The sequence below is a fragment of the Candidatus Amarobacter glycogenicus genome (assembly GCF_016704105.1).
GTDB classification, from domain to species: Bacteria; Chloroflexota; Dehalococcoidia; order Tepidiformales; family Tepidiformaceae; genus Amarobacter; species Amarobacter glycogenicus.
In genome coordinates this window covers 114,542-171,412 of sequence record NZ_JADJAT010000020.1, presented here as the reverse complement: position 1 = coordinate 171,412, position 56,871 = coordinate 114,542, and the positions used below count along the sequence as shown (strand labels likewise).

Annotated in this window: 54 protein-coding genes, 2 pseudogenes and 1 riboswitch (2 of these 57 only partly in view); of the genes and pseudogenes, 36 read left to right on the top strand and 20 right to left on the bottom strand. The window is 66.1% G+C overall.

Annotated features, from left to right (window positions below; all coding sequences use genetic code 11):
• Together IPG14_RS15165 and IPG14_RS15160 are read right to left on the bottom strand one after the other, a co-directional pair.
• Positions 1-335, bottom strand: the 5' end (the start) of a protein-coding gene (locus tag IPG14_RS15165) for a DUF459 domain-containing protein (protein ID WP_343392376.1). 673 nt of this gene lie to the left of the window's left edge; 335 of the gene's 1,008 nt are visible here — the first part of the coding sequence; its start codon is at positions 333-335; its stop codon lies beyond the left edge, outside the window.
• Position 336: 1 nt separating this feature from the next.
• Positions 337-1,761 (bottom strand): MBOAT family O-acyltransferase, encoded by a 1,425-nt coding sequence (locus IPG14_RS15160; protein WP_343392375.1) that lies wholly within the window; start codon positions 1,759-1,761, stop codon positions 337-339.
• Between the two features lie 191 nt (positions 1,762-1,952).
• Here IPG14_RS15160 and IPG14_RS15155 point away from each other — a divergent pair, with 191 nt between their 5' ends.
• The 5 genes from IPG14_RS15155 (at position 1,953) to IPG14_RS15135 (ending at position 7,356) form a co-directional block, all read left to right on the top strand.
• The gene (locus tag IPG14_RS15155; protein WP_343392374.1) at positions 1,953-2,516 is read left to right on the top strand and encodes a hypothetical protein; all 564 of its coding nucleotides are present in this window, start codon (positions 1,953-1,955) and stop codon (positions 2,514-2,516) included.
• Positions 2,495-2,704: a hypothetical protein gene (locus IPG14_RS15150; protein ID WP_343386375.1), complete on the top strand. Its 210-nt coding sequence runs from the start codon at positions 2,495-2,497 to the stop codon at positions 2,702-2,704. Before IPG14_RS15155 ends, IPG14_RS15150 begins: the two co-directional genes overlap by 22 nt.
• A 69-nt stretch (positions 2,705-2,773) precedes the next feature.
• On the top strand, positions 2,774-5,086 hold the full coding sequence (locus IPG14_RS15145; protein ID WP_343392373.1) for a PAS domain S-box protein: 2,313 nt from the start codon (positions 2,774-2,776) through the stop codon (positions 5,084-5,086).
• Between the two features lie 158 nt (positions 5,087-5,244).
• Positions 5,245-6,654 carry an AAA family ATPase gene (locus IPG14_RS15140; RefSeq protein ID WP_343392372.1) on the top strand — a complete coding sequence of 470 codons (1,410 nt, stop codon included), beginning with the start codon at positions 5,245-5,247 and terminating at the stop codon, positions 6,652-6,654.
• Positions 6,655-6,663: 9 nt separating this feature from the next.
• A complete protein-coding gene (locus IPG14_RS15135) occupies positions 6,664-7,356 on the top strand; it encodes a DUF429 domain-containing protein (RefSeq protein WP_343392371.1) in 693 nt (230 codons plus the stop codon).
• Between the two features lies 1 nt (position 7,357).
• Here IPG14_RS15135 and IPG14_RS15130 read toward each other — a convergent pair whose 3' ends face one another.
• Complete coding sequence (locus IPG14_RS15130) at positions 7,358-7,777, bottom strand: hypothetical protein (RefSeq protein ID WP_343386371.1); 420 nt, start codon at positions 7,775-7,777, stop codon at positions 7,358-7,360.
• A 138-nt stretch (positions 7,778-7,915) separates the two neighbouring features.
• Between IPG14_RS15130 and IPG14_RS15125 the strand changes: the two genes are divergently transcribed.
• From IPG14_RS15125 to IPG14_RS15110, 4 genes are all read left to right on the top strand, one after another.
• A complete protein-coding gene (locus IPG14_RS15125) occupies positions 7,916-8,674 on the top strand; it encodes a tyrosine-protein phosphatase (protein ID WP_343386370.1) in 759 nt (252 codons plus the stop codon).
• A 119-nt stretch (positions 8,675-8,793) separates the two neighbouring features.
• Positions 8,794-11,046: a PAS domain S-box protein gene (locus IPG14_RS15120; protein WP_343392370.1), complete on the top strand. Its 2,253-nt coding sequence runs from the start codon at positions 8,794-8,796 to the stop codon at positions 11,044-11,046.
• A 109-nt stretch (positions 11,047-11,155) separates the two neighbouring features.
• Positions 11,156-11,887 (top strand): ABC transporter ATP-binding protein, encoded by a 732-nt coding sequence (locus IPG14_RS15115; protein ID WP_343392369.1) that lies wholly within the window; start codon positions 11,156-11,158, stop codon positions 11,885-11,887.
• Complete coding sequence (locus tag IPG14_RS15110; RefSeq protein ID WP_343392368.1) at positions 11,884-14,241, top strand: FtsX-like permease family protein; 2,358 nt, start codon at positions 11,884-11,886, stop codon at positions 14,239-14,241. The genes IPG14_RS15115 and IPG14_RS15110 overlap by 4 nt, the downstream gene beginning before the upstream one ends.
• Before the next feature lie 29 nt (positions 14,242-14,270).
• Here the strand turns inward: IPG14_RS15110 and IPG14_RS15105 are convergent, their stop codons facing one another.
• From IPG14_RS15105 to IPG14_RS15090, 4 genes are all read right to left on the bottom strand, one after another.
• The gene (locus IPG14_RS15105; protein WP_343392367.1) at positions 14,271-16,394 is read right to left on the bottom strand and encodes a CoA transferase; all 2,124 of its coding nucleotides are present in this window, start codon (positions 16,392-16,394) and stop codon (positions 14,271-14,273) included.
• Entirely contained in the window at positions 16,391-17,230 is an 840-nt protein-coding gene (locus tag IPG14_RS15100) for an enoyl-CoA hydratase-related protein (RefSeq protein ID WP_343392366.1), read from the bottom strand. The genes IPG14_RS15105 and IPG14_RS15100 overlap by 4 nt, the downstream gene beginning before the upstream one ends.
• A gap of 103 nt (positions 17,231-17,333) precedes the next feature.
• On the bottom strand, positions 17,334-17,636 hold the full coding sequence (locus tag IPG14_RS15095; RefSeq protein WP_343386363.1) for a hypothetical protein: 303 nt from the start codon (positions 17,634-17,636) through the stop codon (positions 17,334-17,336).
• A gap of 30 nt (positions 17,637-17,666) precedes the next feature.
• Positions 17,667-18,125 carry a pyridoxamine 5'-phosphate oxidase family protein gene (locus IPG14_RS15090; RefSeq protein WP_343392365.1) on the bottom strand — a complete coding sequence of 153 codons (459 nt, stop codon included), beginning with the start codon at positions 18,123-18,125 and terminating at the stop codon, positions 17,667-17,669.
• A 102-nt stretch (positions 18,126-18,227) separates the two neighbouring features.
• On the opposite strand from IPG14_RS15090, the gene IPG14_RS15085 reads away from it, so the two are divergent.
• Positions 18,228-19,085, top strand: coding sequence for an SDR family NAD(P)-dependent oxidoreductase (locus IPG14_RS15085; protein WP_343392364.1), 858 nt, complete (start codon positions 18,228-18,230; stop codon positions 19,083-19,085).
• 8 nt (positions 19,086-19,093) lie between these two features.
• On the top strand, positions 19,094-19,822 hold the full coding sequence (locus IPG14_RS15080; protein ID WP_343387226.1) for a hypothetical protein: 729 nt from the start codon (positions 19,094-19,096) through the stop codon (positions 19,820-19,822).
• 25 nt (positions 19,823-19,847) lie between these two features.
• Here IPG14_RS15080 and obgE read toward each other — a convergent pair whose 3' ends face one another.
• The 4 genes from obgE to IPG14_RS15060 form a co-directional block, all read right to left on the bottom strand.
• Positions 19,848-21,107 (bottom strand): GTPase ObgE, encoded by a 1,260-nt coding sequence (obgE, locus tag IPG14_RS15075; RefSeq protein ID WP_343392363.1) that lies wholly within the window; start codon positions 21,105-21,107, stop codon positions 19,848-19,850.
• Positions 21,108-21,441: 334 nt separating this feature from the next.
• Positions 21,442-21,648 carry a type II toxin-antitoxin system HicB family antitoxin gene (locus IPG14_RS15070; protein ID WP_343387228.1) on the bottom strand — a complete coding sequence of 69 codons (207 nt, stop codon included), beginning with the start codon at positions 21,646-21,648 and terminating at the stop codon, positions 21,442-21,444.
• Between the two features lie 254 nt (positions 21,649-21,902).
• Positions 21,903-22,553 (bottom strand): fructose-6-phosphate aldolase, encoded by a 651-nt coding sequence (fsa, locus tag IPG14_RS15065; protein ID WP_343386357.1) that lies wholly within the window; start codon positions 22,551-22,553, stop codon positions 21,903-21,905.
• 48 nt (positions 22,554-22,601) lie between these two features.
• Positions 22,602-23,045: a hypothetical protein gene (locus IPG14_RS15060; protein ID WP_343392362.1), complete on the bottom strand. Its 444-nt coding sequence runs from the start codon at positions 23,043-23,045 to the stop codon at positions 22,602-22,604.
• Positions 23,046-23,157: 112 nt separating this feature from the next.
• Here IPG14_RS15060 and IPG14_RS15055 point away from each other — a divergent pair, with 112 nt between their 5' ends.
• The 3 genes from IPG14_RS15055 (at position 23,158) to IPG14_RS15045 (ending at position 26,083) form a co-directional block, all read left to right on the top strand.
• Entirely contained in the window at positions 23,158-23,571 is a 414-nt protein-coding gene (locus IPG14_RS15055) for a TIGR03618 family F420-dependent PPOX class oxidoreductase (protein WP_343392361.1), read from the top strand.
• 128 nt (positions 23,572-23,699) lie between these two features.
• Positions 23,700-24,545: an SDR family NAD(P)-dependent oxidoreductase gene (locus IPG14_RS15050; protein ID WP_343386354.1), complete on the top strand. Its 846-nt coding sequence runs from the start codon at positions 23,700-23,702 to the stop codon at positions 24,543-24,545.
• Between the two features lie 86 nt (positions 24,546-24,631).
• Positions 24,632-26,083, top strand: coding sequence for an AarF/UbiB family protein (locus IPG14_RS15045; RefSeq protein WP_343392360.1), 1,452 nt, complete (start codon positions 24,632-24,634; stop codon positions 26,081-26,083).
• A 17-nt stretch (positions 26,084-26,100) separates the two neighbouring features.
• On the opposite strand, the gene alr is transcribed toward IPG14_RS15045, so the two are convergent.
• On the bottom strand, positions 26,101-27,288 hold the full coding sequence (alr, locus tag IPG14_RS15040) for an alanine racemase (RefSeq protein ID WP_343392359.1): 1,188 nt from the start codon (positions 27,286-27,288) through the stop codon (positions 26,101-26,103).
• A gap of 248 nt (positions 27,289-27,536) precedes the next feature.
• Between alr and IPG14_RS15035 the strand changes: the two genes are divergently transcribed.
• The 8 genes and pseudogenes from IPG14_RS15035 to IPG14_RS15000 all read left to right on the top strand — a co-directional run bounded on the left by IPG14_RS15035 (position 27,537) and on the right by IPG14_RS15000 (position 34,167).
• The gene (locus IPG14_RS15035) at positions 27,537-29,585 is read left to right on the top strand and encodes a lytic transglycosylase domain-containing protein (protein WP_343392358.1); all 2,049 of its coding nucleotides are present in this window, start codon (positions 27,537-27,539) and stop codon (positions 29,583-29,585) included.
• Between the two features lie 75 nt (positions 29,586-29,660).
• A pseudogene (rpmH, locus tag IPG14_RS15030) lies at positions 29,661-29,803 on the top strand (50S ribosomal protein L34).
• 12 nt (positions 29,804-29,815) lie between these two features.
• A complete protein-coding gene (gene rnpA, locus IPG14_RS15025) occupies positions 29,816-30,160 on the top strand; it encodes a ribonuclease P protein component (RefSeq protein WP_343392357.1) in 345 nt (114 codons plus the stop codon).
• Complete coding sequence (gene yidD, locus IPG14_RS15020) at positions 30,157-30,372, top strand: membrane protein insertion efficiency factor YidD (protein WP_343392356.1); 216 nt, start codon at positions 30,157-30,159, stop codon at positions 30,370-30,372. The genes rnpA and yidD overlap by 4 nt, the downstream gene beginning before the upstream one ends.
• Before the next feature lie 761 nt (positions 30,373-31,133).
• A complete protein-coding gene (locus tag IPG14_RS15015; protein ID WP_343392355.1) occupies positions 31,134-32,276 on the top strand; it encodes a PQQ-binding-like beta-propeller repeat protein in 1,143 nt (380 codons plus the stop codon).
• Complete coding sequence (locus IPG14_RS15010) at positions 32,273-33,097, top strand: YidC/Oxa1 family membrane protein insertase (protein WP_343392354.1); 825 nt, start codon at positions 32,273-32,275, stop codon at positions 33,095-33,097. Before IPG14_RS15015 ends, IPG14_RS15010 begins: the two co-directional genes overlap by 4 nt.
• A 9-nt stretch (positions 33,098-33,106) precedes the next feature.
• A complete protein-coding gene (locus tag IPG14_RS15005) occupies positions 33,107-33,784 on the top strand; it encodes a Jag N-terminal domain-containing protein (protein ID WP_343392353.1) in 678 nt (225 codons plus the stop codon).
• Positions 33,676-34,167 (top strand): R3H domain-containing nucleic acid-binding protein, encoded by a 492-nt coding sequence (locus tag IPG14_RS15000; RefSeq protein ID WP_343392588.1) that lies wholly within the window; start codon positions 33,676-33,678, stop codon positions 34,165-34,167. Before IPG14_RS15005 ends, IPG14_RS15000 begins: the two co-directional genes overlap by 109 nt.
• On the opposite strand, the gene IPG14_RS14995 is transcribed toward IPG14_RS15000, so the two are convergent.
• On the bottom strand, positions 34,151-34,612 hold the full coding sequence (locus tag IPG14_RS14995; protein WP_343392352.1) for a hypothetical protein: 462 nt from the start codon (positions 34,610-34,612) through the stop codon (positions 34,151-34,153). The two genes, IPG14_RS15000 and IPG14_RS14995, sit on opposite strands and share 17 nt — an antisense overlap.
• Before the next feature lie 190 nt (positions 34,613-34,802).
• Between IPG14_RS14995 and IPG14_RS14990 the strand changes: the two genes are divergently transcribed.
• From IPG14_RS14990 to IPG14_RS14955, 8 genes and pseudogenes are all read left to right on the top strand, one after another.
• Positions 34,803-35,012 (top strand): hypothetical protein, encoded by a 210-nt coding sequence (locus IPG14_RS14990; RefSeq protein ID WP_343392351.1) that lies wholly within the window; start codon positions 34,803-34,805, stop codon positions 35,010-35,012.
• Positions 35,009-35,632 (top strand): annotated as a pseudogene (locus IPG14_RS14985) (AAA family ATPase); the annotation flags it as partial. The gene IPG14_RS14990 and the pseudogene IPG14_RS14985, both read left to right, overlap by 4 nt.
• A gap of 404 nt (positions 35,633-36,036) precedes the next feature.
• Positions 36,037-36,825 (top strand): ParB/RepB/Spo0J family partition protein, encoded by a 789-nt coding sequence (locus tag IPG14_RS14980; protein WP_343392350.1) that lies wholly within the window; start codon positions 36,037-36,039, stop codon positions 36,823-36,825.
• Positions 36,822-37,280, top strand: a complete 459-nt coding sequence (locus tag IPG14_RS14975) for a RidA family protein (RefSeq protein WP_343392349.1) — start codon at positions 36,822-36,824, stop codon at positions 37,278-37,280. The genes IPG14_RS14980 and IPG14_RS14975 overlap by 4 nt, the downstream gene beginning before the upstream one ends.
• 93 nt (positions 37,281-37,373) lie before the next feature.
• Complete coding sequence (locus IPG14_RS14970; protein ID WP_343392348.1) at positions 37,374-38,342, top strand: exo-alpha-sialidase; 969 nt, start codon at positions 37,374-37,376, stop codon at positions 38,340-38,342.
• Between the two features lie 70 nt (positions 38,343-38,412).
• Positions 38,413-39,642: a CoA transferase gene (locus IPG14_RS14965; RefSeq protein WP_343392347.1), complete on the top strand. Its 1,230-nt coding sequence runs from the start codon at positions 38,413-38,415 to the stop codon at positions 39,640-39,642.
• 46 nt (positions 39,643-39,688) lie between these two features.
• Positions 39,689-40,648, top strand: a complete 960-nt coding sequence (locus tag IPG14_RS14960) for a ribose-phosphate pyrophosphokinase (RefSeq protein ID WP_343386338.1) — start codon at positions 39,689-39,691, stop codon at positions 40,646-40,648.
• A gap of 72 nt (positions 40,649-40,720) precedes the next feature.
• A riboswitch (cyclic di-AMP (ydaO/yuaA leader) is annotated at positions 40,721-40,856 on the top strand.
• A 110-nt stretch (positions 40,857-40,966) separates the two neighbouring features.
• Positions 40,967-41,152, top strand: a complete 186-nt coding sequence (locus tag IPG14_RS14955) for a hypothetical protein (protein ID WP_343386337.1) — start codon at positions 40,967-40,969, stop codon at positions 41,150-41,152.
• 108 nt (positions 41,153-41,260) lie between these two features.
• Here the strand turns inward: IPG14_RS14955 and IPG14_RS14950 are convergent, their stop codons facing one another.
• The 3 genes from IPG14_RS14950 to IPG14_RS14940 all read right to left on the bottom strand — a co-directional run bounded on the left by IPG14_RS14950 (position 41,261) and on the right by IPG14_RS14940 (position 43,964).
• Positions 41,261-41,974 carry a PaaI family thioesterase gene (locus IPG14_RS14950; RefSeq protein WP_343392346.1) on the bottom strand — a complete coding sequence of 238 codons (714 nt, stop codon included), beginning with the start codon at positions 41,972-41,974 and terminating at the stop codon, positions 41,261-41,263.
• A gap of 110 nt (positions 41,975-42,084) precedes the next feature.
• Positions 42,085-43,569 carry a tetratricopeptide repeat protein gene (locus IPG14_RS14945; protein ID WP_343392345.1) on the bottom strand — a complete coding sequence of 495 codons (1,485 nt, stop codon included), beginning with the start codon at positions 43,567-43,569 and terminating at the stop codon, positions 42,085-42,087.
• Positions 43,566-43,964 carry a hypothetical protein gene (locus IPG14_RS14940; protein WP_343386334.1) on the bottom strand — a complete coding sequence of 133 codons (399 nt, stop codon included), beginning with the start codon at positions 43,962-43,964 and terminating at the stop codon, positions 43,566-43,568. Before IPG14_RS14940 ends, IPG14_RS14945 begins: the two co-directional genes overlap by 4 nt.
• A 92-nt stretch (positions 43,965-44,056) precedes the next feature.
• Here IPG14_RS14940 and IPG14_RS14935 point away from each other — a divergent pair, with 92 nt between their 5' ends.
• The 6 genes from IPG14_RS14935 to IPG14_RS14910 all read left to right on the top strand — a co-directional run bounded on the left by IPG14_RS14935 (position 44,057) and on the right by IPG14_RS14910 (position 49,432).
• Positions 44,057-44,557: a glycine/sarcosine/betaine reductase selenoprotein B family protein gene (locus IPG14_RS14935; RefSeq protein ID WP_343392344.1), complete on the top strand. Its 501-nt coding sequence runs from the start codon at positions 44,057-44,059 to the stop codon at positions 44,555-44,557.
• A gap of 24 nt (positions 44,558-44,581) precedes the next feature.
• Complete coding sequence (locus tag IPG14_RS14930) at positions 44,582-44,908, top strand: hypothetical protein (RefSeq protein ID WP_343392343.1); 327 nt, start codon at positions 44,582-44,584, stop codon at positions 44,906-44,908.
• A gap of 107 nt (positions 44,909-45,015) precedes the next feature.
• Positions 45,016-47,505, top strand: coding sequence for a CoA transferase (locus IPG14_RS14925; RefSeq protein ID WP_343392342.1), 2,490 nt, complete (start codon positions 45,016-45,018; stop codon positions 47,503-47,505).
• Positions 47,502-48,323: a hypothetical protein gene (locus IPG14_RS14920; RefSeq protein WP_343392341.1), complete on the top strand. Its 822-nt coding sequence runs from the start codon at positions 47,502-47,504 to the stop codon at positions 48,321-48,323. Before IPG14_RS14925 ends, IPG14_RS14920 begins: the two co-directional genes overlap by 4 nt.
• A 64-nt stretch (positions 48,324-48,387) precedes the next feature.
• A complete protein-coding gene (locus IPG14_RS14915) occupies positions 48,388-48,648 on the top strand; it encodes a hypothetical protein (protein WP_343392340.1) in 261 nt (86 codons plus the stop codon).
• 52 nt (positions 48,649-48,700) lie between these two features.
• The gene (locus IPG14_RS14910; protein WP_343386328.1) at positions 48,701-49,432 is read left to right on the top strand and encodes a PIG-L family deacetylase; all 732 of its coding nucleotides are present in this window, start codon (positions 48,701-48,703) and stop codon (positions 49,430-49,432) included.
• Between the two features lie 51 nt (positions 49,433-49,483).
• Here the strand turns inward: IPG14_RS14910 and IPG14_RS14905 are convergent, their stop codons facing one another.
• The 4 genes from IPG14_RS14905 to IPG14_RS14890 form a co-directional block, all read right to left on the bottom strand.
• On the bottom strand, positions 49,484-50,302 hold the full coding sequence (locus IPG14_RS14905) for a formate/nitrite transporter family protein (RefSeq protein WP_343386327.1): 819 nt from the start codon (positions 50,300-50,302) through the stop codon (positions 49,484-49,486).
• Complete coding sequence (gene nirA, locus IPG14_RS14900; RefSeq protein ID WP_343392339.1) at positions 50,299-51,855, bottom strand: ferredoxin--nitrite reductase; 1,557 nt, start codon at positions 51,853-51,855, stop codon at positions 50,299-50,301. Before nirA ends, IPG14_RS14905 begins: the two co-directional genes overlap by 4 nt.
• A 153-nt stretch (positions 51,856-52,008) precedes the next feature.
• A complete protein-coding gene (gene dnaE, locus IPG14_RS14895; protein WP_343392338.1) occupies positions 52,009-55,701 on the bottom strand; it encodes a DNA polymerase III subunit alpha in 3,693 nt (1,230 codons plus the stop codon).
• A 212-nt stretch (positions 55,702-55,913) separates the two neighbouring features.
• Positions 55,914-56,871, bottom strand: partial view of an NAD(P)/FAD-dependent oxidoreductase gene (locus IPG14_RS14890; protein WP_343392337.1) — the 3' portion only. 545 nt of this gene lie beyond the right edge of the window; 958 of the gene's 1,503 nt are visible here — the last part of the coding sequence; its start codon lies off the right edge, out of view; it ends in the stop codon at positions 55,914-55,916.

Below are 56,871 nucleotides of genomic sequence, written 5' to 3'. Positions count from 1 at the left end.
GCCGTCGGCGTCGCTGCTACGGTGGCGGTGGCCGGCGGGAGTTCGAAGACGTCTCCGGTGCCCCCACGGTCCAGGGCGTGATCGGCCCAGGCCCTCGGCCGATCGAGGTAGAGCGACCGGCTCACCGTCGCGAACGGCTTCCAGATACCGACCCAGACGTCGCGTTCGGTCCCCAGGGGCTTCGCCTTCGCCTCGCGTTCGAGTTCGGAGGCGTTCAAGAGAAGGGCGATGAAGAGCGCCCCGGCGATGACCGCGAGCACTCTTCCGGCGCGGACGCGCAGCCCCTGTTCTTCCACGGGTTCCGGTTCCATCGCCACCATTGCGCTTCGCTTCACCTCAGAACTGGAAGTAGATGAAGGGCGAGACGCCCTCCGGGCCGAGTATGTCGATCGCGACCAGCGCCACCGCCAGCGTAGCCGCCTGGGCCGCCGGCGCCAGCCGCGAGAAAGAGATCCGCAAGCTTCCGGAAAGCCGGTCCGGCAGGAACTGAGAGGCAATGCTGCCGGCGATGACGATCAACAACAACGGGCTCAACGTGCCTGCGCCGTCCCAGGCCGTGAGGACGCGCCACAACATCTCCCATGCCGTCCCGAAGGTCTCCGCGCGGAAGAATATCCAGGCGAGACAGACAACGTGGAACGTGATCAGCCACTGCCAGACCACGGCAAAGCGGCCCAGCCTTCCCTCGTAGCGTTCGCGCAGCTCGCGCTCGATGACGAGCCCGAAGCCGTGGATGGCCCCCCAGGCGACGAACGTCAACGCCGCCCCATGCCAGAGCCCGCCGAAGATCATCGTGAGCGCCAGGTTGCGGTAGATGAACGCCTTCGTCCCCCGGTTGCCACCAAGCGGGATGTAGAGGTAGTCCCGAAGCCAGCGCGAGAGCGTCATGTGCCAGCGCCGCCAGAAGTCCTGCAGCGAAAGCGCCCGGTACGGCTGGTCGAAGTTCTGGGGGAACTTCACCCCGAGCAGCAAGGCGCAGCCGATCGCAATATCGGTGTAGCCGGAAAAGTCCGCGAAGATCTGGATGGCGTAGGCATAGACCCCCACCAGGATCTCCAGCGATCCGTACTGCCCCGGAGCCGCGAAAACGGGGTCGGCTATCTCGTTCGCCAGGTAGCTCGAAATCACGACCTTCTTGAACAGCCCGAAGACGATCAATTGAAAGGCCGGTACGGCCAGCACCAGCCGTTCGCCCAGGGGTTCCCGGATCTGCGGTGCGAATTCCGTGACCCGCACAATCGGCCCCGCGACGAGGTGCGGGAAGAACGAAAGGTAGAGCGAGAAGTCGAGCGGCGACATCGGTTCTTCGATGTCGTTCCGAGCGATGTCCACCAGGTAGCTGATCGCGTGGAATGTGAAGAACGAGATCGCCACCGGCAGCGTGATCTGGCGAAGGGGGATGACTTCACCCGCGCCCACCAGTCCGAAGAGGTCGTTGATCTCCTCCGCGAAGAAGCCGTAGTACTTGAAGTACCCCAGCGTCGCCAGGTTTAGCGCCACTCCGAAGGCCAGGAGTGCCCGCCCGGGCGCGTTCAGCCGGCCGTCGACATCCTTCATCCTCGAGAGGTCGTGCCCGATCGCCCAGTTCGCCGCCGTCGACCCAACCAGGAGCAGCACGAAGGCGGGTTCCCAGAATCCGTAGAAGAACCAGCTCGCCGCCACGAGGAAGACGCGCCACCAGAGGTGGTACGGCCGGATCGTCCAGGCGATCGCGAAGACCACGACGAAGAAGATGGCGAAATCGACCGTCGGAAAGAGCATCCGCGTCTATTACAACGTCGTGCGCACCTAGGGGCTCGAAAACCCGGTTGGCAGACACTCGACGGCTCGTGTCCGCCAACCCGTGACGCCGTGCCAACGCCCTGCCCCCCTGCGGCCACCCCACCCCCCCCCCCCCCCCCCCCCCCCGCATCGCCGCAGCCGACGCCACCGACGGCGCTTTCGTCTTCCCAATGTCCGACGCCTACGTCGATGACTACAGCCACATCCTCAGCTTCGAGCGCTTCGACGAGCGCCGGCCCAACTGGCACCGCGCCGTCGGCCCGGACCGCTACGCCGATACGTTCCTCCACGAGCTCGGCAGCGTCGTCGCCGACGAGCCTTGGACCAGCGACCCCGTGCTCGCCATCACCCGCGACCTCAGCGCCGACGACGACAGCAAGGCGACTGCCGCCGCCGAACGCGGCTTTCATCGCCGCTTCGCTGTCCAGCCGCGCGCCCAGCTCGTCACCCCCCTGCAATCCGCCATCGAGCTCTACGATGTCCTCTTTGTCGCCATCGTGCCGTCGCTCCCCGATGAGACCTACCCGTGGGCTTCGCTCAACAACTTCTACCGCGTCATAGGCCGAGGCGTCGACTTCCGTCGCGGCCCCGCCACCGGCGCGCCCGTCTACAACTCCGTGCTCGACCTCGGCTTCGCCGGTCCGACTCAACCCCGACGCGGTCCCGGACAACCCCCCCGGCCGCCGCAGCCCCCCCTTACTACCAAGGTTCGATGGCCACACTCAGAGCCCTGATCGTCAGCTTCGACTCTGGCACATGGATAGCCACCGTCCGCCTGGACGGCTCCCCCGCCCAGACCGTCGACGTCCCCACCAACCGCGCCATCGCCGCCGCCGATATGACCGCCGGAAGCCGCGCCATCGTCGATACCGGCGACCACAACCACCCCGCCGACGCCGTCGTCACCGCCGTCTGGACGTGATCTCCACCCGCCGAATTTCTTAGGGAGATCCCGCCTGTGCGAGACGCCCGTGCGGGGCACAATACGCGGATGGACCCGGATGACCCGGGCGCGCTCCTTCGCGCGCTGGTGCACAACAGTTTCGATGTCATCACCGTCTCGAACGGCGAAGGGATCCTTCAGTACGTCTCACCGAGCGTGGAGCGCGTCCTTGGTTACCGTCCCGCCTCTGTCGTGGGGAAAAGCATCCTCTCGTTCGTCCACCCGGATGATGCCTCCCACGTGGGGGAGTCCTTCGCGCGGGCCGTTGCAACACCCGGCGTGCGAGACCCCACGGTCCTCCGCGCGCGTCACGCCGATGGCACATGGCGCGTCATGGAGGCGGCGTCCAACAACCTGCTGGCAGACCCCTCCGTGTCGGGGATAGTCCACAACATGCGCGATGTCACGGTGAGAGCGGAAGCTGAAGCGGCGGTGCACCAGAGTGAGCAGAAGTTCCGGTCCTACGTGGACCAGGCGACGGACCTCATCTGGACGCTCAGCCCCGATGCCCGTTTCACCTCCGTCAACGCCGCCACCTGCGAAGCCGTCGGCTACGAGCCGCATGAATTGATCGGGCGCTCCGCCTTCGACCTCGTGGCACCGGAAGATCAGCTCTACGTTGCCAGCCGGTTCGCCGAAATACTCGCGGGGAACACGATCGACCGGCTCGACGTCCAGGTAGTGACACGCCCGGGCGACCGGATCTGGCTGGAGATTCGCGGGCGCGGTTACCACGACGGCGACCGGATTTTCGAGATCCTTCAGATCGCGCGCGATGTAACCGAACGCCGGAGGAGCGAGGAGGCCATCAGGGAGAGCGAAGGCCTCTACCGTGCGATCCTCAATTCCTCTCCCGATGCCGTCGTGGTTACCGATATGCAGGGGCACATCCAGATGTCGTCTCCCGCGGGGCTGAAGATGTTCGGGCACCCGGCCCTCGATGAACTGATTGGCCGGTCGATATTCGAGTTCATCACCCCCGAGGACCATGACCGCGCCCGCGCCAACATCGCAGGGATCGCAGTCCGCGGCACCGATTGGTCCAACCGCCATCCGGACGAGTACGACGGGGTCCGAGCCGACGGCGCAATCTTCAAGGTCGAAGTCATGGGGGAATTCCTCCGTGATGCAGCGGGACAGCCCAGGGGCATGGTCTTCGATGTCCGGGACATCAGTGAGCGGAAGGAGGCCGAAGCAGAACGCTCCCGCCTCGAGGCCCAGCTTGCCCAGGCCCAGAAGATGGAAGCTATCGGCCAGCTCGCCGGAGGCGTCGCCCACGACTTCAACAACATGCTCGGCGTCATCCTTGCCTCCGCCGAGCTCGCCCTTCAATCGCTCGATACATCCAGTCCCGCCCAGGACGAGATCGCGGAGATCATCCGCGCGGCCCGGCGGTCGGCCGATCTCACGCGCCAGCTCCTTGCCTTTGCCCGCAAGCAGCTCATCTCGCCGGCCTACCTGGACCTGAACGAAGCAGTGCCGCCGATGATGAAAATGCTCGGCCGCCTGATCCGTGCCGATACGCAGCTCTCCTGGAATCCCGCCTCGCAGCCCTGTCCCGTTTACGTCGACGCAGGCCAGGTGGACCAGATACTGGCAAACCTCGTCGTGAACGCTCGCGATGCCCTCGCCGGCGCCGGCGCCATCGCGGTTTCCGCGGAGGTTGTCGAGGTTACGGGTCCGGATGCGACAACGATCGGCGAAGCCGCCCCCGGCACGTACGTTGTCCTCTCCGTCAGCGACGATGGCCCCGGGATGTCCGAAGCGATCCGCACCCGTGCCTTCGAGCCGTTCTTCACAACGAAACCGCTGGGCGAAGGCACCGGCCTTGGCCTCGCAACGGTGTACGGCATCGCCCAGCAGAACCACGGTTTTGTCTCGCTCAAAACCCGTCCCGGCGCGGGCACCCGTGTCAGTGTCTACCTGCCCATCCACCCGATCCCGCCGGCCTCCGCCACTTCCACCCCCGACGAGGCGGAGGGTGCGGCGCCGGGCGAAACGATCCTCCTCGTCGAGGACGAGCCGGCCCTTCTCCGCCTGACCGCCAGGCTCCTCGGCAGCCTGGGCTATACCGTCCTCACAGCCGAATCACCGGAGGCGGCCATCCGTCTCGTGCAGGAAACGCGTTCGAACATTGACCTCATGGTGAGCGACATGATGATGCCCGGGATGAACGGGCTGGACCTCCTGGCGCACCTGCAAGATCTGCGCCCGGCAATGCGGTGCCTCTTCGTCTCCGGCTATTCGGCCGAGGCCGTCGGAGGCGGCGGTGCGCTCCCACCGTTCGTGCTCCTTCAGAAGCCGTACACGCGCGAGGCGCTGGCCGCGAAGGTCCGCGAAGTGCTGGCTCAGCAGCGATAGCCCGCGACCTGGCGCCCTCGCTGGCCGTTTTTTTGCCTCACATGAATTAATTCTCACGTTCGCCCTCTTCTCCACGCCCCAACCGATCGAATGTAAACGTGTCAGGCTGTTCGCCGTCCCGGGGCGGCCGGCCGTGGATCGCGGGGAGACAGCGGCAAATGGAACCACGCCCGAGCGTCGCGCTCATCGACAACGCCGAAGCCCGGCGGGATCTGCTTTCAGGACTCCTGACCGGCGCCGGGCACGAGATCACGGTCAACGGCCCTCACGGAATTGCCGCCATTTCCGCCCTCGCCAAGGCCGCCGTGCGATTGGTCTTCGTCTCCTTCGAAGAGCCCCTGCCTCGCGCCATCCAGACGGTGGAAGAAGTCGCCAGCGCAGCCCCGGATGCCGTCATCGTTGGCTTCGCCGACGAAGCGGACACGCACGCCTACCGCAAGGCCATCGCCGCGGGCGCGAAGTACCTGATCGATACGCCCGTTTCCGAAAGCGAGATGCGCGCCGTCATCGACGCCGTCCTGCCGGCCGCGCCGCACACCCCTCTGCGAGACTCCGGCAGCGTTGTGGTTGTTGCGGGCCAGAAGGGCGGCATCGGCAAGACCACCATTTCGGTCAATCTCGCGAGCAGCCTCGCCCACGAAAACCGCGGTTCCGTGCTGCTCATCGACCTGGACCCGGATTTCGGCGACGCCGGCATCCTCATGGACCTCAACACCAACATCTCCACCTCGCGCGCCTCACGCGACCAGGCCGAGTTCGAGTTCGAGACGTTCAAGAGGAACCTCTCGATGCACGACTCCGGCGTCTTCCTGCTCGGCGCCCCCCAGAGCTTCGCCGAACGGCTGCCGGCCGCGCCGGCCGATATCGAGAGCCTCATCGCCTTCGCGTCCCGGGCGTTCGACTACGTGCTCATCGACACACCGTGCGTCCTGAACGACACGGTGATGGCGGCGCTCAACATCGCCGATGTCACCCTCGTAACCACCACCCTGGAATTCGCCAGCCTGCGCAACACCACGCTGATGCTGCGCGAGATGGAGCACGAAGGCGTAAGCCCCGCGCGCACCGTCGTCGTCGCGAACCACATCGACCCTGTCGCCGGGTTCTCCACCGGCGATGCCGCCGAAATCCTCGAACGTGAGTCCATCTGGGAAGTCCCCTATGACCGCTCCATGCCCCGTTCGACCCAGCTCGGCGCCCCGCTCACCGTCAGCCATCCGAAGTCTGCGGCGAGCAAGAGCCTGCGCGCCCTCGCCAGCCGTCTTGGCCATGACCCGGCACAGATCGACCGCCGGATCGCGGTGCGCGGCGTTTCCCTCGCTCCTCCTGATGTGCGCCTGCGGCTGGCCTCGATCGTCCGGCGCGACGACGAAGCATCGATGCCCACCCCCGCGCCCCCGGAGGAAGCCGTCTACGTCTTCAGCGCCGGTAAGCGCGCCACCGCCTATCACCTGGAGGCGTGTGCCGTCGGCCGGCGGCTCGCGGGCTCCTCGACGGCGCCCCGGGCCGCACTCCCCGGGAACTTGCGGCCCTGCCGCGTCTGCCTCGGAGATTCTGCCGCAGCGTAGACTCCGCGCGTGACGGTCGTTGGCGGCGATGGCTGCAAGGCTGGCTGGGTCGCCGCGGTGGTCGAGCCCTCCACGCCGGCAATCTCGTTCGCTGTCTTCTCCACCTTCGCGGCGCTCTTACGCGCGCTGGGAGACGCTGCCGCGATCGCCATCGACATCCCGATCGGGCTTCACGACGGGACACGGGAGTGCGACGTCCTCGCACGGAAGTTCATCGGCCCCCGTTCAGCGAGCGTCTTCCCGGCCCCCTGCCGCGCCGTACTCGCCTGTCCCGATTACGCCTCTGCGCGCACTGTCTCAATTGCGACGACCGGGAAGAGCCTCTCCGCGCAGGCGTTCGCCATCACTCCGAAGATCCGCGAAGTCGATACGGCCATGTCACCGGGCCTGCAGGAGCGGGTGCGCGAGGCGCATCCGGAGGCGTGTTTCACGGCAATCCATGGAACGCCGATGCAGTTCTCGAAGCGGACGCCCGCAGGCTTCGAAGAGCGGCGGGCAGCACTCGAAGCCGCCCTCCCCGGGCTCGCCCTGCCTGCTCTGGCGGAGGCGTCGCGCCTCTTCCGTGGCACGGCAGCAGACGACGTCCTCGATGCCGCCGCCCTTGCGTGGTCGGCCCGTCGATTGGCCGACGGTACATGTGTCAGCCTGCCCGCGACCCCGTCCGTGGATGCAAGAGGCCTCCGGATGGAGGTGATCTATTGAGCTACGCCTGCGCCTCCAGTGCCTCCTCGTCACTTTCGAATGCGAACGCCACCAGTTCCCCGTCGTCCCACTTCTCGCCGGTCTCCCGGACGCCGCGTCCTGGCGTCTCATCGGACCCGTAGAGCAGTGCGAACACCTGGTCGTACGAACCGACGCGGGGGTCGTCGTCGAGTCGGGCCTCGACATGCACCAGCGGGATCTCCTCTTCGGGGATGACCAGGAAGGCCTGGGGCGCCTCATGCCGCCGTTGTTCCAGGATGGCCTTCCCGATGGCCTCGCCTTCGGGATCCCGGTAGAGCCCTTCGATGAGGTCGGTGTCTTCGTGGTCGAACGGCCGTGCGAAGGTCGCCCGGTACGCGATCCGCCGGTGCCGCCGATCCCCGGTCATGAACGGGTCGGGTCTCGTAGCTTCCGTGGTCATGGTTGGCCTCCAGGTGGTCTCACCATCAACAGGTTCCCTCGCCCGGCGCTGGACGGGAACGACCCTTCGTCCGCACTTCCCCGCCCGAACGGGTAAGCAACACTGCAACGCTAACGTCCACGCATTATCCTCAGGCAAATGACAACTCCCTCCACTCTCCGCGAGCCCGAAGGCATCCACAACTTCCGCGAAGTCGGCCCCTACCGCCTCTCCGGCGGCGGCGCCATCCGCGGAGAGCGCATCTACCGCTCCGGCGCACTCGAACAGATGACCGCGGCCGATGCCGCCTGGCTCGCCGAGGAACTCGGCCTCCGCACCGTGCTGGACTTACGCCACGGCGACGAGATCGCCCTGCGCCATGGTCCCCATCCCCTCGAGGACCGCGTCTTCCTCAACTCCATCTTCCCGGACCATGTCCGCCAGGAAGACCTCATCGCCGAGCTCAATGGCCTCTACGGCGCGGGTATCTCGCCCGGCCGGTACATGCACTACCTCGAGATCGGGGGAGACAAGCTTGCGCGCGCCTTCGAGCTGTTTGCCGAAGAAGAGAACTACCCGTTCCTCGTGCATTGCACCGCGGGCAAGGATCGGACCGGTGTCCTCATCGGCATGATCATGGACGTGCTCGGCGCGTCTCCCGAAGACATCGCTCATGAATACGGCCTCAGCGACCTCAGCATCGATCGCCTCCTTGCTTACCTCCGCTCCAGCGGTCGCGACCTCCAGGGGACCGACGAGGAAATCCGGGCTCGCCTTGCCACGCCCCCGGAAAAGATGGCGGGGTTCATCGAGCTCCTTCACGAGAAGTACGGGAGCTCCGAGGCCTTCTTCCTCTCGCAGGGCGTCTCCGCCGAGAAGATCGAGCGGGTTCGCGGGCTCCTGACTGCCCGGGCCTGAACGGCTGCGGGGCCGCCTGGTAGTCCCTCGCAGCCCGAGAGTGGGGATTTCCCCGAGCGATACGTATCGCGATTATTCGCTATGCTTCCGTCTCGGCCGACGGCGGCTCCAGGAAGCGCATGAGCAATGACGCAACCGGCTCCGGAACCCAGTTGGAACGTGCCACCCGAGCGCGGACCTTTCCTGTCGGCATTTTCCGGGCGGACATGCAGGGGCGATGCGTCGGGGTGAACCCCCGCTGGTGTGAACTCTCGGGCCTCACGGAAGGGGAATCCCTCGGGTATGGGTGGATTCGTGCAGTCCATCCCGACGATCGCGAACGCGTCGCCGGCGAGCAGGCGAAGAGCATGCGCGACGAGCAGAACCTCGACGTCGAATTCCGCATCCTCCGCCCCGACGGCCGGAGCATCTGGGTGATAGCCCAGGCAGTGCCCGCCCTGGACGACGACGGCCGCGTGATTGGCGCCGTCGGTACCGTCACCGAAGTCGATGCCCGGGTCCGCGCCGAGGAGGCACTGCGCGAGAGCGAAGAGCGATTCCGCAATCTCGTTGAACTCTCGCCCGACCTCATTGCCATCCATCGAGGCGGACTGGTGCAGTACGTGAACCCCGCCGGAATGCTGATGATGCGCGCCGCCGAACAGTCCGACCTCGTCGGCCACAACATTCTCGACTTCGTCCTCCCCGGCCACCAGGAGGTGGCCAACGAACGCATGAACCTGGTCCGCCAGGGCCAGCCGGTTGCTTCGGTCGAGATGGAGATCCGGCGCTGCGATGGAGAAGTCATCTGGATAGAGACCATAGCCAGCGCAACCAGCTGGCAAGGCGAAGCCGCCGTCCAGATGGTCGCGCGCGACGTCACCGAGCGTCGCAAAGCCTCCGAAGCCTACCGCGTCGTCGTCGAAACGGTCCCGGACCCGATGTGGATCATGGACCGCGGCCTCGACGGCGAGTGGCGATGCACGTTCGTGAACTCCTCCTATTTGAGACAGACCGGCATGGTGGCCGAACAGGTGCTTGACCTCACGTTCGACCAGCTGGTCGCCGCGGGGACCCTCGCCGGCGAGGCAGCGGACCGCTCGATCGGCCGCTATAACGAGGTGGCGTCTACCGGCCATCCCCACGAATACGAGACCCAGGTCGTCTGGAACGGCCTCGCCGCCCATGCGATTACGAACATGACCCCGGTCATCGATGAGGCGGGCAGGAGCAGCCGGATTATCTGCCTGAGCCGCGACATCAGCCGTTCGCGGGCACGTGAACGCGCACTAGCCGAATCCGAGGCCAACTACCGTGCCGTCGTCGAGGGCACTTCAGACGCCGTCTGGGTCATGGACCGCGAAGAAGACGGCGCCTACCGCGTGCGCATGGCGAACCCCCGCACCCAGGCACTCCTCGGGATCGACCTCTCGAAGATGACCGGCAAGACCCTCCACGAGTTCCTCACCGCCCGCGCCGCCGACGCCGCCCTGGAGCGCTACCGCCAGGCAGAGGCCACTGGCGAAGCGATCGAGTACGAGAACGTCGTCGACCGTCCGGGTCTCCGCACGGAGGTCGTCACCCACCTCACCCCGTTGTTCGATGAAAGCGGCCGTTGCTACCGCATCATCGGTTCGGCACGCGATGTCACGGACCGCCGGCGGGCTGAAGCGGCCCTCCTCCAGGCGCAGAAGCTCGAAAGTCTCGGAGTCCTTGCCGGCGGCATCGCGCACGACTTCAACAACCTGCTGACCACCATCCTCGGGAACCTCTACCTCATGAAGAAGGAACTCCCGGAGGGGAGCCCGCTGGTCGACTACACCACCGATTCGAAAGTCGCTGCCGAACGCGGAGCCGACCTCGTCCGCCGTCTACTCGGTTTCAGCCGGCCCGGCCTGGAATCCCACGACCTGCTCTCCCTGGAAGACCTCTTCAAGGAAACCGCCAGCCTGGTCCAGCGCACCCTCGGGCCCGAAGTGGAACTCCGGTTCGAGCGGGGGACCGAAGACGAAGGAGTGGTCGGCGACTTCGGGTCGCTCCAACAGGTGCTGGTGAACCTCTTCCTGAACGCGGGCGATGCGATGCCGGACGGCGGCACCATCCACGTGACCCGCACTATTCGCGAAATCGCGCCGGAGGCCGTCTGGCAACAGCGCGGTCTGGGGCCCGGGCGCTACCACGAGATCGTCGTCGCTGACACAGGCCTTGGCATGTCCCGTGACGTACTCCAGCGCATCTTCGACCCCTTCTTCACGACGAAAGGCGTCGGCAAGGGCACGGGTCTGGGCCTCTCCACCTCCCTCAGCATTGTCCGGGCCCACGGCGGCTGGCTCGAAGCCGAAAGTGAAGAAGGTCACGGAAGCGTGTTCCGCATGCTCCTGCCGGCGCCGTAACCCGGAAGGCTGATGCCTGAAGGTAGGCCCCGGGCTCACTCCTTTGGGCGATTCCGCGCTCCGAACGGAAAGATACGGTAAGCGCGATTCGTCACAAGGATGTGTTGCCATGCAGGCTACCCTCTCTGCACCACCGAAGTCCCTCTCCACCACTGCTCCCCTGATCACCCTGGCGGGCGTCGAGAAGGTGTACCGAACCGGCCGCCTTTCGTTCCCCGCCCTCCGTGGCATCGACCTTGCGATCGAGCCCGGCGAAATGGTCTCCGTCGTCGGACCCTCCGGCAGCGGCAAATCCACCATCCTCAACATCGTCACCGGCATCGACAGGCCCACCGCTGGCACGGTCTCCGTCGACGGCCAGCGCATCGATACCATGAGCGAGGAGAAACTCGCCGCCTGGCGCGGGAAGCGCGTGGGCATCGTTTTCCAGTTCTTCCAGCTCCTCCCCACCCTCACGGCGCTCGAAAACGCCGTCCTCCCCATGGATTTCGCCCGTCTCCATAGCGGTCGCGAGCGAGCCGAGCGCGGCCGCCGGCATCTCGGTCTGGTTGGCCTCGGCGACAAGCTCGAACACCTTCCCTCCGAACTCTCCGGCGGCGAACAACAGCGCGTCGCCATCGCCCGCGCTCTCGCCTGTGACCCGGTCCTTCTGGTTTGCGACGAGCCCACCGGCAACCTCGACTCCGAGAGCGCCGAGATGGTCCTCTCCCTGCTGGACCGGCTGAACCGCGATGGGATGACGATCGTCTACGTCACCCACGACCGGGGCCTCGCCGAACGTGCATCGCGCTCCATCAGCATCCGCGACGGCCGGATCGAGAGCGATCGGCGCCTCCGATGAGCACACTCACCCGCAAGTCCTGGCAAGACATCCGCCGCCGCTGGGCCCGGTCGCTCTTCACCGTCGCCACCATCGCCAGCGCCGTCGCCGGCCTTGGACTCTTCGCCCTCCCCTTCCTGATGGATAGCGCCATGGCCGACCGAATCGACCAGGACCGCCTCCACGACATCCGGCTCTTCACGGACGACCTCGTCCTCACTCCCGACGAAGCCGCCGGCCTCCGGGCCGTCCCCGGCGTGGAAGCCATCGACTTCCGCACCACCTACCAGACGCGCCTCCGGATCGGGGATCGCCGCGAAGACGTGCTCCTCGTCGGCGTCGAGGATTTCGCCCGCCAGGCCGTCAACGTCGTCCAGTTGGAGCAAGGAGCCTTGCCCGCCGAAGGCGAGGGACTCACCGACCCGCAGAACCGCCGCAGCGGGCGCCTCCGCGCGGGCGCCGGCGAGACCCTGCAGGTGGAAGACGCCAACGGCGGGCTGCACCCGCTCAGGATCACCGGCGCGGGCCGCACCCTCGAGTTCTCCCAGATCGCCACAGATGAAGAGGTCGTCCTCTACGTACCTCAGGCCACAGTGAACGCGCTCGCGGGCGCAGGCGGATTCAACTCGATCGACATCCGCCTTCGCGACCCGGAGAGCGCCGGGCCTGCCACGCTGGCGCTCCAGGAGTGGCTCACGCAACACCACCCGGAGGTCGTGTTCACCAACCTCCCGGATTCGCGCCCCACGGGCACGTGGCCCGGAGAGGAAGTCTTCAACAACTTCGCCACGCTGTTCTACGTCGGCGGCGTGCTCGCTCTCGTCTCAGCCGTCGCCCTCATTTCGAACACCATGACAACGATGGTCGCAGAGCAGCGCCGCGAGATCGCGATCATGAAGGCCATTGGCGGACGACGACGCCAGGTTGCACTCTCGTTCCTCCGCACCGCGGTCATGCTCGCGGTTGCCGGATCTCTCCTCGGCGCCCTCGTCGGCATCCCCTTCAGCAACTGGCTGGCGGGCGTCATCGGCGGCGAGTTCCTCGGTATTGCCCCGGGTTGGGGGATCGCCTGGCCGATTGTCATTGGCAGCTTCGCCGTCGGGCTCGTCGGGACCACCCTGGCCTCCATCCCCGCGCTGCTTCGCGGCACGGCGATTCCCGTCCGCGAAGGTCTCCAGGCCACGACCGCCGCGTCCGGCGATGGCATCAGCCGCGTCCTTCGCCACGTGCCACTGCCGACCACGGCCGGCATCGGTCTTCGCAACATCGCCCGCCGAAAGGCCCGCGCCGCCGGCACCGCGATCCAGGTCGGACTCGCCGTGGGCGTTGCCCTGGGCCTTCTCGCGCTCGGTGTCACCGTCAGTTCGGTGACTGCCGATACGTGGGACACCATGGATTGGGACCTCGTCGTCTCGCAGAACTCCAACGTCCCGCTCGACGACCGCGCCGGAGGGATCATCCAGGGCATCGATGGCGTCGAGAAATCCCATCCGCTCCTCTATAACGACCTTCGCGTCGACGGTGTGCAGTACGAGTCCTGGGGCATCCCCGCCGACGGCTCGCTCTACACCCCGAACATCGAGTCCGGCCGCTGGCTGCGGCCCGAAGACGGCGAAAGTCGCGCCGCCGTCGCCGTCATCGGCCGTGCCCTGGCTGCCACGTCCGGGCTCAAGGTGGGGGATATCCTCCTCGCCGAGAGCGCTCGCGGGCCCGTGGAGCTTGAAATCGTCGGAATCGACGGCGTGCTCATGAACAACGCGACCACCATCTTCATCCCCCTCTCCACCTTCCAGGAGCTGCTCGGCCGCACCGACACCAACGCCTTCTGGGTGGCATCCAGGAGCCGGGACGAGGCCGCGATCGATTCACTGGCGGCCCGGGCCGAAGACACCCTTGGCGCAGCCGGGTACCCGGTTTCCAACGAGATCCACTACGTCGAAAAGGCCGCCAACCTCGCCGCGAACAACACTCTCACTGGTGTGCTCGCCGTCATCGGCGTGCCGATTGTCGCTATCGGGCTCATCGGCCTCGTCAACCTCATGACCATGAACGTCATCGAACGCACGCGGGAGATCGGCGTGCTTCGCTCGCTCGGCGCACGTTCCCGCGACATCCAGGGCATCTTCCGCTCCGAGGCGCTCTCCGTCGCCGTCCTGGGCTGGCTGCTGGCCGTGCCGCTCGGCTGGATCATCGGCCGGATACTCGTCGAAGTCGTCACCTCGGTGTTCCACTTCGGCTCAGTACCCTACAGCTTCCCGGCCTCCTATCCGCCGCTCGCCCTCCTGCCGACGCTGGCACTGTCCTGGCTTGCCATCCTCGCCCCCCTGCGGCGAGCCTCAAGCCTTCGCCCTGGGGACGCCCTCCGCTACGAGTGACACCCGGGTGGGTCGCACCGCCGTCCGGGTCAGTCTCCCTGCCACCCGGACGGTGGGCCTTCTCCGGTCAACCCCTCCGCCTCCAGCCGGTCGATCGTCCGTTCGTCCAGGCCCAGCAACTCCCGCAGCACACGCCGGCTGTCCTGTCCGTGCCCGGGCGTGCCCCAGCGCACGGACCCGGGCGTCCGGTGGAGCAGCGGCGAGACGCCCGCCATCGTCTGCCGGCCGATGTCCACCTGTTCCACGTCCACGAAGAAACCGCGCGCAGCAAGGTGCTCACAGCCGGCGACCTCCGCTATCGACCGGACGGCCTCGGTCAGGCCCCCGGCGGATGCCACCCACTGGCCGGAGGCGCCCTGTTCGACCCGGGCATCGCCCCCGGCCGGCGCGCGGTTGCCCGCCGGCGTCTCCCACCACTCGTGCGCATGGAACGGCGCCGTCATCGAAAGCATCGATTCGTGTTGGGAAATCTCCATGTGGCTTCCCGCTCCCGTCCTCGCCTTTCGCCGCAGTGCCGCCAGCACAGCAGCCGCTCCGTGCAGCCCCGCTACTGCATCGGGATACATCAGTCCCGAAGTCTGGGGCAATCCGCCCGGCTCCCCGAGCAGCGCGCTGTTGCCCGACATTGGCTCGATCGTCCCGCCGATCGCCGGGTAGTCGCTGTATGGGCCATCGAGCCCGTACCCGGGCATCGAAAGCAGGATGATGTCCTCTTTCTCCTGCCGTAGCCGTTCGTATTCCAGCCCGAAGTTCGGCAGCACGCGGGGAGTGAAGTTCTCCGCCACGACATCGGATTGACGTACCAGTGCGAGGAACAACTCCCGGCACTCCGGGTTGGAGAGGTCCAGGGTGATGTCCATCTTGTTCCGGTTCACGCTGTTCGCGAGCCACATCCGGTTGTACGGGCGCTCGCCGGGACCGTCGCTGGGGTAGGCCTGGATCCCCCGTTCGCCGCGGAATCCGCCCCGCCAGGGGTCTGGCCGCGTGCGCGACTCGATCTTGATCACCTTTGCCCCGAGGTCTGCCAACAGCTGCGTCGCGTACGAACCTGCCCAGGCCTGCGTCAGGTCGGTGACCACGATGTGCTCGAGCGGCAACGCGGGCCGGCGGGACTTCGCCGCTCCCCGGAAGGGCGCCGGAGCCAGAGCCGGCATCAGCTCTGGCTTGAGGCGTTCCCCGCGTGTGCGGATCGGCACCCGGGGGATCGGTGTCGCGTCCGCGCCCACTCGGACGAAGGCGTCCCGGGCGGCCAGGTGTTCGTCGGCGAGCAGGTCCCTGGGCGCCGCCACCATCCCGACCACCACCCGCATCGGCGAAAGCAGGTCGAACAGTTCCTTCCGCGTCCGAGACAGGAGGTGGGGCTCCAGGACATCGCGCATGGCCGCGGCGTGCTTCCGGCGGCTGAGTTCGCTGGCGAAACGCTCGTCGCCGGCTTCCAGGCGCACATCGAGCACCGTGACGATCGTCTCCCAGGCCTTGTTCGCCGTGATGTAGAGGCTCATCCAGCCATCTGCGCACTGGAAGAGCATGTCTGTCCCGCGTTGGCGCTGTTGCGGGCCGCGCCCGGTGTAGCTCCATTCGACTATCGCCGGCGCCAGCACGTTAACCATCGCCTCCAGGCACGAAGACTCGACCAGCTGGCCCAACCCCGACTGCTCCCGCTCCTCCAGCGCAGCCAGCGCGCCGATGAATCCCATAAGCGCACCAACCATTTCCGCCTGCTGGCCGGGCTCCCTGAGTGGCATACCGTCCGCGTACCCGTTGATCCCGGCCATTCCCGAAAGTGCGGAGATGATCAGGTCCGGCGCCTCCCGCCCGGCCCACGGTCCGGATAGCCCGAACGGTGTCACCGAAACAGCGATGAGGGCCGGGTGGCCGGCTGCGGCAGCGCGCGGCGCCACTCCGTCCGGCGCATCCGTGATGAGAACGTCGGCCCTCCCCAACCACGCCGCGAAACCGGCATCCGGCTCGCTCACGACCTCCTTGCCCGCATCCAGCCAGAGGCCTTCCCTGCCTCCGCTCTCACTGTCCGGCCGCGCCATCCGCACGACGTGTGCGCCGAGTTCCGCGAACAGCCGGCCGCAGTACCGGCCACGGACGTGCTCCGTCAGCTCCAGGACAAAGATCCCTTCGAGCGCCGGACGCACCGTCACAGCTTCCGGGCGCCCCGGGGGATGCCCCCTTCGAGGAGCTCCATGGCGCGCTGCACGCCGCCGAGCCGGCGGGGACCGGGTCGTTCGCCACCAGCGGGCGGGAACGACTTCTGCGGCATGGAACTCAACTGGTAGACGTTGAACGCTGCCTCGACGGTGTGGCTGAAGCCCTTCGCGTCTTCCATGTTGTTCACGCTGAACTTCACCATTCGCAGGAAGAACGAGTCATTGGCCGCCACGCGCTCCGCGAACGCAAGCGTCTCGCGTTCCAGGTCCGCTGCCGGGTACAACCGGTTCACGAACCCCAGGTCCAGCGCCTCCGCGGCCGGCATGAACCGCGACTCGTAGAGCAACTCTTTCGCTTTGCGAGGGCCAATGTCCCATGGGAGCGGGAAGTATTGCGTGTGGTTCGGCAGGAACATCGCGTTATCCGCGGCGAACACCAGGTCCATGCTGGAAGCGAACATGAATCCACCGAAGATGCAGTATCCCTGCACCATCGCGATCGTCGGCTTCGGCACGTTCCGCCAGCGCATGGTGGCCGCCACGAACATCTCCCACGAACGGGCATACCGTCCCCCGAGGTTGTCCGGCAGGCCGCCTCGCGCCTCGCGGTCCGCAATCTCTTCCGGCGTCCCCAGGTCATGCCCCGCGGAGAAGTGGTCCCCCTGCCCGGAAAGGACGATGACCTTCACCGTGTCGTCTTCCGTGGCTGCGATGAACGCGCGGTCCATCTCTTCGATCATCACGCGGCTCTGGGCGTTCCGGTATTTCGGCCGGTTGAGGATGATGCGGGCGACAGGCCCGGGCTCGTAGATGATGTGCTTGAACGTCACGGGAGCATCCTTCTGCTCGAAGTCGGCGCCGCGATAGTACAGCAGCCGAAGGCGGCAAGCCGCCTCCCTGGAGACTCCGCCCGCGAGGAGGGCCTGGGAGACGTTAGGCGCGGCGGCGGATGCGCTGTGGACGGCTGCCCGGAACCCGTTCCAGCAGCCCTTTCTGTTCAAGGTCCAGCTTTACGCTCGTCACGTACCAGCGCACAGAGCGTCCTTCGAACAGCTCCCGGGGGAGAAGGGGCTCGACCACGGCGTCCAGTCCCACGTAGGGGATTCCGCTTTCGTCGGCGGGCACCGATGCGAGCAGGGCGGTGCTCATCGCTTCGTAATGCGCCGCCGAAATGCGGGTCTTGGAGGCGCCGCCTTTGTTCACGTTCTCCATCTGCACGGTCGTAGTCCTGGCCATTCAACTCCCTCAGCGGCTATTCAGGCTTCGTCAGTCCTCGAGCAGGACGGGCCTGTCGAGTAGGACGCCGGATTTCCGGGTTGGTGTGACTTCGTAGACGGCCCGGCCCGCCTCGGAAAAGAGTAGTTCGGTCGCCTCCCTGCCTCTCCGGGCCCAGTTCGACCTCGGGTGAATCGCGCATACGCGATCCCAATAGTCGTACATCGCGTGCCGGAGCAAAACGGGGTTGTCCAGGTGTGCAACGACGGACCCTTCGACGGATACGAAGGAACCGGGTTCGTTGTCGTTGATGATGGTGACGACGCATCTCGGATCCCTGGCGATTGTTCGCCCCTTCACGCGGCTGGCAACCGTCGAGAACAGTGGAGAGTCTCCGTGGCGGGCGATCCCGACCATCGACGAGGCGGGCCTGCCGTCCCGGCGCACTGTGGCGACAATCCCCGTCATGCTGCGGGAGATGAATCCATCTTGCTCTGGCGTACCGATCATGGTCGGGGATTCCACCATACGAGGAGGGCAATAGCAATCCTCGCCCGGCGGGGCCGAACCACCTGTAAACTCCCCTCCCATCACCGGAGGAGCCACGCCACGATGAAGGACTTCAAAGACAAGGTCGCCGTCGTCACCGGCGCGGCGAGCGGCATGGGCCTCGCCTTTGCGCACAAGTTCGCCGAAGAGGGCATGAGCGTCGTCCTCGCCGATATCGAAGCCGAGGCGCTCTCGATGGCGGAGGCAGCCGTGAAAGCCCACGGAGGCAAAGTCGCTGCGTTGCGCACCAACGTCATCGTCCAGGATGACATCGAACGCCTCGCCGATGCCGCCTTCAACACCTTCGGCAACGTCCACATCCTCTGCAACAACGCCGGCGTCATCGCATCGGCCGCCACGTTCCGCTCCCGCCCGTGGGAAACGCCCCTGGGCGACTGGGAGTGGACCTGGGGTGTGAACTTCATGGGCGTCCTTCACGGCATCCGCTCCTTCGTCCCGCGCATGCTGGAGAACGGCGAAGAGGGCCACATCGTGAACACCGCCTCGATGGCCGGGTTGCTCGCCGGGGCGGACCCCTACACCATCTCCAAACACTCCGTCGTCTCCCTCACCGAGGGTATCTACAAGGAGTTCAAGGGCATGGGCGCGAAACTCTCCGCCTCCGTCCTCTGCCCCGGGCTCATCAAAACCGCCATCCTCGAAGCAGAACGCAACCGCCCTCCCGAATTCGGCCCGGCCACCGCGGCGGCCGAGCTGCGGCCGGAAGTCCAGCAGTTCTCGGCGTTCTTCAAGGCCGCGCTCGACCAGGGCATAGACCCGGAGCAGGTCGCCCAGCTGGTGTTCGAAGCGATCCGCGACGACCAGTTCTACATCTTCCCGGCCCAGCCCAACATCCTCGAGTCGGTCCACGTCCGCCTGAACGACATCCTGAACCAGCGCAACCCTACGCTGGGCCCCTGAGCGAGCTCGTGCGCATCCTGGTCCTCGGGAACAGCGACACCCGCGGCGACTTCGCTGCAGGCGCGACATGGCCGGAAGTGGCCCGTGCGTCCTTGTCTGCAAACGGCGATGATGTCGTGCTTCAGGAAGTTCGCTTCTCCGCGCTCACCCCCACTGCCGCTGAGTACGCGCGCCGGAAGGTTGCAGAGTTCGAACCGGACATCGTCGTCGTTCCCCTGGGAACCTTCGCCTTCAGCGTCGGCTTCACATGGGTGCGCGTGCAAAGGCTGTTCGGCCAGCGTATCGCAGACAGGTACCGCCGGGCGGAGGAGGCGTTCGATACCCACACGCGGCCAGCTGGTCAGGCTCCGGGCCGCCTCAACAATGCCGCGCGGCGCATCACCCGGCGCATCATCGGCGCCCGGCCGCTCACCACTCGCGACTCACTCGTCGAAAGCTATCGCCACTTACTCCAGGTCCTCGCGCAACCGGAAGGGCTTGACGTTCTCCTCGTCGCCTACCCGCCCGAAGAGGGCAGACTCGTGAAGGTCCGCAACCTCCCGGAAGAACGGGAGCGACTGCTGTGCGAGATCCAATCGATCGCCAGCCGCCACCACTTCCGCTTGCTCGATACGGCGCCGGTCCTGGCGGGGGCGCCTGGCCTCGACCCGCTCATCACGCCCGATGGCTTCCACCTTCGGAGAGGCGGCCACCACCTGGTGGGGGAAGCCGTCGCCCTCGCTCTCAGGGAGCGGTAAGGGGAGCCGGCAAGAGGCGCCCAACTCACCCGTCCCAGGCCACCTCGACATCATCGAACAGCATCGTGTCGCCGGCCTGGATCCCTTCGCGCCGCAGCACCTTCGCGATACCCCAGCGCTCCAGGCGGCGCAAGATCTCGTCGTAGGCTCCGGGCATCTCCGTGTCCATCATCTTCACGAAACTCACCGCCCGGTAGCCTTCGATGACGAACCGGCCATCTTCGTTCTTGTGGACCGAGAACCGCTCCTCGCTCGCCGGCCGGAGGACCGGCATCTCTTCCTCCGAGTGGTCGATATCCTTGGTCTTCTCTTCATTCACCAGCAGCAACAACTCGGCGACGAGCGCTTCGCAGCCGGTTTCGTAGTCCGCCGAGATCACGCGGACCGGCCGCCCGACGTGCGCTTCGAGGGCATCCGCGGATTTCCGGGCCTGCTCTTCGTCCAGGTCTGCCTTACTCACCGCCACCACCCGCGTAACCTGCTCCAGCTTCGGGTCGTACGCGCGCAGTTCGCCTTCGATGAGTTCGAAGTCCGTGACCGGGTCCGGAGAACTGCTGTCGATGAGGTGCAAGAGCACGCGGCAGCGGCGGATGTGCTTGAGGAACTCAAACCCCAGCCCATAGCCTTCACTCGCACCTTCCACCAGGCCGGGAAGGTCGGCCAGCGTGAACCGGCCGTAGCCGACGTTGACCACTCCGAGCATCGGCTCGAGTGTCGTGAACGGATAGTTCGCGATTTTCGGCTTCGCGTTCGACACGGCCGCGAGGAAGGTGGACTTGCCCGCGTTCGGTAGCCCGATCAGCCCGACATCCGCCAGCAGGCGCAGCTCCAGGCGGATATCGACCTCTTCGCCCGCCTGGCCTTTCTGCGAGAAGCCGGGAGTCTTGTTCGTGGCTGTTGCGAACCGCTTGTTTCCCCAGCCGCCGCGCCCGCCGTGCGCCACCAGGACTTCGTCGCCCAACTTCGCGAGATCAGCGATCAGGTCTCCCGTCTCCACCTCGTGTACCACCGTCCCGGCCGGCACATTCAGGAAGATGTCCTCCCCGTGCGCCCCGGTGCGCAGGTTCGTACCGCCGTTCCCGCCGTTCCCGGCCCGGAACTTCCGCTTCGAGCGGTACTGCTCCAGCGTGTAGATGTCATCCACGGCCCGCAGGAAGACACGCCCGCCCCGCCCACCGTCGCCGCCATCAGGCCCCCCTTCGGGTACGAACTTCTCGCGGTGGTAGCTAACCACGCCGTTTCCGCCATCACCGCCAGCTACGTGAATCTCGATCGCGTCCAACATATCCAACCATCCAAACAGATAGCGCGATGAAAGGGAAACGTGGAGATGATGGTGGCCCGTTGGAATCTGTTGCGGTCCGACTCGTTCGAGTTCAATTCCGAAGCGCGAAGCGTTGGGATCCGGGTTGCGCTCGAGAGGCGAGCGCGGGGGCGAAGTCCAACGCGGACCGGAACCCAAGGAAGGCGCAGCGGACCGGGGCCGAGTTGCGAGGCTGGTCATCAGTCGAATCCCAACGGCCGGGCAGCCGCAGTGCCAACGTCTTTCCAACCCTTGCCCGAACGCGACTCGCGGGCATGCGCTCCCGCTGCTCGTGTTGTCCCAAGTGGGAATCGGTTCAGGCCGAAAGGGCGTGGCTCTTCGGGGCGGGAATAGGGTCTCCGTACTCTCGGGCGACGTCGAGCCACAGCGCCATGGCTTCCTGGATGTTGCCGGCAGCCTCCTCGTACGACTGGCCATGCGAGAAGCAACCCGGAAGGTCCGGGGCTTCGGCGATGAACAACGCGTCTTCGTCGCTCCAGTAGATGACGATCTCGTACTTCACTCGTCCGGCTCCAAGACCTCGAACTCAAGAATAACACGGCGAACCCGGCGAACCTGATAGGGGGCGGCGCGCTTTCCGTGCGGGCCAGAGTCAACCGGACCGGCACACCCAACCGGCGAAACGCAAGGTGGCTGCCCCGCGTCCGAACCGTGTACCCAAGGCGTTCGAGGACCCGCACCAGCAGTTCGAAATCGATGTTGCCGTCGTTCCTTGCATCGAGGATGCGGTTGATGTCCTTGTCCCGCTTCTTCCCCTCAGATGAGGCCGGCTGTCCTTGCATCGGCAAGGAACCGGTCGATACCAATGTCCGTCAGTGGGTGTTTCAGCATATGGGGGATCAGTGCGGCCGGAATAGTCCCGATGTGTGCCCCCGCGGCCGCCGCCTGCGCCACGTGGAGCGGGTGCCGAAGGCTCGCCGCCAGTACCCGCGCTGGCAGGTCATGCGTCTCCACGAGGTGGACGCACTCCCGGATGAGTTCCATACCATCGTAGCTGACGTCATCCAGCCGCCCAACGAACGGGCTGAGGAACGTCGCACCGGCCAGCGCCGCCAGGAGCGCCTGGTTCGCCGAGAAGACGAGCGTCACATTGATCTTGATGCCTTCCGCGCTGCAGCGGTGGATAGCCTCGAGCCCCTCGGAGTCGATCGGGATCTTGACCACCACGTTCGGATGCCAGCTGGCCAGTTCCCGCGCCTCGGCCACCAGGTCGTCAGCCTTGCGCGAGACGCACTCCGCCGAAATTGGCCCATCGACCACCGAGGCGATCTCCTGGATGCGCTGCCGGTAGCTGACACCGCCCTCTTTCGCCAGCAGGCTGGGGTTCGTCGTCACGCCGCTGATGACACCGTAACGGGCGGCCGCCCGCACCTCGTCGATCGAAGCCGTATCCAGGAAGAGCCGCATGGTCCAAGTCCCCCGCCGAATCTGCGGGAATCGTACTGGAGTACGCCCTCACGGGCGCGGCCGAACAACCTCACCGGGGACTGGTGCGCCGGCGTGCGGGTCATGTGGGCGGGCTGGACGGAACGCCCGGATGATCGCTGCAACGAGGGCTACCGGCCCCGCCCACAACGCGAGGATGAAGAAGAACGGCTCCTCCACCTCGAAGAGCGCATAGACCAGGTTGTGGAGCAGGATCGCCAGGATGATCGCGGCAAAGGCGACGAGGGCGAGACGGATCGCTCCGCCAGTGCTGAACCGCTCGACGAAGATCAGCACGCCGCGAACCGAGAGGGCCGCTCCCAGCACGAACACAACGTAGAAAACGGTGACGGCAACGGCCAATTTGGCCCCTTTCGCATCCTCGTCACCCCCGACGATCGAAAACACCAAACCGGCGACCAGCACCGCGGTTCCTGCCAGCAGCCAGAGCGTCCCTCGCTTCCATCTCGCCATGTACAGCATCGTGGCGTTCGGACCATCCCGTTACGAGGTACGTTCGGGACGAAACCCGGGGTCAGATGGTCACGCTGGTGTCGTCAGGCGAATGACGCGCTACAGTCCTCCAATGTCCGAAATGTCCCCCGACGATATCCACGCATTCCTGCGAGAGACTCGCATCGCGAAGCTCGCCTACCTCCAGCCGGACGGCGCACCGACGATCGTCCCGGTCTGGTTCGAATGGGACGGTCATGTCGCCCGCGTCTTTACCTCCCGCACATCGCGGAAAGCCGCCCGAATCGGCGTGGACTCGCGTGTGGCGCTCTCCGTCGAGGAGCCGGTAGGGGTGAAGGAGCGCTGGGTGACTATCGAGGGCGAGTGCAAGATCTCCTCTGAAGGCACCATCGCCCTGATCGAGCGACTGGCCAATCGCTACTACGACGCCGCAGGCGCGGAAGAGGCGATCAAATCCTGGACTGGCCGACCCGAGATGTGGGTGACGTTGACCATCCGCCCGTCCCGGTTGCGCAGCTCGGGCTAGCGCGGAACAAACCAGGAGGCTGTGCGGTTGCCTGTGCTCCCGGGATACAGGCTGCATCCGGGTGCGAATTCGGGGAAATGCAGTAGACTCGGCCCGCTAACTCTCACGTACACGTTAGGAGGTCCCAGATGGGAAAACTCGATGGCAAGTCCGTCATCGTCACCGGCGCGAGCCGCGGCATCGGCGAAGAGATCGCCAAGATCTTCGCGTCCGAAGGCGGAAAGGTCGCCTGTGTCGCCCGTACCCTGAAAGAGGGCGACCACGTCCTTGAAGGGTCGCTCCAGAACACCGTCAACCAGGTGAAGGCCGCCGGCGGCGAAGCCATGGCGATCACCGCCGACATCTCCGATTACGACCAGTGCGTCCGCGCCGTCGAACAGGCCCGTGCCGCTTACGGCCCCATCGATGTCCTCGTGAACAACGCCGCCCTCACCTACTTCATCCCGATCAAGGATTACCCGATTTCGAAGTGGCACCGCTCCATCGGCGTGAACTTCCACGCCCCGTTCTACTTCAGCCAGCTCGTCCTGCAGGACATGCTGCCTCGCAAGGCCGGCTCGATCGTCAACATCTCGAGCGGCGCCGCAATCGGCCCGGGTCGCGGGCCCTACAAGGGCGATTTCGGCCGCGGCGGCACCCTCTACGGCGCCGAAAAGGCCGCGCTCGAACGCTTCACCCAGGGCCTCGCCTCCGAGGTCTATGCGGACGGCATCAGCGTTACCTGCGTCTCGCCGTCCCAGGTCGTCCCCACGCCGGGCACGGTGCATCACCATCTCGTGACGGGCATGGATGACCCACGTGGCGAGCCCCCTCTTCTCATGGCCCGGTCCGCGCTGCTGCTGGCCACGGAGCCGCTCGACAAGGTCACCGGGCGTGTCACCTACAGCCAGGAGATCCTGCAGGAGTTCGGCTGGATCACGAACGGCAAGGGCACCGGGATCGACCGGAAGGGTTCCGGCTACTCGCAGGTCTAGCACCGGCCGTCGCTTTGCCGGCGAGCCCCGCTCATCCGTGTTCCCCAAAGGATGAGAGGGGCCCGGCTCTGTTACGCTTTTCACAGATGGATGATCGCTCCTGGGCGCCGATCCCGATCGAGATGCCGCACCCGGGGCTGGGCCTGCGGGCGAAACGCTTCGCCCGGACTGCGGCCGTCCTTGCCCGGACTCTCGGCCCGGCAGGCGCGAAGGTCGCCCTCCGGCGTCAACCGAAACAAACCGCCCTCGCACATGGCGCACGCCGTGCCTGCGAGGAGCTCGGCGCCACCTATGTGAAGTTCGCCCAGCTCGTGGCCTCCGCACCCGCCGTTGTCGGGCCCGCGGTTGCCGATGAGTTCCGGGGCACCCTCGATCGCGGCCCCGGCGTTTCCTACCGCGAAGTCCGCCGAGTCTTCCATGAACAAACCGGGAAGACGATCGGGGAGGCGTTCGCCACCTTCGAAAGACGTCCGTTTGCCGCGGCTTCGATGGCCGTCGTCCACCGGGCCACCCTCCACGACGGTCAGGAAGTCGCTGTCAAGGTCCTTCGGCCCGGCCTTGGGCGTGTTGTCGCGGCCGATCTCGGGCTCATGATCCCGTTCTTCCGTGGCCTCGCGCGGGCCGGCAGCGAACAGGCTTTCCAGCTCGTCGGCTACCTCGATGGCCTGAAGGAACAGATTGGCGAGGAACTCGACCTTCGCAACGAAGCGCGCAGCATGGACCATTTCCGGACGGTCTTCGAGGAGTTCAACCTCGACCTCCTGGTTGTCCCGCGCGTCTTTCCGGCGTTCAGTGGCGAGCAGGTCATCACCATGGAGTACCTGAAAGGGTCTCCCATCGACGACCTTGCGTCGGTGGAACAGCTCGGCCTCGACCCGAAAGCGCTCATCCGCGAACTGCTCCGCGCCTGGGTGCTCACCGCGGTCCACACGGGGACGTTCCACGCTGACATCCACGCCGGGAACCTCCTTGCGATGCCCGATGGACGGCTAGGGATGCTCGACTGGGGCATCGTCGCCCAGCTTGACCCCGAAACGCAGATGCTCATGCAGAAACTCGTCGAGGCTTCGCTCGGAGACGAGACGGCCTGGGACACGATCACCGGCACGCTCATCAAGGCGCAGGGCGTCACGTTGCGAGACGGCCTCGGCCTCAGCGAGCCGGAAGTCCACCGCGTCGTCCGCTCGATGATGGAACCGATCCTCGTGATGCCCCTCCGCGACGTGAGCATGGCCAGCATCTTTGCCACTCCCGATGAGGTGTACCGCCTGGCCGGGCGCGAAGTGGCGCCAAAAAGAGGCCCGATCGAGCGGATCAAGAAGGTCGTCCGTACCGCCCGCGCGCACAAGGTGGCCTTCGCAGCGGGCTACCACGAAAACAGCTTCCAGCGCTCGAACTTTCTCAGCTCGAAACAGCTGATCTACCTGGAGCGCTACGGCCGGATGTACGTCCCCGAGCACGCCATCCTCGGCGACAAGGAGTTTCTCGAAGGTGTCGTTGAGAGCATGAAAGCACGGCGGGCGGAGCGACCAGCCTGACAGGGAGTTCCGCCTAATCACCACATCGGCGGAGCGAGGGCTTCGACGGCCCCGGCCCGGTGATAGAACCGCGGGAGGCGGGCCTGGAGCGAGGCGAGCACGTCCCAGCTGATCGTCCCCGCCGCTAGCGCAACGTCCGAAGCCGAAATCGAGTTGTTCCCGTCGCTCCCGATGAGTGTCGCTACGTCGCCCTCGGCCACGCCTTCGAGTGACGTTACATCAACCAGGAACTGGTCCATGCACACCCGCCCGACCATCGGGCAGCGTTTGCCATGGATGAGGACGCTGCCTTCGTTGCCAAGGCCCCTGCGCCAACCGTCAGCGTATCCAACCGGGATCAGGGCAACGCGCGATGGCGCCGTCGCTCGCCAGGTAAGCCCGTAGCTCACGCCTTCACCGGGCTCGACCGCCGTCACCCTGGCGACGCGCGCCCGCAGGGAGAGGATGGGGGCGACCACCGGCCCGCCGGTGTTCGGTGGGATGACGCCATGGAGGGCAAGGCCCACCCGGACGCCCGAATAGCGGAGTTCCTCGCGTCTTAGCGCCGTGGCCGAGTTCGCGGTGTGGCGGTAGGGGATCCATGGCAGCCGTTGGGCCGCGAGCCGGAAGATCCGGTGCTGCTCATCGGCGAAGGAGTCGTCCGCCTCGTCGGCGTTGGCCATGTGCGTCGTCAGGCCTTCGACCTCGATATGAGGGAGGTTCCGGAGCTCCTCTGCCAGGGCGACGGCGGCGTCGAGTTCGAGCCCGAAACGGTGCAGGCCGGTGTCGACTTTGACATGAACTTTCGCGGTTACTCCGGCGTTTGCGGCGGCCCGCGAGATCGCCTCGCCCAGTTCGAGTGAGTGGCAGGTGAGCGTAAGTCTCGAACGGACAGCAGGCACGGCATCTGCCGGAAAGGCGTGGCCCAGCACGAGGATGGGGAGCGCCACGCCGGCCTGGCGGAGCATGTAGCCCTCGTGTGGCCACACAACCGCGAACCTGGCCACTCCCGCCTGTTCCAGCGCCGGTGCGAGCGCAGCGGCTCCGGCTCCATAGGCGTTTGCCTTGACGACAGCGATGAGTTCGGAGCCGCCCATGGCCTGCTTCAAGGAGCGGACATTCCCGGCGGCCGCGGCCAGGTCAATCTCGATCCATGCGTTCTGGTTTGTCGTGGCCTGGACGAGGGATTCGTGGGCGATTGCTGTCGGGGTCAGGTGTTCACCCATCCTTTCCCGCGGCGGGGGAGGGCGCTTCCCCATGGCGCGGCTGAGACCTTAGCATCGGAGAGGTGATGGGAGCGCGCAATCACCGAAGGCTCGTGTGGGGGCCAGTCGCCGCCCTTCTGGGCGCCTTAGCCGCCGCTTCATGTTTCTGGGAGGACGGGGATCCTCCGCCGGATCTGCCGCCCACGGCTTCGTCCGTTGCTTCAGTTCCTGGGACCCTCCCTCCGGCGACGGCCGCTCCAACTGCCCCGGTGCTGCCTGCCGATATCGCGTCCGCCCAGGTGTTTTATCGCGAAGGGCGCTACGGGGAGGCTCGCTCGGCGTTCCAGCTGGCAGCCGGACGAACGAAGCCGGGAGGCGAACAGGCGGAGGCGTTCCTCGGGGCCGGGAATGCAGCGTTCTCGTTGAACGACGCGGCAGCCGGGTTCGATGCGTACCGCCAGGCGGTTGAGGTCGCGCCGGCAGGAAGCCAGGTCGCGGTCCGGGCTCGATACCTCTTGCTCCTCCAATTGAACAATGCCGGGCGGCACGCCGAAGCAGCGGCTCTGTTCAATGCGAACCCTTCGCTTGCCGGAGGTTCTCCGCTGGAGCCGTATTACCGGTTCGAAGGGGGCCGCGCCCAGTGGTGGCCCGCCGGCAATGAAATGTGGCTTGCTCTCCTTCGGGATCCCGCGGTGAGCCCCGCGCTGAAGACATCCATTCGGCAGCAGTCCGTGACGGAGTGGCGCAATCGAGGCGATATGGCGGGCCTGGTTTCGGCGCTGGATACCTTGATCGCCGACACGGGGGATCCCGCAGCACGGTTGGAGCGGGCTGAGCTGGCCTCTGTCGCGGGAGACTCCCGGACCGCCTCGGAACAACTGCGGATCATCGTCGCGGACGACCCATCGAGTCGATACGCGGGAGCGGCGCTGGAGCTTGCGAGGAAGCTCGACGTTTCGATCGACCCCGGAGTGGCCGGCCTTTCTTATTACCGCCGGGGCGCCTATCGCCAGGCCGTGGATGTGCTCCTCCCAGCCATTGAAACTGCCGTGACCGAAGGCGACCTGGCGTTCCGCGCCTACTACCTGGCCGCAAGCTACGAAGACTTGGGTTTGTGGGCGGAAGCCGTGAGGTTCTATGACAGGGCGGCGGCGGTGACAGGGGCTTCGCCATATGTTCACCGGGCGAAGTACTGGGCCGCGAGGGTGACGGAACGGAGCGGGACTGCGTCAGAAGCGAGTAGGCGTTATGTCGCTTTGGCCACGGCCGGTCCGCAGGGGGAGTTTACCCAGGAGGCGGCGTTCCGGGCGGGATACGTGCTCTTCGAAGCGGGCGATGGGGCTGGCGCGCTGGTTGCCTGGTCTGGCCTCGGGGCGGCATCGAGTGCGCGGATGGAGTACTGGCGCGGGCGGGCGCTCGCTGCATCGGCGGATGTGTCTGGCGCCCGTCGCGCCTATGAACGTGCAGTTGCGCTGGGTCCGTTCGACTTCCACGGGATCGAAGCGGCCCGGGAGCTGGGGAGTGCGGATACGTTCGATCCTCGATTTGTTGAGCGGGACCTGGGCAAGCCGGTCGACTGGGCGGCCGTCGCGTCCTGGCTCTCTGGGCGAGTCGGAGGAGCGGCGCCGGGTTCAGCTCCGACGGCAGCTTGCGAGCTCATGGCTGCGGGGCTCCGCGTCGCGGCTACAGCGGAGATCTGGGCGGCGGAGGCTCGAGGCGGGACCTGGCGCCGGTTCGAACTGATGCGGGAGGCGAGCGAATGCGGGTTGACTGATTCGGCGGCGCGGCTCGCGGTCAGGATTCGGGAAGAGGCCGGCGTGGCATCTCACCAGGCTCCGAAGGACTTGCTGCGAGTTTCTTACCCGGTCGATTACGCGGGAAGCCTGGCGGTCGAGGCGAAAAAGGCCGGGCTGGACCCGCTCTTCTTCGCTTCACTGATCCGGCAAGAGAGCTTCTGGGACCCTACGGCGGGGTCATCGGCCGGGGCCCTCGGCCTTACCCAGGTGATCCTGCCGACGGGCGAGGCCCTCGCGGCGGAATTGGGCGTCAGCAGCTTTACCCTGGACATGCTGTTGCGTCCGGCCCTGAGTCTCGAGTTTGGGGCGCACTACCTCGCGGGACAGATGGCATGGTCCGGAGATGCTCTCGTCGCGCTCGCCGCTTACAACGCGGGCCCGGGGAACGCTGCCCGCTGGAAGGCCGGGGGAGCGGCCCGCCCGGCCGATCTCGTGGAAGCGATAGACTTCGCTGAGACCAAGAGTTATGTCATGCGCATTTATGAAGCCTACGCGCACTATCGCCTTGCCTGGGCGGATTGAGGGCTTGTTCGACCGTAATTGACGGCGATGTTATGGTGTGAGTTCGCGTCTGTAGAAGTTGACGGAGGATGCCAGATGGCAACGAAGCGCACGTACCAGCCCACACGATCCCGCGCAGGCGGGTGCACGGTTTCTTGAAGCGGATGTCGTCGCGTGGCGGGCGGCTCGTCCTGAAGTCGCGCCGAGACAAGGGCCGCAAGCGGCTCACCGTGGTGTAGGCTCGCGCAAAGATGCCCAGCACCGCTCCGGGCCGGTTGCGCAAGGGCGCCCAGTTCGACACGGCCTTTGAACAGGGGACCGCTTTCAGCGGCCCCCTTTTTGTCGTCCGCGTGCGAGCCAACGGTGCGGGGGTTTTGCGGGTGGGGTACGCCGTGGGAAAGCGCCTGCTTCCGCGCGCGACCGGACGGAACCGCGTTCGCCGACGCCTGCGGGCGGCTACGCGAGCGGCGGGCCTGCCGACCGGCTTCGACGTGGTCATTGTTGCTCGCGGCGGTGCGCTCACGGCCTCCTTCGACCAGCTGGTGAGCGGGGTCCAGGCGGGGTTCGCACGCGCAGCCCGGAAGGCTGCCGGATGATGGCGAGAGTGCTGATCGGGTTCGTCAGGGCGTACCAGCGGACGTTCGGCGCCGTGATGCCGCCGGTCTGCCGTTACGCACCGAGCTGCTCGGCGTACTCCGTAGAGGCATTGGAGCGGCACGGCGCAGTCAAGGGAAGCTGGCTGACGGTCCGGCGACTGGTGCGGTGCAATCCCTGGGGTGGCCAGGGGTACGACCCCGTCCCGGACTGAGTTCCGGGGCGGACGAGGTTCCCGGCGAACGGGGGCGGCAGATCCAAGGTTCTGCAATTCCCGTCGAGGCTGTACGTCTAGGGAGCGGCGGCTTCAGTAGAATACCGGCGTGATGCCCGGTCGTCCCCCACAAACGGCCTATGGGCTTCACGGCCATTTCGCAGACTGGACTCCGTTGAGTGCCGGGCCTGGGGACCCTGCTCCGGCCGCCATCATGGACCCTGCCTGGGGACGCCTGGGATGCCGCGATTGCGCTCGTTTTTGGGTTTGTGCCGTCGCGGCGAAAACGGGAACTCCCGGCGTCCTGGTGCGGAGCATCTTCAAAGCTCAACGGCAGTGAAGTTCGCGCGCGGGCGAGCCGTGAGCGGTACCGCGAAAGGCGGGAGAGCGCGTCGAACTTCGGGTACCGGTAAGGCGCCGCGTGAGGCGGAAGGCGTTTCTCCGGAGAGACGAGCATTCGCTCGAGAGAGTGTTTCACGTGAAACAGGGTGCGGTGAGGTGGGCTCGTGGCCTGCCGGTGTTGTGGCCCCGGGACTTGCGGCGTTTCGCGGCTCACATTCGAGTAGCGCCGGGGGCTCCGTGTTTCACGTGAAACAGTCCCGTCGGGTGTCCAGGCGGGGTTTCCGCGAGGCGTACTGGGTGCCGAGACCTGCTGTGCGGCACTGTTTCACGTGAAACAACGAACATATGTTCGCCTCTTGCCTCGACGTTTCACGTGAAACCCTCTGCCCTGTAAGCACCCGGGCTCGTACCATGGCAGGGTGAACTTCCGGCGCGGCGCCATCATCACCCTGGCGCTCCTCCTCCTGCCCCTCGTCTCCTCGTGTGTGAGCGTCCTAAACCCCACCGGGTGGGCTCCGGTCGCCTTTGACGGCGAGACTGCTTACGTCATCACCTCCAAGGGAAAACTCTCCGCAATCACCGTCAACGGCGACTCCGGCGCCGCCAGGTGGACTTTCCCCGATAAGGACCGCGACGAAGACGACAAACTCGATACCAAGGCCATTTACGGCGCGCCGGTCATCGAAGGCGACAGGATCTACCTCGCTACCTTCGAGGCCGGCGTCTTCGCCCTCCGCAAGGAGGATGGGCGGCCTATCTGGCCCACCGCTGGCTCCGACGCCGCTTCTATCGACGGAGATATCGCCGGCGGCGTCGCCGTATCAGGCGAAAATGTCTATTTCGCGACGACTGAAGGCCTGCTCTACGCCTTGCGGAAGGACGACGGGGCCCCGGCAACCGGCTGGGAGAAGCCGCTCAGGCTTGGTGACGGCATCTGGGCGACTCCGGTCGTCCATGGCGACGCTATCTACGTGGCAACTATGAGCGGCGAACTCCATGCGCTCTCGGCCATCGATGGCTCACAGCGCTGGAGCAGGCCGTTCAAGGCCTCCGGGGCTATCGCGGAGCTAGCCCTAATCAGTGATGAACTCCTCTTCGTCCCGAGCATCAACCGGCACGCGTACGTCGTGCGCATGGCGGATGGCAGCGTCGTCGCTGACTTCCGCGCCGACGACTGGCTTTGGACCACGCCTGGCGTCCAGGGGTCAAAACTGTTCTTCGGCGACTTTGGCGGGTCGGTGTACGGACTGGACATAACGAGTAGTGGCGTGGAGCAGCTCTGGGAACCTGCGTCCCTCAAAGGTGAACGCGTGCGCTCCGGGGCCGCGGTCGTCAACGGTGTGATCGTCGTCGTCGATCGGAAGCCGGTGGTGACGTTCATCGACGCGAATGACGGTTCCATCCTCAACACCGTCCCGATCGAAGGCGCCGGGACGGTCCGTGCCAACCTGGTGGTGAAAGACGGCGCCGCCTACTTCAGCACGACGGGCGGCAAGCTGTTCCGGGCGGAACCCGCATCCCGGCGCGTGGTCGAAGTACAGCTCAGCGGGGTGAAGAAGTGATCGGCGACATCTTCACCCTGCTCTTGTTGAACCCACTCGTGAACCTGCTGGTCTTGCTGTCGCACGTGCTCTGGGGAAGCTTTGGGCTGGCCATCATCGCCTTCACCATCCTCGTCCGCGTGGCAACGTTCCCGCTGACGCTTCGCCAGCTTCACGCCACCCGGGCAATGCAGGCACTCCAGCCGCGTGTGCAGGAGATCAACAAGAAGTACAGCGACCCGAAGCGCCGCCAGGAAGAGATGATGAAGCTCTACCGCGAAGGCGGGGCGAATCCGCTGAGCTGTCTGGGCCCGATTCTCCTCACGTTCCCGGTGTTCATCGCGCTGTATAGCGCCATCCGCATCGCCCTGCCCAACTCCCCCGAAGCGCTCGAAAAGCTCTCGAGCCACATCTACGGCTGGAGCTACCTCCAGCACGCCCTCCCGCTCGAGGAACATTTCCTCGGGGTCGACCTGCGTGGAAACGGCGGCGATAGCCTGATCGGCTATTTCTTCGTCGCTGCCGTGGCCGCCACCACCTTCATTCAGTCCAAGACCACGGTTACCACCAGCACCGATGAGCGCGTCCGCCAGCAGCAGCAAATGATGAACGTGATGATGCCGTTCATGTTCGCGTTCTTCGCGATGAGCTTCCCGGTGGGCGTTAGCCTCTACTGGGTAGTGAACTCAGCGGCACAGATCGGGTTCAATATCCTAACCTATGGTTTTCCGGCTCTTGGGCTGCAACCAGTGTTCAAGGCGCGCGCATCCGCCGCAGCGCCCCAGGCCGCTCTCTCTCCGATGGGGACGAGCGCACATCACCGACCTCTGCTCGTGAATTGAGGACCGCAAATGGATCAGGCCGAAGCAAGCGGCAAAACCGTCGAAGACGCCCGTAACAAGGCGCTCGCCAAAATCGGAGCTCGCCTCGATGAGGTGGAGTTCACCGTGCTTGATGAAGGGAAACGTGGCGGCCTTTTCGGCCGTGGCGCCCAGGATGCCGTCGTACGCGTCGTCCGTCTCGCCCCCCAGGACCGCGAGTCCACCGGCGGAGGTCCGCCGGATACCCGCATGCCTCGTCAGGGCGGCGGCCAGCGACGCGACGGTGGCGGGCGCCAACGCCAGGGCGGGCAGGGTGGCCAGGGCGCTGGTCAGCGCAGCGGAGGCTCCGGTGCGCGGCAACCGCGTGACGGTGGCCGCGCCGGCTTCGAACAGCCGCAGCCGAAGCTGACTGATGCCGATTTCGCCCGGGGCACTCGCCCCGCGACAGCCGAGCGACCCCCTCGCGACAACGGCACGAGCGCCGGGGCGGAGACAGGCCGCGGGCGCGCCCCCGGAGTGATTCGGCACAGGGCGCCCCGCGACCACCGCGCCCCGCCCGGCCACCGCGCGAACGCTCGTCGCGGGACAACGAGCCGCCGATTGCTCCAGATATCAACGCCCCGGAAGTTGATGCCGGTGCGCAGATCGTCGACGACCTGCTTCGCATCTTCGACATCGACGCGGAAATATCGATCCGCGAGCCGCTGACGCCGGGCGATGGCCTTGGGTCCGTCCTCGCTGTCCTCGATATCAAGGGCGAAGACCTGGGCCTCCTCATCGGCCGCCGCGGCGATACCCTCATCGCCATGCAGTACCTGGTCAACCTCATCCTCGGCCGGAAGTACCCGGGCCGCGGTGGCGTGACCATCGATGTGGAGCACTACAAGCACCGCAACGAGGAGCGAATCATCGCCATGGCGACCCGCATGGGCGACCGCGTGCGCGAATCCGGGAACGCTATCACGCTCGAGCCAATGTCCGCCGCGGAGCGCCGTCTCATCCATATGACCTTCGCGGAAGACCCGGAACTCGAGACCAACAGCATTGGCGAAGGCGAGAACCGCAAGGTCGTCATCAGCCTGAGGCAGTAAGGGGGCCACCACGCACACCCTGGTCGCCGGAAACGTCACTCTCGATCGGACCCCCTCGGGAGGGTGGACGCCCGGAGGTCCGTCGCTCTTCGCCGCCCTCGCCTTCGATGCTCTCGGGGCGGATGTCACGCTCATTTCGAACCTGGAAGAAGGCTTCGACGTAGAGGTGCTGGAGGGGCTCGACGTGCGCTCTTTCGAAGGCGAACTCCCTCGCTACGCCAATACCTACGATTCCCGCGGCGGCCGCACCCAGTTCCTGATCGCCGAGGGCAGCCCGCTCCGCCTCGTCCCCCACATCCACCCGGATGAGGTGCCCGATATCGCCTTCATCGCACCGGCCTTCCACGAATTCCCGCGGGCGCCGGTCCGCTTCAAAGGCTCCATCGTCGGCGTCTCGCTGCAGGGGCCGCTCCGCGCGCTCACGGGGCGCCAGCGCATCATTCACCACTCCCACCCATTTGTGGTCGCCGAGAAATTCGTGCGGCCGGGGTGGATCGGCTTCTTCAGCGAGGAAGATACTGCCGCCCCGGACGCACTTGCCGAATACATCGCGAGCCTCGGGGCAGTTGCCGTCCTGACGCGTGGCTACAATGGGGCTACACTGTTTGACAGTGATGGTTCTCAGGATCATTGGGATGCGATCCCTGCCCGTCTGGTCGACCCGACCGGCGCCGGAGATTGCTTCGCCAGCGCCTTCCTCTTCCGGCTCGCGGAAACGGGAAGACCTGGCAGAGGCCATGGATTTCGCCATCGCTGCGGGAGCCCTGGCTGTCGAAGGCCGCGGCCTCGATGGAATCGCCACCCGCGAGGACATCGAGGGGCGTATGAGGGAGGCGGACGAATGACCGCGACAGTTGTTTCGCTCGTGAACCAGAAGGGTGGCGTCGGCAAGACGACTACCGCCGTGTCCCTGGCCGTCGCCCTCGGCCGCAAAGGCCAGCGGGTCTTGCTCGTTGACCTCGACCCCCAGGCGAACGCGACCAGCGCCCTCGGCGTCGATGGCAAAGACGTCGCCGGCACCTATGACGCCATCCTCGATGGAATGCCGATGGCGGACTGCGTCGTCGCCGTGGAAGCGGAGTGCATCAGCGTCGTGCCGTCCAGCGCTGAACTCTCGGGAGCGGAAGTGGAACTCGTCCCCGTGATGGCGCGCGAGCGCCGGCTCACCGCCGCGCTGGACCAGGTCCGCGACAGTTACGACTGGATCTTGATCGACTGCCCCCCGTCACTCGGACTCCTCACGATCAACGCGCTCACCGCCAGCGACGCGGTCATCATCCCCGTGCAGTGCGAATACATGGCCCTCGAAGGCCTCTCCCGCCTGATGGAAACCCTGGACCTCGTAAAGCGGAACCTGAACCCCCGGCTCCACGTCCTCGGTGTCATCCTCACCATGTTCGATGCGCGCACACGACTCGCTCAGCAAGTTGTCGACGAAGTCCGTGGGCATTTCCCCCAGACCTTCGCCACCATCATCCCCCGGTCAGTCCGCCTCAGCGAGGCTCCAAGCCATGGGAAGTCCATCTTCCTGTACGACCAGGGGTGGCCGGTCGGCCACCGCCTACGATGCCGTCGCCTCCGAACTTCTCGAACGCGCAGGAGTGGCCGCATGACTCAGCCGAAACGTGGTCTAGGACGCGGGCTCGATGCCCTGTTCGGCGGCGCTGCCGCCCCAACCGCGGACCCCGAATCCGAACCCGAAAACCACGACGCGGTGGCCGCACAGCCCCCCGTCGTGACGAAGTCGTCGAGCCGTCGCTTCCCCCGGCAGCCCGTCGCCTGGCCGAACCCGATCCTCCGGCCCCCCGTTTCGAGCCGCGTGCCGCGTCCGTTGCGCCCGCTGTCCCGGTGCGGAGCCGCGGCCCCGAAGTGCTCGATATCGACCTCATCTCGCCGAACCCGGAACAGCCGCGCACCAACTTCGAACCAGAGAAACTCCGCGAACTCTCCGAGTCCATCCGCGAACATGGGATCATCCAGCCCCTCATCGTCAGCCGTGATGAAGATGGCGGCTATTTCCTCATCGCGGGGGAGCGCCGCCTCCAGGCAGCCCGCCTCGCCGGCCTCGAGACGGTGCCGGTCGTGGTCCGCCAGGCCGCCGATAGCGAGCTTCTCGAACTGGCGCTCATCGAAAACATCCAGCGCGCCGACCTCAACGCCGTCGAAGAAGCGATGGCCTACCGGCGCCTCGTCGAGGAGTACCAGCTCACCCAGGAAGAAGTCGCGAGAAGGGTCGGCAAGAACCGCGCCACGGTCGCGAATGCGCTCCGGCTCCTGCAACTGGAATCCGAGATCCGTCGCAGTCTCGTCGCCGGGGAGATCAGTGAAGGGCACGCCCGCGCGCTCCTCGGCCTGCCCGAAGGCCGCGGCCGGGTGAACGCCTGGCGCGAAGTCGTGAAGCGCAAGCTCTCCGTCCGTGATACCGAGGGTTACGTCCGCCGATCTCTCGCCGAAGTCCCTGCGACGACATCCTCGCCCGGCGCCCAGACGGCCCGGCGCGATTCCGCTTACTCCGATATCGAGTCCCGGCTGCGGCGAGCCCTCAGCACAAGGGTGAAGATCGAACCCCAGAAGAAGGGCGCCAAGATCGTCATCGAGTGCTACAGCAGCGAGGAGTTCGAGAACGTCGTCAGCACGCTCCTGGGAGAGTACCAGTGAGCCACGAAGCTCGCCTCAATGCGCTCGCCATCGACCTCCCGCCGGTGCCCGTGGCAGCTGGCCTCTACGCGCCGTGTGTCCGCAGCGGAAACCAGCTCTTCGTCTCTGGCCAGGTGCCGGTGAAGGACGGTGTGCCGATGCGCAAAGGCAAGCTTGGCGATGGCGTAACCATCGAGGAAGCCGCCGGCCTCGCCAGGCAGTGCGCCCTCCAGGCCGTCGCCATCGTCCGCAACGAACTCGGCACGCTCGACAAAGTGACCAGGGTCATCCGCGTCGGGGGCTTCGTCGCCAGTGCTGAGGGCTTCATCGACCACCCGAAGGTCGTGAACGGTGCTTCGCAACTCCTCCTCGACCTGTTCGGAGAGGCCGGGCGCCATGCCCGGGTCGCCGTCGGCCTCGCCGAGTTGCCTTTCGGCGTCCCGGTGGAAGTCGAGTTCCTCTTAGAAGTCAGCTGAGGGCCACCCGTCACTTTTCCGCCAGTCCGCGCCAATACGCGTTTGATGTTACATCCACCGTTACTCCGCTCGCTGCTCCTAACCGGCGCGTTCATGGCGTTCGCAGGAGTCGCCTGCGCGGACCGGGCGGTGGTGCCGGGTGTGGCCAGCGATTCTGTGCCCACGTCGCCGGCAACGCCGCCATCCACCGCAACACCGCTGCCTTCGCCTTCACCGAAACCCTCGCCGAGCGCCGGCCCGAACGCTCCCCCATCGGCTGACGGCCCCTGGAACCGCGACCTCGTCCTCTACTCCTCGGAAGACGGTTTGACGTTCTCGAACCAGAGGACACTCATCGAACGAGCGGGCGTCCCCGATGTCATTCGCGACTCTAGCGGGCGGCTCGTCGCCGTCTTCCAGTGGTTCCCCTTCGACAACCGGGATGCGTTCGACCGCGTCGCAGTGGCGTTCTCCAGCGACGAAGGCGAGACCTGGTCCAAGCCCGTCCAGGTCCAGGTTTCAGGCATGCCAGCGAACCTCATCCGCCCCTTCGACCCGACGATTGTTCAGCTTCCGGACGGCCGCTTCCGCCTGTACTTCACCAGCCGAGGGCAGGGCCAGACCGAGGTCCCAGGCATCTACTCGGCCATCTCCAGCGACGCGACGGTGTACCAGTTCGAGGATGGCCCACGGTTTGCCCCCGAAGGCGGCACCGTCGATGCATCGGTGGTCTTCTACCAGGCTGCCTGGCACCTCTTCTCACACAACCAGAAGGCCAACACCGGCCAGGGGTTCCACGCTGTCTCGCAGGATGGCCTCGCGTTCACCCGCCTGGCCGATGTGGATGCGGGCCAGGGCCGCCAGTGGATCGGCAACGCGGTAGTCACCGATGGCGTCCTCCGCTACTACGGTTCCGGCCGGGACGGCGTCTGGATAGCGTCCTCAAAGGATGGTTCAGCGTGGACCATCGTGGGCACGGGGCCATCGGCGGGCGACCCCTGCGCTCTCCGCCTCCCATCCGGGCGGACGCTCCTCATCGCGGTTGGCCCGCCCCGAGCAGACGCCGGACCAAGGCCAAACTGAGAACTCAACTGCACCGTCCCCTCAACCACGGGACGCATCCCGGCCCACCGCCCCGTAGGATTGCGTCACCATGACCAATCCATCCGACTCCGAAGAACTCCTCTTCTCCGGCCTCAAGGTCGTCGATTGCGGCACCTGGATTGCCGGGCCCGTCGCCGGCACCATCCTCGCCGACTTCGGCGCCAGCGTAATAAAGGTCGAAGTCCCCGGCGCCGGCGACCCGTACCGCGCGCTCTCGGGCGGCCCCCTCAGCCCTCGGGCTCCCGTCAATTACATGTGGATGTGCGACGGCCGCAACAAGCGCAGCATCACCCTCAACCTCGCCTCCCCAGAAGGCCGCGACATCCTGATGCGACTCGTCCGCGATTGCGACGTGTTCATCACCAACCAGCCGTTCCCAACGCGTCGCAAGCTCCGCCTGAACTACGAAGACCTCGCCCCCGAAAACGGCCGCATGATCTACGCCTCGCTCACGGCCTATGGAGAGTACGGCCCTGATGCCGAACTCGAAGGCTTCGACGGCGTCGCCTGGTGGGCCCGTTCGGGGCTCATGGATCGCGTCCGCGCTGCCGGGGCGACGCCCGGCGGATCCGTGCCCGGCATGGGCGACCACCCGACGGCCGTTTCGCTCTACGCCGCCATCGTCACCGCATTGATGCGCCGCGAGAGGACCGGCAAAGGCGGCCGAGTCCACACCAGCCTTCTCGCCAACGGGGTCTGGTCGAACGCCTGCCTCGCCCAGGGGGCCGTTATCGGCGCCGAGTTCCCCGTCCGGGATGACGGCTCCGGGCCAGCCCGCTTCCCCAACCGCGTGCTCTACCCCACGAGCGACAACCGCCTCCTCCAGCTCTACATGGTCCGCACCCAGGCGGAGTTCGATGCCCTTCTCATCGCTTCAGGGAGAGACGATATTCTCGTCGACTCTCGCTTCGGCAGCCCTGCGTCCCGACTCGAAAACGGCGCCGCGCTCGTCCAACTTCTGCGCGAGACCTTCGCCACCCGGCCCGCCGCCGAATGGCTCGCGACCTTCCGGGAACACGGCGTGCCCGTCACCCTGGTTGCCGAGATGGAGGACCTCCCCAACGACCCGCAACTCCGGGCGAACAACATCGTCGCGCCACCGACAGGTCCCGGTGTCCCGGCCGAGGTGATCATCAACCACCCCTTGAACATCGATGGCATGCCCCGGGCGGGCGCACACCACGCCCCGGAGGTCGGCGAGAACACCGCCGAGGTGCTCGCCGAACTTGGGTTTTCCGCAAGTGCCATCGAAGGCTTGAGGGCCCGCGGCATCACCTGATGCATCGCACCTAAGGCGGCCCACGAGTAGATTCCCACTTGAGACGATGCCCGGAGCCGCCGCCGTGTACAACGACTTCGCGATATTCACCGGCCGCGCCCACCCCGAGTTGGCCGAAGCAATCGCCGCGCGACTGGGGCGCCCCCTCGGCAAGGTCGATGTCTTCGAATTCTCGAACGAGAACATCTTTGTCCAGTTCCAGGAGAACATCCGCCAGCGCGATGTGTACCTGGTCCAGCCGTTCGTCTCTCCGGTCAACACATCGATTCTCGAACTGTTGATCATGATCGATGCAGCCCGCCGCGCCTCGGCCGGCCGCATCACCGCTGTCATCCCGTATTACGCCTATGGCCGCAGCGACAAAAAGGACCAGCCTCGCGTCCCCATCACTGCCCGCTTGATAGCGAACATGCTCGAAACGGCCGGCGCCGACCGCGTCCTCACCATGAACCTCCATGCCGGGCAGATCCAGGGCTTCTTCAACATCCCCCTCGATGAGCTCAACGCGCTCTTTCCCGTCTCCGCTTACTTCAAATCGAAGAACCTCACCGATTACACCGTCGTCGCCACCGATGTCGGCGGTGAGAAGCGCGCCCGGGACCTCGCTGTCCGCCTGGACCTCCCGCTCGCGATCATCGACAAGCGGCGCATCGGGAACACCGAGACCGCCGAGGCGATGCACGTCATCGGCGAGGTCGAAGGACGCGGCTGCCTCATCCTCGATGACGAAATCAGCACCGCAGGCACCATCGTCTCCGCAGTGAACGCGCTCCGCCAGAACGGCGCCCGGGAGATGATCATCAGTTGTTACCACCCCGTCTTCAGCGGGCCTGCCGTCGCCCGCCTCCGTTCGCTCGATGCGCGTGAAATCGTCGTCACCGATTCCGTCCCTCTGGGCCCGGAGAAGCGCCTCCCGAACCTCACCATCCTCCCCGTTGCCCCGCAATTTGGCGATGCCATCGGCCGCATCCACTCCGGTCAGTCGGTGGGCGCTCTCTTCCAGTAGCGCGGGAACTGACCCGGCGACAGGTAAGCCGAATTTACGAACTGTTAATGCAACCGCTGGTTGCCATGTGGTACAACGTTCGTGCCGAACCGGTGGCAACACCGGACGGGGGACCCACCACCTGGGGTGTATCCGGGCCTTGGCCTGGTAGGCGACTCCCTTCGCCGAACCCGTCAGCTAACCCCGTAGGCGTATTGGGAGAGGCGTGGCAGCCGCTCAGCCTGCCGCATCAAGCCTCTCAGACCGCGATGGATCGGCTTCGCCGCACGGCCCCCCGTGCGCGGATTCGTTCCGCCCGTCTCGCTAAGGAGGCTGCCGATGCTTCGGAACTCACGCCAACCATGGTGGAAGCGGCTCGTCGCCGCCGAACCCGTCCCCGCCTACGTCCAGGAGGCCGCGTCCGCGCTTCAGCGCCGCTGCCCCGAATGCCGCGATACCTACGATGTTCGCGACCACTATTGCCCGCGGTGCCACACTGCCACGCCCGAGTGGCGCTACGGCTGATCGAGTCGTTCCCTCCTCCGGTGTGCCGTTTCCCTCGCGGCCACCACCCCCTCGAAGGCCACCTGTGGAAGGCACGGGTGGCCTTCCTGGTGTCACCGGCGGTGCTCGCTACGGGGGGGCGGAGGTATCCGTCCTGCCTCGTTCCCGCGCCTGCATCGCCTGCATCGCGGCGAAATCGACCGAAATGAACACGCCTTCGGCTTCGGCGCAGAGTGTCTCGCCATCGTGGATGGTGCCCGTCGTGAAGATCTTGCGGCCCTCCACCCGGTCGACCCAGGCGGTGAAGCTCAGTTCCTTGTGCAGGGGTGTCGGCCGCCGATAGCGGACCGTCAGCGTCCCGGTCATGCCGGATTTGTCGCTCAGGGACTGGGCCATCCCCAGCAGTTCGTCGAGCGCGGCGGCGACGAACCCGCCATGGACATGGCCCGGAGGGCCCTCGTAATGGAGTCCGAAGCGGCCCGTCCCCCGGATCTTACCGTCTTCGACTCTGAAGCTCAGGGGCGGCGCCAGCGGATTGCCCAGCCCCATGAGGGGTGAACGGTCCAGCATTACCCGGGTCGATGGGGCCGTGCTCGATTCCGCGAAGCCCCACTGGTGGTGGCCTTTCCGGGTGGCTTCCAGCCTTACCGCGAACTGTTCGGCCGAGGCTGCCGCCGCGAGCAGGTCCTCTTCGCTTGCATCCATGTCGACGAGTGCTTCGTTGATCTTCCGCAGCGCCGCCGCCAGCTTGTGGAGCGCAATGCGTTGGCCCGTTGGGGGGCCAGCCTCGGTCCAGCTCGACGCGTTGAAGATTGCATGCTGCTTCGGTGAGGGCTCTTCCATGTGGGGTGATTGTGCGCGACGGCGGGGAAGCCTGGACAACCGAAAGCGTTCGCCGCCAGGCGTGGTTCCCTCGTCTCGCACGCTCGAACGCGAATCGCCGGCTTGCGCCTTCAGTTGGCGCGAGGGCCGGTTTGCCGCAGCAGCTTCAGGAACTCTTCGTCGCCCGAGAGGATCGCCAGGCGCGGGTCTGCCGCCGCCTCGCGCGCGTAGGCGGGGTCCAGTTCGAGCGCCCGGCCGATGTGGCGGAACGCCTCTTCGCGGTTCCCCATCGTAGCCGCGGCCTGAGCCGCCCCGTACTGCGCCGCAGCATCGCTCTGGTCCATCTGGGCCGCCTCGCGGAAGTCCACCAGCGCGGCCGCCGCGTTCCCGCCGTGCAACTGGGCCAGGCCCCGGTTCACCATCACCGTCGTGTCGCTTGAGTCGATGTCGAGTGCCCGGTTGAAGTCAGCGAGCGCGGCCGCGTAGTTCGTCCGGTAAAGGTGCAGCATCCCGCGGTTGTTCAGTGCGTCCGCGTCGAGCGGATGGAGGTCGAGCGCACGGTCGTAGTCGCCCAGCGCCTTTTCGAATTCACCCGCACGCGTATGGGCGTTCGCACGGTTGTAGTAGGCGGCGGTCAGCTGGTCATCGAGCGCAATCGCCTGTCCGTACCGTTCGATCGCGAGCCCGTACTGCCCGACATTGAAGTAGACGTTACCTTCATCCAGGAACGATTCTGCCGTCCGCCTGGGGGGAGGAACGATTGGCGCCGGCTCCAGGTCGTCCAGGGCCTCTTCGACTGAAGAGAACAGGTTCGGTGCGGCTTCGGGGGCCGAGAGGATGGCTTCGGCCTCGATCGCCGGCTCCGGTGTCGCCGCAAGTTGCTCGAAGGCCTCGGTCAGAACGTCGCGTTCCGCGGGCTCCTGCTCGGTGTCGAGCACTACGACCCCGGCCTCCGGTGGGCTCGCCTCTTCTGACTCCTGCGGCGCGTCGATCGTCACGGGTTCCGCCAGCGCGGCGGCGGCATCGGTGATAGCCTCCGCGCCGGCTTCTGCTTCGGCCATCATCTCAGCTTCGGCTTCAGCCTCCGCCAGCGCCGCAACCTCTTCCATGGCCTCTGCGTCTGCGACCGCCTCCAGGAACTCTTCCTCTTCGCCGGGCTCGGCGAGTTCGGAAATCACGAGGTCTCCCTCTGCATCGAGCGCGATGTCTTCGGCGGCTCCGCCGGGCGGCGGCGGCATGCCTTCGTCCTCTGCGATCGCATCCTGCAGGGATTCGGCGGCATCTTCGGCCAGTGCTTCCGCGAAGAGTTCGGCAGCCTCTGCTTCGTCGAGCAGCTCCGCCTCGGCGATCGCTTCTTCGATAGCCTCCGCCGCTTCCGCTGCGCCTTCTGGTTCCTCCGCGGGTGCAACCGCCGGCTCGCCCGCCGGCACGGCTCCGTTCGTGCTGGCGACCGGCTCGGGCTCGTATGTCTCGCTCGGTTCCAGCGTCGGCGGCGCCCAGGGCGAGTTCTCAGGCGCCTGGGTCCCCGTCGCCCGCTTCCGAGAAGCATTGGTCACGTACACCACCACGGCCGTGACGATGCCGGCGAACAACAGGAACCTGAACAGGCGTTTCATGTTCGAGAAGCCTCGCGTTCCAGGAGATGCTCGGTTACGGCCACCAGGCCGGAATACGCGTAGAGCAGATGATCCTTCGGGTGCAGTTCGAGCTTCTTCAGCGTCTCTTTCCGCGCAGTCACCGGGTCCCACGAGTCCATGAGCTCAATCGAGTCGTGGTCCACACCCATCTGGAGTTCGTAGAGTTCGCCGTCTTCGGCCACAACGACGCAGCCGACTTCCGGGTCCCCACCGTCGATATCGCACTCGATCGCTGTCGTGAAAATCGCGTTCGGGAACGAAGGGAAAGGCTGGAGTTCGCTGCAGGCTTCCTTCAGGAGCGCCTGGATCTGCATCGCGGACCGCTCGAGGATGAGGTCGGCCTGGGTCTTTCGGAGAAGCGATTCGTTTGCCATTGCTGAGAAAAGTATAAGCACTCAAACAAACCGCGCCTCCCCGCTCGATCCGAAGTATGCTGCGCGCCGAAGCGCCGAAACCGGAGGCTCCCGTGACCGTTGATAGCTACCGCTACCTGCCCCGCTCGATGAAGACCATGTACGAGGCCACGCCCGTGAGTGATGAGCCCGTCGCCTGGACCCCGCTTCCCAGGCCACTCAACCGCTGTTCCATCGCGCTCATGACTTCGGCCGGGATCTTCCTCAAGGACTCGCAGGCCGGGTTCGATGAAGAACGGGAGTGGGCCAACCCCCAGTGGGGCGACCCTACCTACCGCGTCATTCCGTCGGATGTCCGCCAGGAGCAGGTCTCCTGTTCACACCTCCACATCAGCCACGATGACTTGCTCGAGGATGTGGATGTCGTCCTCCCCATCCGTGCCTTCAAGGCGCTCGAGACCGAAGGGCGGATCGGCTCGCTCGCCGGCGAGCACTACTCGTTCATGGGTTACCAGGACCGCCGCCTCCTGGACTGGCGCAACACCCAGGGCCCGGAACTCGCCGCCCGCCTGAAAGAACGCAAGGTCGATGTCCTGTTGCTTGCCCCTGCCTGACCGGACTGCTGCAGGAACGTGCCCGTGCTGGCGCGTCTGATTGAATCGCTCGGCATTCCCACCGTCACCGTCACGATGATGCCCGAACTCGCCTTGAAAATGCGCGCTCCCCGCGTCGTCGGCGTCGAATTCCCGTTTGGCCACAGCTTTGGGACCCCGCACAACGACGCGCTAATGCTCCAGGTTGCCCGCGCGGCCTGCGAAGCGCTGGAGGAAGCCGGCGCTCCGGGCTACCGCCTGGACGTCGAAACCGAGTGGCCGGTACCGCTCGAAGTCGCCTACAAGACGTGGCATCCGCCGCGCCCGAGCCCGGTCGTCGCCCAGATGCTGAAGTCCCGCGGGCAGAGCTAGCCTCAATGCGCCCGCTTTCGGTCTCCGCCCGGGCGTGCTAACCATGTCCTCGGTCGCAGCGTGCGCCCCGCGGCTGTTCCGTCTGCTCTGGTAAACTCCCGTCCACCTTGTCCACCCCGAACGCAGCCGACTCCAGCCTGTTCCTCCCGCTCAAAGGCATCCGCGTCCTCTCTTTCGAAGTCGCCTATTCGCTGCCTGCCGGCACGCGCACGCTCGCCGAACTCGGCGCCGAAGTGGTCCGCGTTGCCGGCCCCGGGCGCGATAGCTTCTATATCGGTGTCGTCGACGGGGTCTACCTCTCCAAGCCGTGCATCGGGATCAACCTGAAGGACCCGGCTGGCCTCCAGGTAGCGAAGCGCCTCGTGGCGCAGGCCGACATTGTCTGCAGCAACTTCGTCCCCGGAGTGATGGAGCGCCTCGGCCTCGGCCCGGACGTCATCAGCGCCCTCAACCCGTCGGCCATCGTCCTCCAGCTCTCGGGCTACGGCTCTCCCGGTCCCTGGAGCGGCTACGCGGCGTTTGGGCCAAGCACGGAAGCTGCAGGCGGCTTGAACTGCCTCACCGGCCCCGAGTCCGGCCCGCCCATCCGCGTCGGCAGCGGTGTCTTCTCCGATCAGCTCGGAGGCAGGTTCGCCGCCCTCGGCCTCCTCGCCGCCCTCGAAGCGCGCGCTCGCACCGGCGCCGCCAGGTACATCGACCTTTCGATGGCCGAGGCCATCACCCTGCTCGTCGGCCACACGGTCGTGGCCGCAGGCGTCGGTGACACTCCCCCGCGCCTCTGGAATCGTGACCGCGACTTCGCTCCCCAGGGTATCTACCCTGCGAAGGGCGAAGACGAGTGGCTGGCGATCACGGTCAAAGACGACTCCCAGTGGAAGGCACTCGCGGCCCTGGCTGGCTCGCCCCGGCTCCAGGACTCGGAGTTCGATACCGCCTGGGCCCGCCACGCCAATCACGATGCCATCGACGCCCTCCTTTCCGGCTGGACCGCGACTCAGGATAAGGACGAGCTCGCGGAGCTCCTCCAGCGGCACGGGGTTGCGGCCTCCCCCGTCCAGAAGTCGCGCGACCCGCTCTTCGACCCCCACCTGAAGTCGCGCGGCCTGTTCGACTGGGTCCAGCACGAGCGCCCCATCCTGGGCTTCGCTGCCCACCCACACCCCACGACTCCCTGGATCGCCGCCGGGCACGCACGGCATCCGCTCAAGGACATCCACTTCCATGGCGCCGACAACGCGCGGGTGCTGGGCGAATGGCTCGGCGCGACCCCGAAGGAAGTCGCTGCCCTCGAAGCATCCAGCGCCCTCATCGTCCTGCGAGATGTCCAGGTCGAAGACCGCCGTACCGCCTACCGCGACGAGGACTTCGCCGAACAGCTCGGTCTCCCGCCGCCCACTCCGGCGCCTGGCGGACTCCCCCTCTCCCGGGCTGGGGAAAAGGGTCCGGGGAACGAGGAGCACACTCCGCGCGCAACCAAGCGCCCGCGGAGTGGGGGCCTCCGCGTCCTCGAACTCTCCGCCGGCCCGGCCGCAGGCTTCTCCGGGATGCTTCTCGCGGAACTCGGCCACGAAGTCATCCGCGTCGAACTCCCCGATTGGTACGCCGCCGCCGATCGACCGACTGCAGTCCTGGACGAGACGGAGCGAGGCTTCCTCGCCCGCCGCAAGAAGAGTGTCACGCTGGACGCCCAGACCTGGAGTTCGCAGTTCCTCGAACTCGCGTCTTCCGCCGATGCGGTCGTCGAAGACCTCGGCCCGGGTGGCCTTGGCGGCCTCGGTGTCACCACCCACCGGCTGCGAGACCAGAACCGCGACATCGTCGTCGCGAGCATCTCCCCCTACGGTCACACGGGCCCGAAGACCCGCTGGCAGGCTTCGGAGTTGACTATCCAGGCGTCGGCCGGAGTCCTCCACTCCACAGGGTCGATGGATTCCGCTCCTTCGAAGGCCGGCGGCTTCCCCGCCCATCACATCGCCGGAATCAACGCCGCCACCGCCGTACTCGCCCGCTGCCTCGGCATCACCAGGGGCGCCTGCGGCGGCGGCCATATCGATGTCTCGATGCAGGAAACCTACATCCCCCACTGGTCGCGCCACATCGGCGAGTGGGCCTATTCGGGTACCAAGATGCGCCGGGAACTCCCCGGCTTCGGCCACCAGGGCTTCCGCCATACCGCCATGACGGCGGACGGCTGGATCTACGTCCTCTCCCTTTACGCCAGCTGGGAAGAGATTGCCCTCTTCTTCGGGCTCGAGGAATTCGTCACGGACGATTGGTCCAACCCCGCCTACCGGATGGAGCACTGGCCGGAGCTCGAGCAGCCATACCTCTCTTCCGTCGCTTCGAAACCGCGTTACCAGTGGTTCGCCGAATCGGCCGAAGCGGGCTTTACCTTCGCCCCTGTCCACTCGCCCGGCGACCAGGCCAGCAACCCGCACTACGCGGCCCGGGGCTTCCTCAAGGAAGCCGAGTTCGCCGGCCACCGCGTACCGACCCCCGGGCTCCCCTTCCCGTGGGACACGCCTGCCGCGCCGAACCGTCCGCCGAACCCCGGCGAACACAATGCCGAAATCCTCGGCCATGGAGCAGCCAAGTGACTGACCCGCCATTCTTCGAAGGCATCTATCGGAAACTCGTGAACACCGCCGCCGAGCAAAAGGAATCGATCCACGACGATGCTCAAGCCCAGCGCCTCGGATTCCGAGGGGGATTCGTCCCCGGGAGCATCGTCGGCACCGCGGCCCTCCCCGCGATCGTCGCTGCGTTCGGCAAGGAGTGGATGGAAGGTGGCTGGTACTCCTTCACCTTCGTCTCGCCGGTCTACATCGACGATGAAGTCCACGAGGTTGCCGGCCGGACTCCGGATGGCATTGCCATCCAGGTGGTCGATCGCAGCGGCCGGCTCTGTTGCAACGGCCGTGCCGGCCTCGGCGCCACGATTCCCTGGAACCCCTCGGAGGATGGCGCCCACGGGGCGGAAGGCGTCCTGCCCGAGGTCTCCCTGGGGTTCGAGTTCCTCCCGCATGAGTTCACGCCGGAGCCGGATCTCTGCCAGGCGACCGTCCGGTCTGCCGGCGACACAACGCCCTGGTACGCCGGTGGGTCTCCCTGGGGCGGCCCCATCGTGCCTCCCGAACAGCTCCACGTCGTCGCGCTCCACCTCATGCGCGAGCCGCGGCAGCCTCGTCCCGGCCGCATGGAAGGGATCCGCGAACCGGGAATGTGGGCCCAGCACGACCTCGCCATCGAGGGCCCGCTCTTCCAGGACCGCACCTACACCGTCAAAGAACGGGTCGCCGACAAGGGCCGCTCTGGCCGGACTATCTACCTTACCTACGAATTCGAAGTCTTCGATGGCGCCCGCCGGGTCGCTCGTGGACGCCACAAGGCCAAGTGGCTCGCCGCGTCTGAGTAGTCGCTGTCCCAACCGCCGCTCGGCCAACGCACCCGGCAGGCCCCGAACTGCTAATCTCACCCCGGTGGAACGGCGCGATTTCGGCCCCGGACGGACCCTCGTCGCCGAAAGCACGTGGGACTGGATGCTGCTGCGCGAGGCGGGCGGCGCCCTCGTCCTCTCCGTCGTCTGTGGCACCGTTGGCCTCTACGAAGTCGAGGTGGTGCTCGGCGCCGATTCCCTCGCCGCCTACGCATCCGACGGGCTCACCTTCATCGAGCGGCTTGCGGCGGACGTCCGCGAACACCCCCGGGACTACCTCCCTCCGGCTCCCGCTTCGTCCTGAGCGGTTCGCTGCTACGCTGGTTTCACGAACCCACGCACCGGAGTCCGCCACCGTGCCCTCGAACGTCGAAGACTTTGTCCCGCCCTCCGCGATGGTCGTCGTCGCCCACCCCGACGATGCCGAATTCATGGTCGCGGGGACCATCGCCCGCTGGGCCGCCGCCGGTTGCGAAGTCACCTACGTCATCATCACGAAGGGCGACAAGGGCAGCGAAGACCCGGAAATGACCAGCGAGCGGCTGACGATCATTCGCGAGGCCGAACAGCGGGCAGCCGGCGCCATCCTCGGCGTAAAGAACTACGAGTTCATGGGCTACCCGGATGGCTACCTCGTCCACACCCTCGAACTCCGCCGCGATGTCACCCGGATCATCCGCAGGCACCGCCCCCACGTCCTCCTTACCTTCGATCCGACGAACCGCTTCTTTTCAGACAACTACGTGAATCACCCGGACCACCGCGTCGCCGGTGATGTTGCCCTCGATGCGACCTTTCCCACAGCCCGCGACCGCCTCACGTTCCCCGAACTCCTGGTAGACGGATACCAGCCGTGGAAGGTCCGCCAGGTCTGGCTCTCCGGTTCGGCCGAGCCCAACGTCTGGGTCGATATCGGCCCGACCCTCGAACTGAAGAAGAAGGCGCTCCTGAAGCACCCCTCGCAGCTCGGACCGGATGTCGCGGACTTCGCCGAAGAGATGGCCCGGATGGCCGGCGCCGGTCAGCAAATCCAGCATGCCGAGGCGTTCCGCCGGTTCATCCTCGAGCAGGACCCCGTCCACGAATGAGGCGGGCCGTCGCCGGCCCGCCCGATCGAACAAATTGCCAGCGCGGCAGCCTCAGTCTGCCCCGGCGATACCCGGCACTTCCGCCCGGCTGAAGCCCGGGATCGTGATCTTCGCGGCCGTCAGCCAGTAGGCCCCACCGACGAAGACCGCGCCGCTCACGATATTTCCGAGCGTCACCGGTACCAGGTTGTGGACGAATCCGCCCCAGGTGACCGTGTCAGGGTGGTCCTGCAACAGGCCGATGCCGAGCAGCGTCATGTTCGCGACGCTGTGTTCGAAGCCCGAGCCGATAAACGCGAACAGGCACCAGAAGATCATGATCAGCTTGCCGGCTTCGCTCGTCGCCCGCATCGCGCACCAGACGGCGAGGCACACGAGCCAGTTGCAGAGCATCGCCCGGAAGAAGAGGTCGCTGGCGGGCAGGGTCATCTTTGTCTCGACCGTCTTCTGGATGAACCCCAGGTGCGGCGCAGCGCTGAAGACACCGGCTTCCGCCACCAGCCAGGCGACAAGGAGCGACCCGGCGAGGTTCCCGGCGAGGCTCACCACCCATGTGGCGCCCAGGTCTGCGGGCGAAACCGTCCGCCTGAGCAGGCCGATGGTCATCACCATCACGTTGCCCGTGAACAGCTCCGAGCCGGCCATGATCACCAGGGAGAGCGCGACCCCGAAGGAGACACCCATGACCAGCTTGGTCCAGGGTGAGGCGGCCGCCGAGAACGGCGCTCCGACCGCGAAGATGAGGACGATCGCGAGGCCGACGTAGGCGCCGGCCATGATCGAAAGGACGAAGTAGCCGACCGGCGACTTCTTCAAAGTGGTTGCCTTGCCGGTGGCCGCCTGGGCCACCGCTGCGATTGCGTCGTTCATTCCACTGCCTCCAGGGTGTTGGTGTGTTCAAGGAGTTGCATCACAGAGAGGGGAACCGTCTGCTGGAACCGCTGCCGGACCAACGCCTCCACCAGCACGGGCAGGTCCTCGACATGGACGTTGGTCAGTACCTTCGTCGCCAGCCGAGCGTTCTCTCCGAGCTTTCCGCCAACCCAGACATCGGCGGCCTCCTCCACCCGTTCGCCGAGGCGGATGTTCGCGCCCTGTAGCCCGATATCCCCGACGTGGTGCTTGCCGCAGGCGTGGACGCAGCCGCTCACATGGATGCGAGTCCCCCGCGGGACCTGGATCCCCTTGCGTTCCAGGTCCGTCGCCAGGTTGAAGGCGTGCGTCTTCGTATCGATAAGCGAGAAGTGGCAGTAGTCGTTCCCGGTGCATGCCACCAGGCTTCGCCAGACGGCCGGAGGGTTCGGCCGCAGCTTCGCCAGCAGTGGTTCCGCCAGCAGCGCCGAAAGCGCGGAATCCGGCACGTGAGGCACCACCACGTTCTGGTCGATCGTGAGCCGCAGTTCACCGGCGCCGTACTGCTCGGCGAGCCGGGCCAGCTCGTCCAGCTCATCCGAGGTGACCCGGCCGACCGGGATGTGCAGCCCGACGTAGTTCATGCCGACCTGCCGCTGCGGGTGGATACCCAGGTGGTCGCCCGCGATCTGGAGCCGCTCGTCGATCCCGGCGCGCCGAAGCGGCGCCTCCATCCGTGCCTCCACCGCCGCCCGGAGCCTCTCTTCGCCCCACTCCGCGATGAGCCACTTGAGCCGCGCCTTCGTCCGGATGTCGCGCGGCCCGTTGTCGCGATAGACCCCGACGAGCGCAAGGAAGAATGGCACGACCTCCTCGGGTTTCAAGAACACATCGAGCGCCGTTGCGAGGCGAGGCGAGGTCCCGCCGAGTGCACCGCCCACCAGCACGTTGAACCCGGCCACTCTGCGACCATCGAGGTCTGTCGTCGCGGGTACGAACCCGATGTCCTGCGTCTGGGCATGCCCGCAGTCGTCCCGGCAGCCGGCGACCGAGACGTTGAGCTTGCGCGGCAGGTTGCTCATCGCCTTGCCCGCCATCTGGTGGGCTTCCGCGATGGCGTTCAACAGCGGCGTCGAGTCGAACAACTCCATCCCGTCGATACCCGCCAGCGGGCAACCGATGAAGTTCCGGATGTTGTCCATCCCGGTCTGCAGGGAGTGGACACCGACGTTGCTCAGCCGTTCGAGGACGCCCGGTATCTGGGACAATCGCAGGTCGCGCATCTGGATGTTTTGGCGGGTGGTGATGTCCACCGTCCCGTGCCCGAGTTCCCGCGCGATGGCGGCGATCTCGCGCATCTGGAGGCTGGTGAGCGCCCCGCCCGTCAAGCGCAACCGCAGCATGAATGTGCCCGGGCGCTGCGGCCGGTGGAACACCCCGTACCACTTCATCCGGTTCAGTTCGTCCTCGCCGATCTCTTCGATCGGCGTGTCTTCCGCCGCATGGCGTAGCAGGTCGGGCCAGACATCCAGTCCGTCCTTCTCCGCTTTCATCGCTTCAAATTTGTTCATCCGCACACCTCCGATTACTCCAAGCTATCGGTGGATGGCGACAACGAAGTTTCTTCGCGATGAAGTGGAGATGACGGGGAGATTGCCGTTGTGTTTCCCGAAGCGGCCGTGCGGCGCGCGCCTTGCCCTGTTCCGGCCCGGTGGTGGACCGCCCTACGCCGCCGAGGGCCGCGCCGACGCCAGCTTCACCTGGCCCTGGTTCCGCAAGAGATTCTTCACACTCCGGGCCAGGTCTTCAGTTACCTCGGCGCGCGGCAAGTCGAACTCCGTGTCGTTGCCGTCGGCATCGCGGATGACGAGGCGTACCTCGTCGTTCCCCGGGCTGCCCTTGAGCATTCCCGCTACCGCCCGCAGCAGCGCTTCATCGGCGAGGATGTCGTCCGTTTCGATGATGGTCACCGTGAGCCGGGCGGAGTCGCCGTTCACTGGAGGAGTCACCCCCGGGCGCGAAGCCTCGGTCGTCGCCCCGTTTTGCGCAGAGGCTGTTCGCTGCCCGTTCTGGTATCCGTTGCCGTTCGGGCGTTGGCCGTTCGCAGGGCTGGAACGGGGCCCGCTGGAGGCGGCATCGCCCGGCGCCTGGTCCATCCGGGGCCGCCGCTTCGGCGCCTCCACCTGCCACTGTTCGGCGATGAACCCGACCACCGAACCTTCCGCGGCATCGTAAGGCGCAGCCTTGCGCACGTTCAGCCCCACACGGTCGCCGCGGTCCCGCACCTCAATCGAGCACACCAGTACCCGGCCCTCGGCCCAGATCTCCTCGCCTGTCAGTTCGATCGTGTCATTCCAGACGGTGAGTTCGACGGTCCCGGAGAGGTCCTCCAGGTCGACCACGTAGAACTTCCGGCCGTCGCGGGTCACGCGCGCCTGCACCCGGTTCACGAGCCCGCCGATCGTTACGGTCTGGCCCTTGAGTTCCATGCCGATCTCGGAGATCTGGTGGCTCGTGTACCGGGCGACATCGCTCGCGACCGGCTTGAATGGGTGGTCCGAGACGTAAACGCCGAGCAGTTCCTTCTCCCAGGCGAGCATGTCCTCCTTGCGCGCCGGTGCCGGCTCCAGTTCGAGCGCGGGGAGCGGCGTATCCACCTGGCTCCCGAACAGGTCGAACATCGTCGATTGACCGCTCTCCCGGAGTTCTCGCTCCCGTTTGGCAAGGCCCACCAGCCGCTCGGCGTTCATCACCAGCGTCCCGCGGTCGTACCCCAGCAGGTCGAACGCGCCACAGCGCGCGAGGTGTTCGATAGCGCGCGAGTTCGCCGCGCTCAGGTCCGCTCGCTTGCAGAAGTCTTCGAGGTCGCGGTAGGGGCCGTCCTTCTCACGCGCTGCGACGATGCCCTCGACCGCCGAGGAACCGACGTTCTTTACCACTCCCATGCCGAAGCGGATGGCAAGCGCCCCGTCCTGCCGCCGCTCCACGCTGAAGTTGTCCATGCTCGCGTTGACGTCCGGTGGCAGCACCTCGATCCCGAGCTTCGAGCACTCGGCCACAGCTGCCGCGATACGTGCATGCGTGTCGGGGGCGCTCTTCGAAAGTTGCAGCAAAGCAGTCATGTACTGGACCGGGTGGTTCGCCTTCAGCCAGGCCGTCTGATAGGCGATGTGCCCGTAGCACCAGCTGTGCGCCTTGTTGAAGGCGTAACCGGCGAACGGCTCGATCAGGTCGAAGACGGCGGTCGCGTCCTCTTCCGAGTACCCCTTGGCCATGGCGCCCGCGACGAAGCGGCCGCGCTCTTCGACCATGATCTCGGCCTTCTTTTTGCCCATGGCCTTGCGCATGATGTCGGCCTGGCCGAGAGAGTAGCCGGCGAAGCGCTGCGCGATGAGGAGCACCTGGTCCTGGTAAACGATGACGCCGTAGGTCTCATCGAGGACCTGGGCGAGGTCCGGGTGGGGGTAGGAGACCGCGATCTTGCCGTGCTTCGAATCGATGAAGCGCGGGATCTGCTGCATTGGGCCCGGGCGGTAGAGTGCGACCATGGCGCAGAGGTCGGAAATGTTGGTCGGCTGCAGGTCCTGGACGTAGCGCCGCATGCCCGCCGATTCAAGCTGGAACACGCCGAACGTCTCGCCTTTGCCCAGCATCTCCATCGTCTTCTCGTCGCCATCCGCGATGTGGACGATGTCGATCGCTTCGCCGCTGGTGGCCTTGATTAGTTCTACCGCCCGCTGAAGGATGGTCAGGTTCGAAAGGCCCAGGAAGTCCATCTTCAAGAGGCCGATTTTCGCTACCTGTTCCATCGCGAACTGCGTCGTTGGGATGCTGTCCTCATCCCCCTTGCTCGGCCGCTGCAGGGGGACGTGTTCGATCAGCGGGTCGCGGGAGATGACGACCCCGGCGGCGTGCGTGCTGGCGTGCCGCGAAACTCCCTCGAGCTTCCTGGCGGTATCGAGCAGGCGCTTCACCTTCGGGTCGCCTTCGTAGATGTCCTTCATCTCCTGCGACTGTTCCAATGCCTCGTTGAGCGTGATGTGCAGGACTTCCGGCACCAGACGTGCCACCCGATCGGTCTCGGCATACGAAATGCCCAGGGCCCTGCCGACATCGCGTATGGCCGCCTTCGCGCCGAGCGTCCCGAACGTGATGATCTGGGCGACGCGGTCCTTGCCGTAGCGTTCGTAGGCGAACCGGATCATCTCGTCCCGGCGGTCGTCGGCGAAGTCGAAGTCCACGTCCGGCATCTCGCGCCGTTCCAGGTTCAGGAAGCGCTCGAACACCAGCCGGTTCGCTACCGGGTCGATGTCCGTCACCTTGAGCACGTACAGCACGAGCGAGGCTGCGGCCGACCCGCGCACTCCCATCTTTATCCCCGCCCGGCGGGCGAAGTCAGCGATCTCCTTCACCACGAACATGTAGTCCGTGAACCCCGTCTGCTTCAGCACGTCCAGTTCGTACGTCAGCCGTTGCTGAAGCTCAGGCGTGATCTCCTCGAATCGCTCATGCAGGCCGCGGAAGCAGATCTCGGCGAGGTAGTCCTCGCTGCGCTGTCCAGCCGGGACCGGAGGCTCCGGGAGAAGCTGACGGTCAAAATGCAGGTCCAGGTCGCATTCGTTCGCGACCAGCATGGTGTTGCTCATGAACTCCGGGTTCTCCGGGAAGAGCGAGTGCATCTCGTCTTCGCCTTTCACCCAGTAGCCCCGGCCGTCGAATTTGTACCGTCCCGATTGGTCGACCGTCGCGTTTGTGCCGATGCAGAGCAGCACGTCGTGCGCCTCGGCTTCGTCCGGCATCGTGAAGTGGCTGTCATTCGTCGCCACCACCTTGATGCCCATCTCCCGACCGATATCGGCGATCATCGGGTTCAGGCGCGTGAATTTCTCATCGCCGTGGTCCTGCACTTCCAGGTAGTAGTGCCCGTCGAAGACCTCGCGGTAATACTTCGCCACCGTCATCGCGCCTTCGCGGTCGCCTTCCTGGATGCGCCGGTGAAACTCGGCCGAAGGACAGCCGGAGAGCACCGTGATGCCCTCGCTGTGCTTCTCGATGAGTTCGCGGTCGATGCGGGGTTTGTAGTAGAAGCCTTCCAGGTTCGCTTTTGTCGTCAGCGCGATGAGGTTCTTGTAACCGGTCATGTTCCGCGCGAGCATCACCAGGTGGTAGGGCGAACTGTCGCCGCGCTCCCTGGTGAGCCGGCTCCCCGGCGCCACATACGCCTCGAGTCCGATGATCGGCTTGATCCCCCGGGAGGTCGCCTCTCGGTAAAAATCGATAGCCCCGTACAGCGCCCCGTGGTCCGTCATCGCCACGGCTTCCTGCCCGAGCGCCTTCACCCGGTCCATCAACGGCGCCATCTTCGACATGCCGTCGAGCAACGAATACTCGGTATGAGTGTGTAGGTGGGTGAACATATCCGGGGGGCGAAGTGTACACCCGCCCGGGCCACCAGACACCCGGATCTTATGCTGAATCCGCTCATTTGCACGGCCTTGCCGCCCGGCCGCGGGCAACGAGCGCCGCGTGGATCCTTACCGGGCAAAAGCCCCTCACACCCCGTCACTGCCGGGGTGCGAGGGGCTCGGATTGGTCGAGGACAGGCTACCCGGGATCACGCCGGCCAGCCCTACGAGTACACGAACTCCGGGCCGTCCAGGTCGATGAGCGGAAGCTCATCCTTCTCGCGCCAGTAGTCCTGGCTGTGCTGCCACTCGGGCTTCTCGCCCCGCCTCGGGAGCTTGTCCATTGCCCGCATCAGGTAGCCCGGGTTGAAGTTCTCCGGGTCGATCCACGGCAGGAGCTTCATCTCCTTGTCTTCGGGCCGGAGCGCCACCTGGACTTCCTTCGCGCCCTTCTTCTCCATGTGTGCCAGCAACCGGCAGACGAAGTCGGCCATCAGGTCGGCCCGCAGCGTCCAGCTCGCCCGGAAGTAGCCGAAGACCCACAGCAAGTTCGGCATGCCCGTGAACATCATGCCCCGGTAGGTGACCGTGTCCGAGAACACCAGCGGCTTGCCGTCGATCACAAAGTCGATGTCTCCAAGGACGTTCATGTTGAACCCGGTCGCCGTGATGACGATGTCGGCTTCGAGTTCCTGCCCCGACTTTGTCCGGATTCCGCGCGGCGTGAACGTCTCGATTTCGTCGGTAACGATGGACGCCTTCCCGGCATTGATGCCTTTGAAAATGTCCCCATCCGGAACGAAGGCAATCCGCTGCCGCCACGGCCGATACGTCGGGGTGAAGTGCGTTTCTACGTCGTAGTCGGGCCCGAGGTAGGCACGCACCATCCCGATCAGTTCGCGCTTCACCGTCTCCGGGTCTTCGAATGCCCGCCTGGTGAAGGCCGCCTGGTCGTGCAGGATCTTCCGTCGCACGATCTCGTGGATCCACGACTCGTCGATCTGGAGTTCGCGCAACGTATCTGCCAGGTCGTTCACATTGCGCCCAGGGATGAAGTACGTCGGCGAGCGCTGCAGCACTGTTACGTGCTCGCAGTCTGCGGCGATCGCCGGTACAACCGTCGCCGTCGTCGCACCCGAGCCGATGCAAATGACTCGCTTGCCCTTGTAGTCCAGGTCTTCT

Bases quoted from the DNA above. Each gene is read 5' to 3' on its own strand.
- IPG14_RS15160 (WP_343392375.1), bottom strand. From the start codon at position 1,761: ATGCTCTTTCCGACGGTCGATTTCGCCATCTTCTTCGTCGTGGTCTTC.
- IPG14_RS15155 (WP_343392374.1), top strand. From the start codon at position 1,953: ATGTCCGACGCCTACGTCGATGACTACAGCCACATCCTCAGCTTCGAG.
- IPG14_RS15150 (WP_343386375.1), top strand. From the start codon at position 2,495: ATGGCCACACTCAGAGCCCTGATCGTCAGCTTCGACTCTGGCACATGG.
- IPG14_RS15145 (WP_343392373.1), top strand. From the start codon at position 2,774: ATGGACCCGGATGACCCGGGCGCGCTCCTTCGCGCGCTGGTGCACAAC.
- IPG14_RS15140 (WP_343392372.1), top strand. From the start codon at position 5,245: ATGGAACCACGCCCGAGCGTCGCGCTCATCGACAACGCCGAAGCCCGG.
- IPG14_RS15130 (WP_343386371.1), bottom strand. From the start codon at position 7,777: ATGACCACGGAAGCTACGAGACCCGACCCGTTCATGACCGGGGATCGG.
- IPG14_RS15125 (WP_343386370.1), top strand. From the start codon at position 7,916: ATGACAACTCCCTCCACTCTCCGCGAGCCCGAAGGCATCCACAACTTC.
- IPG14_RS15120 (WP_343392370.1), top strand. From the start codon at position 8,794: ATGAGCAATGACGCAACCGGCTCCGGAACCCAGTTGGAACGTGCCACC.
- IPG14_RS15115 (WP_343392369.1), top strand. From the start codon at position 11,156: ATGCAGGCTACCCTCTCTGCACCACCGAAGTCCCTCTCCACCACTGCT.
- IPG14_RS15110 (WP_343392368.1), top strand. From the start codon at position 11,884: ATGAGCACACTCACCCGCAAGTCCTGGCAAGACATCCGCCGCCGCTGG.
- IPG14_RS15095 (WP_343386363.1), bottom strand. From the start codon at position 17,636: ATGGCCAGGACTACGACCGTGCAGATGGAGAACGTGAACAAAGGCGGC.
- IPG14_RS15090 (WP_343392365.1), bottom strand. From the start codon at position 18,125: ATGATCGGTACGCCAGAGCAAGATGGATTCATCTCCCGCAGCATGACG.
- IPG14_RS15085 (WP_343392364.1), top strand. From the start codon at position 18,228: ATGAAGGACTTCAAAGACAAGGTCGCCGTCGTCACCGGCGCGGCGAGC.
- obgE (WP_343392363.1), bottom strand. From the start codon at position 21,107: ATGTTGGACGCGATCGAGATTCACGTAGCTGGCGGTGATGGCGGAAAC.
- fsa (WP_343386357.1), bottom strand. From the start codon at position 22,553: ATGCGGCTCTTCCTGGATACGGCTTCGATCGACGAGGTGCGGGCGGCC.
- IPG14_RS15060 (WP_343392362.1), bottom strand. From the start codon at position 23,045: ATGGCGAGATGGAAGCGAGGGACGCTCTGGCTGCTGGCAGGAACCGCG.
- IPG14_RS15055 (WP_343392361.1), top strand. From the start codon at position 23,158: ATGTCCGAAATGTCCCCCGACGATATCCACGCATTCCTGCGAGAGACT.
- IPG14_RS15050 (WP_343386354.1), top strand. From the start codon at position 23,700: ATGGGAAAACTCGATGGCAAGTCCGTCATCGTCACCGGCGCGAGCCGC.
- IPG14_RS15045 (WP_343392360.1), top strand. From the start codon at position 24,632: ATGGATGATCGCTCCTGGGCGCCGATCCCGATCGAGATGCCGCACCCG.
- alr (WP_343392359.1), bottom strand. From the start codon at position 27,288: ATGGGTGAACACCTGACCCCGACAGCAATCGCCCACGAATCCCTCGTC.
- rnpA (WP_343392357.1), top strand. From the start codon at position 29,816: ATGCCCAGCACCGCTCCGGGCCGGTTGCGCAAGGGCGCCCAGTTCGAC.
- yidD (WP_343392356.1), top strand. From the start codon at position 30,157: ATGATGGCGAGAGTGCTGATCGGGTTCGTCAGGGCGTACCAGCGGACG.
- IPG14_RS15005 (WP_343392353.1), top strand. From the start codon at position 33,107: ATGGATCAGGCCGAAGCAAGCGGCAAAACCGTCGAAGACGCCCGTAAC.
- IPG14_RS14990 (WP_343392351.1), top strand. From the start codon at position 34,803: ATGCGATCCCTGCCCGTCTGGTCGACCCGACCGGCGCCGGAGATTGCT.
- IPG14_RS14970 (WP_343392348.1), top strand. From the start codon at position 37,374: ATGGCGTTCGCAGGAGTCGCCTGCGCGGACCGGGCGGTGGTGCCGGGT.
- IPG14_RS14965 (WP_343392347.1), top strand. From the start codon at position 38,413: ATGACCAATCCATCCGACTCCGAAGAACTCCTCTTCTCCGGCCTCAAG.
- IPG14_RS14960 (WP_343386338.1), top strand. From the start codon at position 39,689: ATGCCCGGAGCCGCCGCCGTGTACAACGACTTCGCGATATTCACCGGC.
- IPG14_RS14955 (WP_343386337.1), top strand. From the start codon at position 40,967: ATGCTTCGGAACTCACGCCAACCATGGTGGAAGCGGCTCGTCGCCGCC.
- IPG14_RS14950 (WP_343392346.1), bottom strand. From the start codon at position 41,974: ATGGAAGAGCCCTCACCGAAGCAGCATGCAATCTTCAACGCGTCGAGC.
- IPG14_RS14945 (WP_343392345.1), bottom strand. From the start codon at position 43,569: ATGAAACGCCTGTTCAGGTTCCTGTTGTTCGCCGGCATCGTCACGGCC.
- IPG14_RS14940 (WP_343386334.1), bottom strand. From the start codon at position 43,964: ATGGCAAACGAATCGCTTCTCCGAAAGACCCAGGCCGACCTCATCCTC.
- IPG14_RS14905 (WP_343386327.1), bottom strand. From the start codon at position 50,302: ATGAACGACGCAATCGCAGCGGTGGCCCAGGCGGCCACCGGCAAGGCA.
- nirA (WP_343392339.1), bottom strand. From the start codon at position 51,855: ATGAACAAATTTGAAGCGATGAAAGCGGAGAAGGACGGACTGGATGTC.
- dnaE (WP_343392338.1), bottom strand. From the start codon at position 55,701: ATGTTCACCCACCTACACACTCATACCGAGTATTCGTTGCTCGACGGC.